Annotated in this window: 59 protein-coding genes, 1 tRNA gene and 1 pseudogene (2 of these 61 cut by a window edge); 26 read left to right on the top strand and 35 right to left on the bottom strand. The window is 51.6% G+C overall.

Annotation, left to right across the window (positions count from 1 at the left end; translation table 11 throughout):
* Window positions 1-96, bottom strand: partial view of a FliI/YscN family ATPase gene (locus GN241_18125; GenBank protein XAT59111.1) — the beginning only. The gene continues 1,260 nt to the left of window position 1, outside the view; 96 of the gene's 1,356 nt are visible here — the first part of the coding sequence; its start codon is at window positions 94-96; the stop codon falls past the left edge of the window.
* Window positions 97-181: 85 nt separating this feature from the next.
* On the opposite strand from GN241_18125, the gene flgB reads away from it, so the two are divergent.
* From flgB to GN241_18080, 9 genes are all read left to right on the top strand, one after another.
* Window positions 182-556 (top strand): flagellar basal body rod protein FlgB, encoded by a 375-nt coding sequence (gene flgB, locus GN241_18120; protein ID XAT59110.1) that lies wholly within the window; start codon window positions 182-184, stop codon window positions 554-556.
* 17 nt (window positions 557-573) lie between these two features.
* On the top strand, window positions 574-951 hold the full coding sequence (gene flgC / locus GN241_18115; protein XAT59109.1) for a flagellar basal body rod protein FlgC: 378 nt from the start codon (window positions 574-576) through the stop codon (window positions 949-951).
* Window positions 952-958: 7 nt separating this feature from the next.
* Window positions 959-1,246, top strand: coding sequence for a flagellar hook-basal body complex protein FliE (gene fliE, locus GN241_18110; GenBank protein XAT59108.1), 288 nt, complete (start codon window positions 959-961; stop codon window positions 1,244-1,246).
* The gene (locus GN241_18105; protein ID XAT59107.1) at window positions 1,246-1,515 is read left to right on the top strand and encodes a flagellar biosynthetic protein FliQ; all 270 of its coding nucleotides are present in this window, start codon (window positions 1,246-1,248) and stop codon (window positions 1,513-1,515) included. The genes fliE and GN241_18105 overlap by 1 nt, the downstream gene beginning before the upstream one ends.
* Window positions 1,516-1,518: 3 nt before the next feature.
* Window positions 1,519-2,232 (top strand): flagellar hook-basal body complex protein, encoded by a 714-nt coding sequence (locus tag GN241_18100; protein ID XAT59106.1) that lies wholly within the window; start codon window positions 1,519-1,521, stop codon window positions 2,230-2,232.
* Between the two features lie 15 nt (window positions 2,233-2,247).
* Window positions 2,248-3,033 (top strand): flagellar basal-body rod protein FlgG, encoded by a 786-nt coding sequence (gene flgG, locus GN241_18095; GenBank protein XAT59105.1) that lies wholly within the window; start codon window positions 2,248-2,250, stop codon window positions 3,031-3,033.
* On the top strand, window positions 3,033-3,449 hold the full coding sequence (flgA, locus tag GN241_18090; GenBank protein XAT59104.1) for a flagellar basal body P-ring formation protein FlgA: 417 nt from the start codon (window positions 3,033-3,035) through the stop codon (window positions 3,447-3,449). Before flgG ends, flgA begins: the two co-directional genes overlap by 1 nt.
* Window positions 3,421-4,179, top strand: a complete 759-nt coding sequence (gene flgH / locus GN241_18085) for a flagellar basal body L-ring protein FlgH (protein ID XAT59103.1) — start codon at window positions 3,421-3,423, stop codon at window positions 4,177-4,179. The genes flgA and flgH overlap by 29 nt, the downstream gene beginning before the upstream one ends.
* A gap of 91 nt (window positions 4,180-4,270) precedes the next feature.
* Complete coding sequence (locus tag GN241_18080; protein ID XAT59102.1) at window positions 4,271-4,687, top strand: hypothetical protein; 417 nt, start codon at window positions 4,271-4,273, stop codon at window positions 4,685-4,687.
* On the opposite strand, the gene GN241_18075 is transcribed toward GN241_18080, so the two are convergent.
* The 10 genes from GN241_18075 to GN241_18030 form a co-directional block, all read right to left on the bottom strand.
* Complete coding sequence (locus GN241_18075) at window positions 4,684-5,103, bottom strand: hypothetical protein (GenBank protein XAT59101.1); 420 nt, start codon at window positions 5,101-5,103, stop codon at window positions 4,684-4,686. The two genes, GN241_18080 and GN241_18075, sit on opposite strands and share 4 nt — an antisense overlap.
* The gene (gene flhB, locus GN241_18070; protein XAT59100.1) at window positions 5,093-6,181 is read right to left on the bottom strand and encodes a flagellar type III secretion system protein FlhB; all 1,089 of its coding nucleotides are present in this window, start codon (window positions 6,179-6,181) and stop codon (window positions 5,093-5,095) included. The genes GN241_18075 and flhB overlap by 11 nt, the downstream gene beginning before the upstream one ends.
* The gene (locus GN241_18065) at window positions 6,178-6,996 is read right to left on the bottom strand and encodes a type III secretion protein (GenBank protein ID XAT59099.1); all 819 of its coding nucleotides are present in this window, start codon (window positions 6,994-6,996) and stop codon (window positions 6,178-6,180) included. Before GN241_18065 ends, flhB begins: the two co-directional genes overlap by 4 nt.
* Complete coding sequence (flhA, locus tag GN241_18060; GenBank protein XAT59345.1) at window positions 6,941-9,016, bottom strand: flagellar type III secretion system protein FlhA; 2,076 nt, start codon at window positions 9,014-9,016, stop codon at window positions 6,941-6,943. The genes GN241_18065 and flhA overlap by 56 nt, the downstream gene beginning before the upstream one ends.
* An 11-nt stretch (window positions 9,017-9,027) precedes the next feature.
* Window positions 9,028-9,750 carry a transglycosylase SLT domain-containing protein gene (locus tag GN241_18055; GenBank protein ID XAT59098.1) on the bottom strand — a complete coding sequence of 241 codons (723 nt, stop codon included), beginning with the start codon at window positions 9,748-9,750 and terminating at the stop codon, window positions 9,028-9,030.
* 56 nt (window positions 9,751-9,806) lie between these two features.
* Window positions 9,807-11,978 carry a hypothetical protein gene (locus GN241_18050; GenBank protein XAT59097.1) on the bottom strand — a complete coding sequence of 724 codons (2,172 nt, stop codon included), beginning with the start codon at window positions 11,976-11,978 and terminating at the stop codon, window positions 9,807-9,809.
* Window positions 11,975-12,844 carry a flagellar motor stator protein MotA gene (gene motA / locus GN241_18045; GenBank protein ID XAT59096.1) on the bottom strand — a complete coding sequence of 290 codons (870 nt, stop codon included), beginning with the start codon at window positions 12,842-12,844 and terminating at the stop codon, window positions 11,975-11,977. The genes GN241_18050 and motA overlap by 4 nt, the downstream gene beginning before the upstream one ends.
* Before the next feature lie 16 nt (window positions 12,845-12,860).
* Window positions 12,861-13,451, bottom strand: coding sequence for a hypothetical protein (locus tag GN241_18040; protein ID XAT59095.1), 591 nt, complete (start codon window positions 13,449-13,451; stop codon window positions 12,861-12,863).
* A gap of 119 nt (window positions 13,452-13,570) precedes the next feature.
* Window positions 13,571-13,819, bottom strand: a complete 249-nt coding sequence (locus tag GN241_18035; protein XAT59094.1) for a hypothetical protein — start codon at window positions 13,817-13,819, stop codon at window positions 13,571-13,573.
* A gap of 7 nt (window positions 13,820-13,826) precedes the next feature.
* The gene (locus tag GN241_18030) at window positions 13,827-14,312 is read right to left on the bottom strand and encodes a flagellar basal body protein FliL (GenBank protein ID XAT59093.1); all 486 of its coding nucleotides are present in this window, start codon (window positions 14,310-14,312) and stop codon (window positions 13,827-13,829) included.
* A gap of 118 nt (window positions 14,313-14,430) precedes the next feature.
* On the opposite strand from GN241_18030, the gene fliF reads away from it, so the two are divergent.
* The 4 genes from fliF to fliP all read left to right on the top strand — a co-directional run bounded on the left by fliF (window position 14,431) and on the right by fliP (window position 17,634).
* Window positions 14,431-16,008: a flagellar M-ring protein FliF gene (gene fliF / locus GN241_18025; protein XAT59092.1), complete on the top strand. Its 1,578-nt coding sequence runs from the start codon at window positions 14,431-14,433 to the stop codon at window positions 16,006-16,008.
* Window positions 16,005-16,601 carry a hypothetical protein gene (locus GN241_18020; GenBank protein XAT59091.1) on the top strand — a complete coding sequence of 199 codons (597 nt, stop codon included), beginning with the start codon at window positions 16,005-16,007 and terminating at the stop codon, window positions 16,599-16,601. Before fliF ends, GN241_18020 begins: the two co-directional genes overlap by 4 nt.
* Window positions 16,598-16,894, top strand: a complete 297-nt coding sequence (locus GN241_18015; protein ID XAT59090.1) for a hypothetical protein — start codon at window positions 16,598-16,600, stop codon at window positions 16,892-16,894. The genes GN241_18020 and GN241_18015 overlap by 4 nt, the downstream gene beginning before the upstream one ends.
* A gap of 65 nt (window positions 16,895-16,959) precedes the next feature.
* Window positions 16,960-17,634: a flagellar type III secretion system pore protein FliP gene (gene fliP, locus GN241_18010; GenBank protein ID XAT59344.1), complete on the top strand. Its 675-nt coding sequence runs from the start codon at window positions 16,960-16,962 to the stop codon at window positions 17,632-17,634.
* Between the two features lie 15 nt (window positions 17,635-17,649).
* Here fliP and flgI read toward each other — a convergent pair whose 3' ends face one another.
* The 8 genes from flgI to GN241_17970 form a co-directional block, all read right to left on the bottom strand.
* Complete coding sequence (gene flgI / locus GN241_18005) at window positions 17,650-18,753, bottom strand: flagellar basal body P-ring protein FlgI (protein ID XAT59089.1); 1,104 nt, start codon at window positions 18,751-18,753, stop codon at window positions 17,650-17,652.
* Window positions 18,750-19,748, bottom strand: coding sequence for a hypothetical protein (locus GN241_18000; protein ID XAT59088.1), 999 nt, complete (start codon window positions 19,746-19,748; stop codon window positions 18,750-18,752). The genes flgI and GN241_18000 overlap by 4 nt, the downstream gene beginning before the upstream one ends.
* A complete protein-coding gene (gene flgK / locus GN241_17995; protein ID XAT59087.1) occupies window positions 19,745-21,187 on the bottom strand; it encodes a flagellar hook-associated protein FlgK in 1,443 nt (480 codons plus the stop codon). The genes GN241_18000 and flgK overlap by 4 nt, the downstream gene beginning before the upstream one ends.
* Window positions 21,188-21,207: 20 nt before the next feature.
* The gene (locus GN241_17990; protein ID XAT59086.1) at window positions 21,208-22,512 is read right to left on the bottom strand and encodes a flagellar hook-basal body complex protein; all 1,305 of its coding nucleotides are present in this window, start codon (window positions 22,510-22,512) and stop codon (window positions 21,208-21,210) included.
* Between the two features lie 85 nt (window positions 22,513-22,597).
* A complete protein-coding gene (locus GN241_17985; GenBank protein ID XAT59085.1) occupies window positions 22,598-23,422 on the bottom strand; it encodes an OmpA family protein in 825 nt (274 codons plus the stop codon).
* Window positions 23,423-23,516: 94 nt separating this feature from the next.
* Window positions 23,517-24,890 (bottom strand): glutamate--cysteine ligase, encoded by a 1,374-nt coding sequence (locus GN241_17980; protein XAT59084.1) that lies wholly within the window; start codon window positions 24,888-24,890, stop codon window positions 23,517-23,519.
* Window positions 24,891-24,944: 54 nt separating this feature from the next.
* Window positions 24,945-25,466, bottom strand: a complete 522-nt coding sequence (locus GN241_17975) for a hypothetical protein (protein ID XAT59083.1) — start codon at window positions 25,464-25,466, stop codon at window positions 24,945-24,947.
* Window positions 25,463-26,185 (bottom strand): 16S rRNA (uracil(1498)-N(3))-methyltransferase, encoded by a 723-nt coding sequence (locus GN241_17970; protein ID XAT59082.1) that lies wholly within the window; start codon window positions 26,183-26,185, stop codon window positions 25,463-25,465. The genes GN241_17975 and GN241_17970 overlap by 4 nt, the downstream gene beginning before the upstream one ends.
* Window positions 26,186-26,197: 12 nt before the next feature.
* On the opposite strand from GN241_17970, the gene GN241_17965 reads away from it, so the two are divergent.
* Genes GN241_17965 through GN241_17955 form a run of 3 tightly spaced genes read left to right on the top strand, consistent with a single transcriptional unit; the run spans window position 26,198 to window position 29,384 of the window.
* A complete protein-coding gene (locus GN241_17965; GenBank protein XAT59081.1) occupies window positions 26,198-27,157 on the top strand; it encodes a 4-hydroxybenzoate octaprenyltransferase in 960 nt (319 codons plus the stop codon).
* A gap of 54 nt (window positions 27,158-27,211) precedes the next feature.
* A complete protein-coding gene (locus GN241_17960) occupies window positions 27,212-29,098 on the top strand; it encodes an OmpA family protein (protein XAT59080.1) in 1,887 nt (628 codons plus the stop codon).
* Window positions 29,085-29,384 (top strand): hypothetical protein, encoded by a 300-nt coding sequence (locus GN241_17955; protein ID XAT59079.1) that lies wholly within the window; start codon window positions 29,085-29,087, stop codon window positions 29,382-29,384. The genes GN241_17960 and GN241_17955 overlap by 14 nt, the downstream gene beginning before the upstream one ends.
* Before the next feature lie 27 nt (window positions 29,385-29,411).
* Here GN241_17955 and moaE read toward each other — a convergent pair whose 3' ends face one another.
* The 6 genes from moaE to GN241_17925 all read right to left on the bottom strand — a co-directional run bounded on the left by moaE (window position 29,412) and on the right by GN241_17925 (window position 33,729).
* Window positions 29,412-29,855, bottom strand: coding sequence for a molybdopterin synthase catalytic subunit MoaE (gene moaE, locus GN241_17950; protein XAT59078.1), 444 nt, complete (start codon window positions 29,853-29,855; stop codon window positions 29,412-29,414).
* 2 nt (window positions 29,856-29,857) lie between these two features.
* Complete coding sequence (gene moaD / locus GN241_17945; GenBank protein ID XAT59077.1) at window positions 29,858-30,106, bottom strand: molybdopterin converting factor subunit 1; 249 nt, start codon at window positions 30,104-30,106, stop codon at window positions 29,858-29,860.
* Window positions 30,103-30,768, bottom strand: coding sequence for a CDP-diacylglycerol--glycerol-3-phosphate 3-phosphatidyltransferase (gene pgsA, locus GN241_17940; protein XAT59076.1), 666 nt, complete (start codon window positions 30,766-30,768; stop codon window positions 30,103-30,105). Before pgsA ends, moaD begins: the two co-directional genes overlap by 4 nt.
* A gap of 121 nt (window positions 30,769-30,889) precedes the next feature.
* Entirely contained in the window at window positions 30,890-32,407 is a 1,518-nt protein-coding gene (locus GN241_17935) for an AMP-binding protein (protein ID XAT59075.1), read from the bottom strand.
* Window positions 32,408-32,419: 12 nt separating this feature from the next.
* Window positions 32,420-32,860: a type II 3-dehydroquinate dehydratase gene (gene aroQ / locus GN241_17930; GenBank protein XAT59074.1), complete on the bottom strand. Its 441-nt coding sequence runs from the start codon at window positions 32,858-32,860 to the stop codon at window positions 32,420-32,422.
* A 62-nt stretch (window positions 32,861-32,922) separates the two neighbouring features.
* Window positions 32,923-33,729 carry an undecaprenyl-diphosphate phosphatase gene (locus GN241_17925; GenBank protein XAT59073.1) on the bottom strand — a complete coding sequence of 269 codons (807 nt, stop codon included), beginning with the start codon at window positions 33,727-33,729 and terminating at the stop codon, window positions 32,923-32,925.
* A gap of 211 nt (window positions 33,730-33,940) precedes the next feature.
* On the opposite strand from GN241_17925, the gene GN241_17920 reads away from it, so the two are divergent.
* The 6 genes from GN241_17920 (at window position 33,941) to GN241_17895 (ending at window position 44,379) form a co-directional block, all read left to right on the top strand.
* A complete protein-coding gene (locus tag GN241_17920; protein ID XAT59072.1) occupies window positions 33,941-35,416 on the top strand; it encodes an NAD(P)-binding protein in 1,476 nt (491 codons plus the stop codon).
* A gap of 78 nt (window positions 35,417-35,494) precedes the next feature.
* Entirely contained in the window at window positions 35,495-40,048 is a 4,554-nt protein-coding gene (gene gltB / locus GN241_17915) for a glutamate synthase large subunit (GenBank protein XAT59071.1), read from the top strand.
* Window positions 40,049-40,233: 185 nt separating this feature from the next.
* The gene (locus GN241_17910) at window positions 40,234-40,899 is read left to right on the top strand and encodes a glutathione S-transferase family protein (protein ID XAT59070.1); all 666 of its coding nucleotides are present in this window, start codon (window positions 40,234-40,236) and stop codon (window positions 40,897-40,899) included.
* A 53-nt stretch (window positions 40,900-40,952) separates the two neighbouring features.
* Complete coding sequence (gene queG / locus GN241_17905) at window positions 40,953-41,987, top strand: tRNA epoxyqueuosine(34) reductase QueG (protein XAT59069.1); 1,035 nt, start codon at window positions 40,953-40,955, stop codon at window positions 41,985-41,987.
* A 117-nt stretch (window positions 41,988-42,104) separates the two neighbouring features.
* Window positions 42,105-44,105, top strand: a complete 2,001-nt coding sequence (locus GN241_17900) for a hydantoinase/oxoprolinase family protein (GenBank protein XAT59068.1) — start codon at window positions 42,105-42,107, stop codon at window positions 44,103-44,105.
* Between the two features lie 197 nt (window positions 44,106-44,302).
* Window positions 44,303-44,379: transfer RNA gene (locus GN241_17895), tRNA-Met, on the top strand.
* A gap of 141 nt (window positions 44,380-44,520) precedes the next feature.
* Here the strand turns inward: GN241_17895 and GN241_17890 are convergent.
* Window positions 44,521-44,742 (bottom strand): helix-turn-helix domain-containing protein, encoded by a 222-nt coding sequence (locus GN241_17890; protein ID XAT59067.1) that lies wholly within the window; start codon window positions 44,740-44,742, stop codon window positions 44,521-44,523.
* Between the two features lies 1 nt (window position 44,743).
* Window positions 44,744-45,211, bottom strand: a complete 468-nt coding sequence (locus tag GN241_17885; protein ID XAT59066.1) for a hypothetical protein — start codon at window positions 45,209-45,211, stop codon at window positions 44,744-44,746.
* Between the two features lie 736 nt (window positions 45,212-45,947).
* Here GN241_17885 and GN241_17880 point away from each other — a divergent pair.
* Both GN241_17880 and GN241_17875 read left to right on the top strand, forming a co-directional pair.
* The gene (locus GN241_17880; GenBank protein XAT59065.1) at window positions 45,948-46,514 is read left to right on the top strand and encodes a hypothetical protein; all 567 of its coding nucleotides are present in this window, start codon (window positions 45,948-45,950) and stop codon (window positions 46,512-46,514) included.
* Between the two features lie 321 nt (window positions 46,515-46,835).
* Entirely contained in the window at window positions 46,836-47,627 is a 792-nt protein-coding gene (locus tag GN241_17875; GenBank protein XAT59064.1) for an enoyl-CoA hydratase, read from the top strand.
* 116 nt (window positions 47,628-47,743) lie between these two features.
* On the opposite strand, the gene ureG is transcribed toward GN241_17875, so the two are convergent.
* The 8 genes from ureG to GN241_17835 are packed head-to-tail and all read right to left on the bottom strand — an operon-like array spanning window position 47,744 to window position 52,778.
* Window positions 47,744-48,355 carry an urease accessory protein UreG gene (gene ureG / locus GN241_17870; GenBank protein ID XAT59063.1) on the bottom strand — a complete coding sequence of 204 codons (612 nt, stop codon included), beginning with the start codon at window positions 48,353-48,355 and terminating at the stop codon, window positions 47,744-47,746.
* Window positions 48,352-48,999, bottom strand: coding sequence for an urease accessory protein UreF (locus tag GN241_17865; protein XAT59062.1), 648 nt, complete (start codon window positions 48,997-48,999; stop codon window positions 48,352-48,354). The genes ureG and GN241_17865 overlap by 4 nt, the downstream gene beginning before the upstream one ends.
* The gene (locus tag GN241_17860) at window positions 48,989-49,504 is read right to left on the bottom strand and encodes an urease accessory protein UreE (protein ID XAT59061.1); all 516 of its coding nucleotides are present in this window, start codon (window positions 49,502-49,504) and stop codon (window positions 48,989-48,991) included. The genes GN241_17865 and GN241_17860 overlap by 11 nt, the downstream gene beginning before the upstream one ends.
* A gap of 8 nt (window positions 49,505-49,512) precedes the next feature.
* Window positions 49,513-51,222, bottom strand: coding sequence for an urease subunit alpha (gene ureC, locus GN241_17855; GenBank protein XAT59060.1), 1,710 nt, complete (start codon window positions 51,220-51,222; stop codon window positions 49,513-49,515).
* Between the two features lie 3 nt (window positions 51,223-51,225).
* Window positions 51,226-51,531 carry an urease subunit beta gene (locus GN241_17850; protein ID XAT59059.1) on the bottom strand — a complete coding sequence of 102 codons (306 nt, stop codon included), beginning with the start codon at window positions 51,529-51,531 and terminating at the stop codon, window positions 51,226-51,228.
* Window positions 51,528-51,713, bottom strand: a complete 186-nt coding sequence (locus tag GN241_17845) for a hypothetical protein (GenBank protein XAT59058.1) — start codon at window positions 51,711-51,713, stop codon at window positions 51,528-51,530. Before GN241_17845 ends, GN241_17850 begins: the two co-directional genes overlap by 4 nt.
* Before the next feature lie 9 nt (window positions 51,714-51,722).
* Window positions 51,723-52,025 carry an urease subunit gamma gene (locus GN241_17840; GenBank protein XAT59057.1) on the bottom strand — a complete coding sequence of 101 codons (303 nt, stop codon included), beginning with the start codon at window positions 52,023-52,025 and terminating at the stop codon, window positions 51,723-51,725.
* On the bottom strand, window positions 52,026-52,778 hold the full coding sequence (locus GN241_17835) for an urease accessory protein UreD (GenBank protein XAT59343.1): 753 nt from the start codon (window positions 52,776-52,778) through the stop codon (window positions 52,026-52,028).
* Window positions 52,779-53,248: 470 nt separating this feature from the next.
* Between GN241_17835 and urtA the strand changes: the two genes are divergently transcribed.
* Together urtA and urtB are read left to right on the top strand one after the other, a co-directional pair.
* A complete protein-coding gene (gene urtA, locus GN241_17830; protein XAT59056.1) occupies window positions 53,249-54,526 on the top strand; it encodes an urea ABC transporter substrate-binding protein in 1,278 nt (425 codons plus the stop codon).
* A gap of 63 nt (window positions 54,527-54,589) precedes the next feature.
* Window positions 54,590-56,483 (top strand): annotated as a pseudogene (gene urtB, locus GN241_17825) (urea ABC transporter permease subunit UrtB); it runs 43 nt beyond the window's last position.

Below are 56,483 nucleotides of genomic sequence, written 5' to 3'. Positions count from 1 at the left end.
ACAGATCCGCCCCACAGGATAATCGGGCTGTATTTTTGAAACCAGTTCATACAAGCGCCGCAAGTTTGAGGCCGGGCGTGGATGAGTTGTGGGCATCGGAGACTTTCTTTTGCAACTGCACACACTTTTTAAAGGAATCACCCTTAAAGTTCTGTTGATAAGAGCCGAGGGAGAAGCCCGGATGTTCCAGAATTTGGAGCTGTTCAAAATTGCTGGCCATATGTTGGATCACGCGTCTCAGCGCCACGCTTTGGCAGCGCTTAATGTCGCGCATGCGGATACAGCCGGATATAAGGCGCAGGATCTTTCACCATTTTCTTTGGCCAAGCGCAGCGCGACCTTAGAGTTAGCGCGGGTACATTCCAAACATATTGCCGCTGTGTCTGCCAGGCAAGAATTGGCGCCGCCCGAGATTGATTATCTCGAGCCGAACGGCAATTCTGTATCCCTTGAACGCGAAATGATGCGGGCATCCGATATCCGGCGGCAACATGATCATGCGATTGCGATTTATCGCAGCACGATGCGCATCTTGCGCAGCAGTCTGGGGCGCTAGCGGATGGGTTTGGGATAATGAACCTGTTTCAGAAAAGTTTGTTCGTTTCGGCCAGTGGGTTGCACGCGCAAGCGCAGCGTCTGCAAAATATTGCGCAAAATATCGCGCATGTCGAAACTGCAGGATATCGCCGCGCGGTCACGACGTTTGAAACCGCGCGTTCTGATCAGAGGGTTGAGGCAAATCACTTCACCGATCTTAGCCCCTTGCCGGTTATCTTTAACCCTGCACATCCATTGGCCGATGCGAGAGGATATTATCAGGGCTCGAATGTTGATCTGATTTTAGAACTTGCCGATGCGCGCGAGGCACAGCGCAGTTATGAGGCCAATTTGAAACTTTTTGATCAGGCGCGACAGATGTCTTCTGCGGCACTTGATCTTCTAAAAAGGTAGCGATTTTATGGAACTGTCTTCTCTTTTTGCAGCTCAGAAATATCAAACCGCGCGGCCGGCGACGCAGGCCGAGCAATCGGAAAAAGCATCATCGGCGCTGGCACAGGTTACGGCTGATTTTTCGGCCACTTTGGCCGCGGGTGAGCGCGCTGCCGCGCAGGCCGCGCAGTCGGAAATTGAACCCTATCAATTGGTGCAGGCTTTGGCACAATCTGAACTGGCGGTGGAAACAGCCGTCGCGATGCGCAATAAGGTGGTGCAAGCCTATCAAGAGATTTTGCGGATGCCACTCTGATGCTCAGCCCAGAAATGTTTTTTGATATTTTGCGAGCCGGTCTTTGGGTGGCGGTCGTGATCTCGCTTCCTATTTTAAGCGTGGCGCTTGCGGTGGGTCTGTTGGTAGGCTTGTTTCAGGCGTTAACCTCGGTTCAAGAAATGACGCTGACTTTTGTGCCAAAACTCGCCGCTATCGGTTTGGTTTTTTGGATCACAATGGGTTTTATGACAGAGCGTTTAACAAGCTATTTTCAGATGCAAATCCTACCGATATTGGCAGGTGGCTGAGCGATGGATATTCCCACCTATGCCACTTTGACCCGCCAGATGGGTCTGTTTCGGGAGCTGGATGTGCTGGCCAATAATATTGCCAATGCTCCCACATTTGGCTTTCGTGAAGAAAGCCTGGTTTTTTCAGAATATCTGCCCAAGCAAGCCGATGATCAATCGGTTTCATTCGCGCATGCCAATTTAAGCCGCACCAATTTCACAGCAGGGCCGTTGGTCTCTACTGGCAATAGTGTCGATTTGGCGTTGCAGGGGGATGGTTTTTTTCTTGTTGAGTCGGGCTCTGGCCCAAAATTGACCCGCGCGGGTAATTTTTCCGTATCCGCTGATCATCGATTGGTCACGGCACAGGGATGGCCGGTCTTAGATATCGGCCAGGCGCCGCTGTTTGTACCGCCGCCGCTGGGCGCACTGAGCTTTTCAAAAACTGGTGATCTGCATTCGGGGGATCATTTTCTTGGTCAGATTGGTGTTTTTACGGTAGAGGATATCACCCGGTTAACGCGCCATGATGGGGTGTCTTTCACGCCCAATCAAGCGCTTCTTTTGCAGGAAAAACCTGACGTGATGCAGGGTTTTTTAGAACAATCCAACAGTGATATTACCTCTCAGATTGCGCGGTTAATCACGGTTCAGCGGGCTTATGAAATGGGGCAAACATTCTTAGAGAGTGAAGAGTCACGGATCAAGAAATCATTAAATATGCTTTTGAAATAATGAGGAGACGGAAAAATGCGGGCCCTTCAAATCGCAGCAACTGGCATGAGCGCCCAGCAAATGCGTGTTGAGGTTATTTCAAATAACCTCTCAAATATGAGTACAACGGGCTATAATACCCGCCGGGCTGAATTTTCTGATTTGCATTATCAGCAAAAATCCAGGCCCGGTGCGATTACAGCCCGAGATGGTACGGTTTTGCCAACGGGTGTGCAGCTTGGGCTTGGTGTGCGGCCTGCTGCAATTTCTGTGAATGTTGAGCAAGGTGCCCTGGCGGCCTCAAGCGGGGATCTTGATCTGGCGATTGAAGGATTGGGCTATCTTGAAGTGCGGCTTCCGTCAGGACAATCGGCGTTTACGCGCGATGGTGCGCTTAAAAGAAATTTTGATGGATTGGTGGTGACGTCGGATGGGCATGCGCTTGTGCCTGAAATTGTAATCCCCGAGGATGCGCGGGCGATCAGCATCAGTTCTGATGGAACGATCAATATCACTTTCGCTGAAACGTCAGAGCCCTTATTGCTGGGACAAATCACGCTTGCAGGGTTTTCAAATAACAAAGGGTTAGAAGCGCTTGGAGGCAATTTATTTTTGCCCTCGCCCGCCTCTGGGCCTCCATTAACGGCCGTGCCTGGCCAAGGGGGTCTTGGGCTGCTGCGCCAAGGATATTTGGAAGAAAGTTCCGTGGATGCGGTGCGTGAAATTACCGAATTGATAGAGGCTCAACGCGGTTATGAGTTGAACGCAAAAGTCATATCAGCGGCCGATAAGATGCTTGGTGCAACCACGCAAATCCGATAATGCGATGGTTCGTTGTGATATTACTTGTTTGGGCGGTTCAGGCGCAGTCTGACATTGTGGTGCCGGTGCAAACGCTTGCGCCCGGAACCCGCGTTGAGGCAGAGCATCTTGATCTCAAAGATGGCAATCTGCCCGGCACGTTTAACACCATAGGGGATGCAGTTGGTTTGGAAACGCAAGTGGCCCTTTACGCCAAGCAACCAATTTTTGTGAAAGATCTTGCCGCGCCCACGCTAGTGGCGCGCAATCAACAGGTTGTTTTGCTTTTTGAACGGCCCGGCCTGACGATTTCAGCGATTGGGCGGGCCTTGGCGCGGGGTCGGCCCGGGCAATGGATCAAAGTGATGAACAATCAATCAAAACAGGTCTTGATCGGACAGGTGCGGGATGACGGAAAAATTTCAGTTTTGCCATAAAGTGAGGTTTACCCCCTTTCCACTGACTGGTTTGATTTTTTTGCAAGCCTGCGGCACCTCTTTTAGTGGCTCTCAGGATGTGCGTTTTTCGCCACTTCAAAATTCACCAGAACATCTTGCCTTGCGGGCCTCGCAACCGCTGCAATTTGCTCCAATGACAGAGCGGAGACCTCAAGGCTCTTTATGGAGCCGCGAGAGGCAATCTTTATGGGGGGATCGCCGCGCGTTGCGCAGTGGCGACATCTTGACCGTTGTGGTGGAAATAGATGATCGGGCGGAAATATCCAATTCTTCCAGCCGAGATCGGAAAGCCGCGGAAAGTTTAGGAATTCCCCAGTTTTTTGGTTTGCCCCAGGCGCAAGCATCAAAATTTCCAACGGGCGCAGGCTTAGAAAATGCAATTGAGATCGCTTCAAAAAGCGCAAACTCAGGCCGGGGATCGGTGCAAAGGCGCGAAAAACTGACATTGCGCATCGCGGTGACGGTGGTCGAGGTGCTTGAAAACGGAGTTTTGTCAATTGCGGGCAATCAAGAAGTGCGAGTGAATAATGAAATACGGGCGCTTGGAGTATCTGGTTTTGTCCGCCCTGAGGATATTTCCCGTCAAAATCAGATCACATATGATAAAATCGCGCTGGCACGCGTGTCTTATGGTGGGAAAGGTCAGGTCAGCCAAATCCAAAAACCCAGATTTGGCTACGATTTTATAAATAAATTAAGCCCGTTTTAGCTCATCAATGCGTTTGTTTTTCAAAATTTCCAGTATTGCTTGTGCAGGAGCGGTTGGTGGCCTTTTGGCGTCATTTTTTGCGCCGGTTGAAATGTCTAAATCGTTTTTTGCAGCCATAACCCGCGTTACACCGGTTAAAAATGCGCCCGGTTTTCAGCCCGGCACGCTTCGGATTGGGCAAGCAGCAGCCAATCAATTTAAATTTGGTTCGCCATTTTTTGTGCCCCTCATTCAAGAAGATACAGTACGCGCGATCATCGCGATTTCTCTTGGATTAGAGCTGCAAAGCGGATCAGAAAACGATGTCAGAGCCACTGAAGTGAAACTGCGGGATCGTTTTTTGCAGGTGCTTTTTGATCATGCCAGTTTAGGAGGGTTTCAAGGCGATTTCACATCGACCAGAAATCTATTGATCTTGAAAACCAGATTGCTCGACTCGGCGCAACAGAGCGTGGGGACGCATATTATTGATGTGTTTATTACCGATATTGCGCGCCAAAAGGTCTAGAGGAAAGGCGTCGTTTTCAGATAGTATAGCTGCCGCTGAACAGCCATTTGTGCCGCGTCGCGCCGTGCCTTTTCTTCCTTATGATCGCGCAAAACCTTCTGCTCTATAAAATCTTTTTGAGCCAGTGCTTTGCGGAGAGCTCGCTGAGTATGGCGCAAATCATCCGCGCAGCTTGCCAAGTTTTGGTGATATGCTTTTTTGTTTAAATTGTTGTGTTTTATCCAGTGATAAACCCCATCTGCGAATTGAGACAACGCCTCTTTGCTCAGGTTTTGTAGGTATTGTTCTGTCTGCTTATTACGCCGGATTTGGCGTAAAAGATCCGCTTCTCGAGCTTTGGCTATTTGATGGGCGCGCAGGGCTTTTTGATGGGTCAGGTTGCTGATCTGCTGCAGGGCTTTGAGGTTATGTTTCATCAATTTGCTCACGGGCAAGGATTGCATCTGCAAATTGAATGGCTTGGGCGATTGCCTCATAATCAGCCGGATCAATTTCTTGTCCAATATCCAATCCTGCATAAAGGCGCCGCGCGGTTTGTGGATCGTGATAAATCGGAACTCTATTTTGCGCGGCTATTTCGCGCATTTTTTGCGCTTTATGATCAATGCCTTTTGCCGCACATGTCGGGGCGGTTCCTGCTTGGCGCGCCCATTTGAGCGCCACCGCATAATGTTGCGGGTTCACCACAATAACGCTTGACCCGGCAACCGCGCTGTTTAAACCACCCATTGCAATTTCATAGGCTTTTTGCTGACGGGCTTGTTTAAATACGGGATCGCCTTCGCTGTCTTTATGTTCTTCCTTTAGATCCTTTTGTGACATGCGGTGTTTTTGAAAGTGCTTTCGCCTTTGCCAGAAAAAATCAAGGATGGAAATTGGCAGAGACACGATCAGCAGCAAGGTTAAAAATTCTAATATAAGCTGGCCCATAATTGCCATGCTGAGACGCGTATCAAGCAGCGGCAAGTGAATTATCCGGGGCAGGTTGGTGATAAATGAGCCCCCAAGAACCAGACTAAAAACCGCCAGCTTTACAGCACTTTTTGTAAATTCAAAAAGCCCATCAGCCCCATATTTTTGTTTGAAATTACCCAGCAAAGAGATGCGTTTTAGTTGTGGCGAGATTTTCTTCACCACAAAAAAAGGCGGCCCCTGTAGCAGTATATAAAGACAGATCAATAGGAAGGGCAGGAGCAAGGCGGGGCTTATCTGGGCCAAGATTAAGCTTAGTGGGCCTTGCAGGCTCTGCCGAGAAAGGGGCGTGTTAGGGTGGCGTAAGATCACCTCAATGTGAGAAAAAAGCACGGTTAAATATATGCCAGTTTTTTCCATTAGGGGGGCGCCGAACAGCCAAAGCACCAGTAAAAGACTTGCCAGAGAAAGCGTGGATAAAAGATCTTTTGAATGCGGTATTTCACCTTTTTCGCGCATTTTTTTTAGCTTTTGAGGGCTGGCTTCGTGGGGTTTATCCTCATTGTCTTGATCGCTGTTCATAGGGAATGCGTGCCAATTTCAAGCAGCAATGAAAATACCGCGTCGCTCCAAGTTTTTAAAATGAGCGGTAAGGCTGTTAGAATTAAAAACAGCCCCAAAAGTGTTAGTGCGGGTGCCCCGATGAAGGCGACCATTAGTTGCGGCATCGCGCGGTTTATCGCCCCAAGCCCAATATTATAGAGTAGGCCGCCAAGCCAGAAAGGGGCGGCCAGCCCAAAAGCCATATAAAATGCGTCGCTAAGTTCGGTCACTCCGCTGGTGAGCAAAGCCCCGCTTGCGATAGGCTGCCCGAGCGGGATTACTCCATAAGAATGGGCCAGCGCTTGAATCAAAGAAACGTGAAAGCCCAGAATCATCAATAAGGCGAGCGCCCCAATCAGAAATAAATTTCCAATCGCAGGCATTGGATCTTCCAACGTTTGCCCGAAAATTTGCGCCAATGACGTAGATTGTGCGGCAATTGACGCTGCGGTTTGCAGCGCAAATACCAGCGCGCGCAGCAGCAACCCGATAAACAAACCGATCAGAGTTTCGCTAAAAAAAAGGTTTAGCCAGTCGCTGAGGGTAATGGGATTGTGGGCGGCAGTGTCAATCAAAGGAAATAAAACCAGGGTGACCGCCATCGCTAGGCCGAGGCGCAGGCGCATCGGAATAAGCGTTTGGCCAAATCCGGGCACCAGCGCAAAAACTGCGGCCACACGAAAAAACACGACAGCGCTGGCCACCATCATCGATTGGATCGCAAGCAGTTCAGGAAGATCACTCATAGGCGATTGAGCCAATAAATTTGGGCTTTGCGCGATGGCCAAGCTCATCAAAGCTTATGACGGGGCTGTTAAGCCCGCGCGCCTGGATTATATTTTTTATAAAATGGCGGCGTTGGCTCGAGGTTAAGATTGTGGCTTGATAGCCTTGATTGGCTGCATCTGAAAGGCCTTTGGCCAATTGGCTTGAGAGGCGTTGAAACAGATCGGCCGGCAGGGCCACATCTGCCGTGCCGCTTGTTGTGTTTGTTTGATAGGTTTGAAATTTGGCTTCCCAAGCAGGATCAAGTTGCAGCATGGGCAATTGCGGATCTGCTTGGGCAAGTTTGGCGGTGATTTGAAAGCCCAAGCATTTGCGCACATGGGCGATTGCCATCAGCGTATCGCAGGCATCTGCCTGTGCGAGGCTTTCGATAATCAGTGGTAAATTTCGAATTGAAACCCCTTCATTCAAAAGACCGCGCAATGTCTCTAGTAAGCGTGTCATACTGACTTTACTGGGAATCAGATTGTCGATCAGGGTTCTATTGGCTTGGGCTTTTTCAGGGTCATTCAGTGATTTTAACGTTTCCAGAAGATCATATAGCGCCGGTAAGGTCAGCAACCTCGAAAAGTTCTGCTTCAATATTTCCAAAAGATGGGTGGCTAAAACTTCTGATCCTGACACGATCGTGATGCCCTGGATAGCTAAAGCTTCTTGATCTTCTGGGTCGACCCATTTCGCTGGAGCACCGTAAACCGGCTCGGCAAGCTCTTCCCCGCTGATAGAATCGGCTTGATCATCTGCCGGCAAAAGCGCCATCATCCGATCGGGTTTAAGCACCCCCTTTGCCTGTTCCACACCCTGCACCCGAATGCTGTAAGCGCCATCGCTCAGGGCGGGTTCATCGGTCAATCGGACTTTTGGTAAAATCACACCATATTCTCCGGCAATATAGCGCCGCATATTGGCTATTCTCTTGTCTAAACCATGCGATTGATCCAGAATCATCGGGATCAAATCGCTTGCAAAGGCAAGATGTAAATCCTCCAGTTGCAGCAAATCGCCCATAGGGTTCTGTGTTGAGTTTTGTGGGCTAGATTCGGTTGGCTGCGGCAAAAGATTTTTGCGATTTTTATGGCTGAAAACCGCGGCTAACCCCAGACCGAAGGCTCCAAATAAAAACGGCAGGATCGGCAGACCTGGCAGGAAAGCGAACAGGACCATCAAGGCAGATACCGCTGCCAGCGCGTCTGGGTGGTTTGATAATTGGCCGAAAATTTCTTTTTCAGCGGCTGTTTTGCTTGTTCCGCGGGCCAATAAAAGCGCCGTTGCCAAGGACATAATCACCGCCGGGATCTGGCTGACCAGCCCGTCACCCACGGTTAAAATACTATATGTTGCGAATGCATCCGCGACCGGCATGTGATGCTTAAACAGACCAATCATTAGGCCCATAACTAGGTTGAGTAATGTGATCAGCAATCCCGCGATCGCATCGCCTTTCACAAATTTTGAGGCGCCGTCGAGCGATCCGTAAAAATTCGTTTCCTGATGCTCGGTTTCGCGTTTTAGGCGGGCTTCGTCATGGCTTAGTGCTCCTGATGCGAGATCGCTATCAATGGCCATTTGGCGCCCGGGCATGGCGTCAAGCGCGAACCGCGCCCCAACCTCGGCCATTCGACCGGCGCCTTTTGTGATCACTGTGAAGTTAACAATCATCAAAATGCCAAACACCACCAACCCTAAAAACAGGCTGCCACCCATCACAAAATTGGCAAAACTTTCAATGACCAATCCGGCCGCTGCTGTGCCCGTATGCCCCTGTCCAATGATCAATTTCGTAGAAGAAATATTTAACGCCAAGCGCAGCATTAGGGCGGCCAGCAACAGGGTGGGAAGCGCGGAAAACTCTAATGGTCGATCGATAAAGAGCGTCAGCGTAAAAATCAAAATAGCCAGCCCGAAAGACAGCGCCAACCCGAAATCTAAAATCCAGGCGGGCAAGGGAATAATCATCATCAGGATCACCCCCATCAGCCCCATTGCCAGGTAAAGCTTGGCGTTGATACGTTTTAAGTTCAGCTGTATTGATGATCCTATCACCGCGAGGGAGACCGGTCGAAAAGCGCGCTTTGTGATCCCTCTGCCAAAGGCATTAAAGATCCATGCGCCGTGTTTTTAAGGCCCGCTTTGAGCAAAGGAAACTGGTTTTGGTGACCGTCGGAACCGCTTGGTTTGATGGCTAAAAATGGGCGTCTGACGCTTTGGGAGGCCGGCTCAAACCCGCTTAAAATTCGCTGGAAGCGCTGTCGATAAGGGCGGGCGTATTTTTCAGTGCGCGAATGAAACCGGCCGGCTGCCGATATCCAATTGTCGGTTTCTTGATACAGCTGGCCCAGAAACTTAGCGGCGTAAGCGGCATTTTTCATTGGGTCCAACATATTTGCAAGCGATCCAAATTGCTTGCCATGCCAGTGGTAATTCAGTTGAAAACACCCGATATCGGTTGATTTTGCATTCTTATGAATGGCTGCTTTGGCCGTTTTTAACGCCTGTTGCTTTGTTTTAAGCCAGTGCCCCGTGCCCGCTGCATTTACTGTCCATGGCCAAGGCACCAGCGTTTTATTTTGGAAATGGCCGGTTTCAGTGCGCGTTAGTGCCCAAAGAATGGCCAGCGGAACAGCAGTGTCTTGGCTTGCAAGCACGGCCGCGTGATCGCATTGTTCCACCGGATTTCGCGGCAAGGCGTGCGCGGAAAACATGGGTATCAGAAAGAAACTGATGGCCAGCCAAATCGTGTGCACATGTTTCACTATATCCATCAAAACCTCGGTTTCTAAAACGGCTATACTCTAGTCTGGCAGTGGTTTCTTTTTCGTTATGGTCGTTGTTTTTCGCCCTGCGTTTTTGGAACCGCGAGCGTTTGCATTATAATAGCCCTTAGGTTTTTGCTGCTCTTTAGGGATTCCCTGTTTTTGGCAAGGCCTGTCGCTTCACGGTGAATGTCGCGGTGGTCTGGCTGCTGCACCAATTTCGCCAGGCTCGGATAGCCCAGCGCGTTCAGCGTACCTGCGTTAAGCCCCGATAAAGCCGCTTTAAACGCGCTGTCTTTATCGTTTAATCGCATAAAGATGGCTCTTGCGGCTTCAGGTTGCTTTAGTGCCGTAAGGGCTTGCGCCTTTATGGCCATGGCCTTGGGTGTTTCCACCTGAGAGAGCATGTCCAAAACGCGAGTCTCCTCGCCTTTCAGCAGGCCAATGCGCGCCTGTAACAGGCGTTCCTCCGCCGTATTTTGGGTCGAACGACCGAAATAGGATAATCGGGTGGCGTGATCGTAAAACCCTAGATCTAGCAGGCGGTTAGCCGCCGCTAAAAAAGCGGATTTTGGTGCATTTTCAGGGAAGGTAAAGGCGAGTTTCAAAAAAACCACGTCGGGTGATTTTTCAATCATTATTTGATAATAAATATGGCAAAATTCCGGGCCGTGATAGGCCGGCCGGCAGCGCAGCAAAGCCGTTTTGAATTTTCCGCTCAGAATACGGGCTTTTATGAGAGTCAATTCGAGTGATTTGCCAATCGAGTCGCTTCGATGTTTGCGCCACAAACCCTGGCTGATATCTAACAACCCTGCGGGGGGCTTTTTGTCAAATTCGATCAAAAGATCAACCAAACTGATCAGAGCTTCTGGCGCAAGCGTTTGGTTTTGAACCAGCGATTTTTCCAATCGCTCTAAAGCGTGCGCCTTTGCGCCGGAATAAAGATCAAGCTTTGCTTTTAAAGCGGTCTGTTTTGGGCTGTCAGGACTGTATAAGGTGTCTAAAATGCGCCCGATTAACGCGGCTTGTTTGGGCTTCTTATCGGCTAGAAAGCGATCAGACAGCCGCGCAGCCACAGCTTTTTTCATGGCTTTGGGAAGGCCTGAAAATGTGAAGGCAATCGCGGAATGATCCCAATTTGGCGTGGTTTGAGCAGCGGTAGCGATTGGTTCAGCCAGATAGGCCCATAGCGCGATATCCCCTGAACATGTTTGAAATTTTTGGAAAAACTTTGTTTGTTGGTGGTGTGTTGCGTCTAAAATTTGTGAGATTTCAAAGTAAAGATCAATGGTCTCGCTGTTTTGGGCCAAGGCTTGAATTATCAGACGGGCTTCGGGGGCCAGCGCCTCAGCAAGATAAAAGCGGATCAGCTCTTGTATTTTTACCTCGTTTAAGCGGTCAAATTCGCCCGTAAGCGCGCTGCGCAGCGCTGCTAGCTCTAGGTGAAACACCTTGCCATTTGACCAGTTTTGAAAATCGATCGCCTCTGGTTTTGGACATTCAAATCTGGGCGTTTTTCCCGTGTTTAAAGGATTAAAAACCGGGTGCAACATCTGCGTTGGGGCGATGGCTTTAGGGCTTGTTATGAGCGATTGCGGGGGGCCGGGTTGCGCATCATCCACGGCTGTTAGCTCAAATGCTGTGGAGGTTTGATCGGGTTGGGCAGTTTCTAAGAATGCTTTATACATCCTTTCTAAATCGTCGCGTTGGGATTCATTTTTCTGCATAATCGGCCTGTTCAGCCAGTCAGGTCCGATGGGTTTTTTAGATTTCAACACGAATAAAGGGAGTTGGCGCTTTTCGGCGGGGTCTTCCAAGCGAATGGAGTTGACCAATCCGCCTTTTGAATGCAGATCAAGCTGTTGAGTGGGCGCGCGCGGTTTCCGCGAAATATCAAAAACCAAAAGTCCCGCAGGCGTTTTAAAATGCTTGGTTCGGCAGGGGCATCCATATCGAATAAACAGTGTTTGATTGTTGTTTCTCAATTCAATACCTGCCACGCGATCGCTGTGCAGACGCTCGAATGTTTTGCGCGTATCCAGCGCAGAGATGGGGGTTTCAAAGCGCAATGAAAAACCGTTTGGCTGCGTTTTATAGCGCCAAGGATTATGCGTGGGCGGATAGAGTACGATGCGCGAAAAACCAGCATGTTCGCCGGCGCGAATTTTCAGATCAGCGCTATGGGCGGGCAAGATAAGAAGATTAACCAAACAAAACCAAAGGCAAAGCTTCATGCCAATGACACTTTTAATTCTTTCAAGGCGTTTTCCAGAACCGCAAAACTGGGTCGGTAAATCTGTGGTGTATTTTGTCGCCCCACCTCAATGCAGATTGTGGTGGAATGGTTGTGAAGATTGGTGATTAAGACCTGCCGGATGAGCTGATAGAAATGCGCCTCTTGCTGCATCAGCGCTTTTAATTTCGTGGCAAATGGGCCAACCAATCCATAGGATAGGAAAACCCCGAGAAATGTGCCCACTAAGGCACTGCCGATCATGCGGCCCAAGATTTCTGGCGGTTGGTCAATTGATCCCATCGTTTTGATCACGCCCAAAACAGCGGCAACGATTCCCAGCGCGGGCAAGCCCTCGGCAACCTGTTGCAATGCGCGGCTTGATTGTAGCGCTTGTTGAAGATGCGTTTGCATTCGATTATCGAGCAGCTCTTCTACCTGATGCGGGTTATCATAATTCATTGTTGCAGATCGAAGCGTATCGCAAATGAGGTTTGTGGCCTCGGCATCCGCTAGAATTTTAGGATAGCGCGTAAAAATTTTAGAATCATAAGGCGCATCAATATGATCATCGATTTCGATTGGATTTTGGCGCGACATTCGAATGATTTCAAACAACAAGCAGAGTAAATCTTGATAATCCTGATCGGTCCATTTCGCGCCGCGAAAAATCTTTGTGGAATCCTTAAAGGTTTGAATAATAATTGCCCGATCATTGCTGATTAAGAAGGCGCCAAATGCCGCACCGCAAATAATCATCATTTCAACGGGCAAAGAGATCAGGATAATATCCAACGTGCCCCCGGCGATCAGAAAGCCGCCGAAAACCATCAAAAAGATGAAAAAAACTCCAAAAATTCCGTGCATCGTAATGCTCCTAAAACTAGCGGCTGGGCACGCTGGCGTTGCGCCCAGCCAGCAGAACGCTCAGCGCATAGGCTTTTTCGGGGCTTAAATCGGCCATAATATCGGCGGCTATGCGGGGTTTCATCAGGCCCAAAAATCCCGAAGCAAAAGTGGCGTCCATTTCTTCAAATAACAGCGCCGCTTGTTTTGGCTTCATCGCAGAATAGACAGCGATAAGCTGTGAGACGTCTTTTTCTGCAGCCAATTCAGCGCGCGCGATCATGTCTGACAGCGCGGTTTCGGCTGCTTCCAACTCTTTAAGTTGATCTTTTATCCGCGCTATGCTGATCTTTTGTACCAATTCCTGTGTGCGCAACGCGTCTTCTTGTTGCGCGAGCCTTTGGCGCTTTTCCTCAAGCGCCAAGATAAGAGCCTCTGGTTCGCCATTTTGCGCGCAAAAATTTAAGGCGCGTTCCTGCACCTCCTCTGGCTGCTCTTTTGGTGATGGTTGAGCGAAGGCCCAAGCGTCATCCGCGTGTAGAGAAAACCGCATGAGCGCCGATAAAAACAACAATCCGGCGATCAGGAAGAGCGGACGGTTTTGTAGGGCAGGACTGTGCACGCTCATAGGGCCGTCCGATGTTCTGGACGGTGTTTGAATTCAATATCCGGCGCTGCGGATTGCGCCGCCTCTTGATCATTTGCCAAAGCGGGCAAATCATGCAACGCGGCCAACATCAGCTCTAATTATCGCGCAACCTCTTCGGCGCGCTTCGTTAATCCTTCAAGCGATCCGTTTGATTGCGCTGCGGCTGCGCGGGCTTGCCCCAATGTGGCGCTTAAATCCTCTACCTGCCCCGAGAGGGCTTGCACCGCTGCCCCAACCCCCTGTTCAAGATTGTTCAGCTGCGCCAAGCGCCGCGACAGGATAATGCAGTAAATACCAGCAGCCATAGCGCCTGAGATCAGTAACAAATCTGCAATATAGGTGATCATACGCGCCTCACTTGATCAAAAAATTCATGATCAGAAGATCATTGATATTGTCATCCCCAACGATAAGTTGAACGCGGCGCAATATCTGGCCACGCAATTTTGTGAGCGCGGCTGGATGGCGAACATCATCAAGATCGAGCGCGCGCAAATAGGTATTCAAAACGTCGGTAATCCGCGGCTTCAAATGTATGACTTGGCGCATCTTATCGCGCGGCACATCCAATTGTGCGGCAAAAAGCAAATGTCGGTCCGTGCTGGCATCTCCGATGCTTACTTTGAACGGATCTAGCTCAATAAACGCTGACTCGCTACTATTGCCTGATGTGTGAAGCGCCCCCAAAATGCCCATGCTGACAGAGCGTATCTGGAACGTGCCTTGGGTAAGAAAGAACGCAGCGATGCCAAAGCTTAAGGCCAGTAATAAACTGAGTATAGCCGTTATGCGCAGCCTCGAGCGATGCGCATTGGAAGGGTCAGCTGATGGGCCTGGCACGTCGATATCCTCTTAAATGTGATGCATCTTTATAACCCAATCGATCCTAACCGAATGTTAAGGCTGATGCGGCACTTGTAGGAAAGTAATTGAAGACGCGTCGATAGGGGATTGCTTGATGGATGGTTTCAAAGAAGGTTTTTTAGGGCTGTTGCACGAGCGACGGGTCGTTTTTGGTATTGGGCTTGGGGTTGCTGTGCTGGCTTTGTTGGCCGCAATTCTGACAGGGCTCAAGGCCACACCGAAATTTGAAATGCTGTATTCAGGGTTAGAAGCGCGCGCAACGGGTGAGGTAATCGCGGCCTTAGAAGAGCAGGGCGCGGACTATTACCTCAAAGGAAATACCCTTTTTGTTGCCAGCGGCACGCGCGATTTATTGCGCGTAAGATTGGCGGCGCAGGGTTTGCCCAAGCCCAATGCGCAAGGCTACGAATTGCTCGACGATTTATCAGGCTTTAGCACAAGCTACCAAATGTTTGATGCGGCGTATTGGCGGGCAAAAGAAGGTGAGCTTGCGCGTACAATTGCCGCAAATCCAATGATTAAACAAGCACGGGTGCATTTGTCGCGCCCTGCGGGGCGCGGTGTTTCGCGCCAATCGCGTCCAAAAGCGTCGGTGGCGCTCAGCAGCGCTGGGCATGGGTTAAGCGCCGCGCATGTGCAAGCTTTGAAATATTTGATTGCTTCAGCTGTTGAAGGTTTGGCGCTGTCTGATGTGGCGGTGATCGATGATCGCTTGGGGATCTTGCATGCACCCGCGCCAAATGCGGCAGCCACTCATGCGGAGACCCGCGCCCAGCAGCTTAAAGCAAAGGCTGAGCGGTTGCTGGAGGCGCAGTTTGGCTTGGGCAATGCGGTTGTGGAAGTAAGCATTGAAACCTTGCACAGCCGCGAAAAGCTGGTTGAGAGAATTTATGATCCGGATGGCAGGGTAGAGGTGAGCCGCCAAACGCAAGAAACCGTTCAATCGGATCAAGATACGGGGTCGCACCGCGTTGGGGCAGCTTCGAACCTGCCGGATTTTGCAGCCAATTCTGGCAATGGCGTCACGCGGGAAAACAATGAAAATACCGAAACGGTGAATTACCAAACGTCTGAGATTAACAGAGAGGTCTTAATCTCGCCCGATATGATTAAACATCTTTCGGTTGCTGTTTTGCTAAATACACGCGCGCTCGAGGCGCCCGCAGGTGGCACAGAGCTGGTTCAAGATGTTGAAGATCTGGTTGCTTCTGCAATCGGGCTCCGAGCCGATCGTGGCGATCTTATTACCGTAAAAGCAATGGATTTTTCTGATCCTCGCGCAGGCGCATACGCACCGAATCAAGCGTCGGTTTCAGGCGCTGCGCCTGCTTCGCAGGCCAGCTATAAGCTGCTTGCAACGGGCATGGTTCTTGCGGTGATGTTGTATTTTATTTTCCGTCCCCTTTTAAAAGCATCGCGGCCTCGGATGGCGTCACAGCCGCCGCGTTTGGCGGTTGAAACTTCCGCCTCCGCGTTGATGCCGACGCCCGCTGAAGAGACGCCCGAACCAGGTTTTCTGGACCGACCGCCAACAGAGGAACCTGCCCGACCTGATCCGCCCCTCTCTGGGCAGGACGCTCTCAGCCAGCTCAGCCAGGGCATGGGCGCGCGTAAAGAAGACATTTTGGAGGTTCTGCATTCTTGGCTGCAAGGAGAGAAGCGGGCCTTATGACCATTGCGCATTTATTAGACGAATTTGAGTGCCAGATACCGGAATGTTCACCGGCCGCTGGCCGCGCTGAGGCGGTGGAAGATGCGGCCTCGCTTGATCTTTATGAGCAGGGATATAAAGCAGGTTGGGATGATTGCGTTGCCGCTTATTCGGCAAGCAGTGAAAAAGCGACGGCAGGTCTGAAATTGCATTTATCAACCCTGTTTTTTACGTTTGACGCGGCGCGCCTAACGGTTCTGCAAGAGATATCTTCAGTTTTGACTCAGGTGATCGAACAGATTTTACCGATGCTTTTAAAGCAAAGCTTTCTACCTTTTGTCATTGAACGCCTTGATGCGATGGTGGAGGCGTCTGCTCCGGCGGGCCTTGCAATATCGGTTAACCCGTCCCTGCTTGATCGTATGGAGGCAGCATTGGGTCAGGCATTTCAAAGCAAGATTACGCTGGTTGGCGATATTAGTTTGAACCCAGAAAGGGCGCTTCTGAAAATAGGTAATAGCGAGATTGAAGTGGATTTTAAACGGTATCTTACCGAAATTTCTGAGGCGTTTCAGAACTTCCAAGCGGTTTCGGATATGGGTGATCCGCAATGAGAAAGCTTGACCCTGATCTGGACAGCAAGCTTTCTGCAAGCCCGTTTCAATCCGTTCCCATTGAGGTCATTGTGAGCGTAGGACGCGCGCGCCCTGCGATTAAAGAGCTGTTAGATTTAAAGCCCAACGCTGTGTTGACCCTCGATAGCCAGATCGATGATGCCGTTGAGCTTTACGTTGGAGATCGAATTATAGCGCGCGGCCAATTAGAAGAAATTTCCGAGGGCCCTGATATCGGAAAATTGGCGGTGCGCTTAACAGATATTCTGACCAGCCCTTTGCCTGCAGGGTGATTTTGGCGCGGTTTAGGCTTCTGTTCTGGGTTTTGTTCGGAGTGCTGCCGCTTTTGCTTGCGCAGATGACCCATGCACAGACGAGCGGTTTTGAACTGCCGCTTGCCGGCTCTTTGAGGTTGCAAACGGTTCAAATCATTTTGTTAATCACCGTGATAAGCATTGCGCCTGGAATTTTGATCATGGTGACCTGCTTTCCCTTTATTCTAACGGTATTGTCAATTTTGCGTCAGGCGATCGGAGTCCAGCAAGCGCCGCCAAATATGCTTCTGATCAGTTTGGCGTTATTTTTGACCTATTACATTATGGAGCCTGTTTTTCAGGCCTCTTGGGTTTTGGGAGTCGAGCCGATGATCGCAGAAGAAATATCAGTTTCGGAGGGCTTTCGCAAAGCTTTGGAACCCTTATCTGCTTTTATGATGGCGCGTGTAGATGGGGAGACGTTGCAGGCGATGCAAGCCTTGCGCGCGCAGACACAAGTTGCGCCGCAGAGCCCGCCCGCTTTGTCGGTTTTGGTTCCAAGCTTTATGCTCTCAGAAATCGCGCGCGCGTTTCAGATTGGATTTCTGCTTTTTTTGCCCTTTTTAATTATCGATTTGGTGGTGTCGGCAATTTTAATGTCTATGGGCATGATGATGGTGCCCCCAGCGCTTGTAGCGCTGCCGTTTAAACTGGCCTTTTTCGTGGTGTCTGATGGTTGGCAGTTGATCGCTTTTTCGCTTGTTCGTGGATATGTTTAATCGCCGAAAAAGGGCTTATTGAACGATAAATTCGGCATGCAGCGCCCCGGCCGCTTTGATACTTTTCAAAATATCGATCATTTCCTTTGCGCCAACGCCCAAAGCATTGAGGCCGGCAATGATTTCAGACAAGTTTGCGCCATCTGGAACTTCGGCGAGCGCGATATTTTCCTGAGTGCCCATAGAGACATCACTGCGGGGCAAAACGATGGTTTCGCCCTGGCTAAAAGGGTTGGGTTGCACGGCGCGTGGTGATTCTTGAATATGAAGCGTTAAATTTCCCTGCGAAACCGCAACGCGCGAAATGCGAACCTCGGCGCCCATCACGATGGTACCCGATCGCTGATCGACCACCACGCGCGCTTTGCGCTCTGGAATAAGGGTAAGGTTTTCAATCGCGCTTAGCGCATGGGCAGGGGATGATGCGTTGGTTTTTGAGATATCTATTTCAACCGTGGCCGCGTCCAACATGCGCGCGACGGCGCCCTTAAAATTCTTGTTGATAAGCGTTTCGATTTTATGAGCAGTGCTGAAATCGGCTTGGCGCAGTGCAAGATTGATGGTTTTTAATATCTTAAAATCAAAGGCGACTTCGCGTTCCACCAAAGCGCCGGATGGGATAACACCGGCCGTTGGAACGCCTTCGATAAGTTGCTCGGCCGCACCGCGCACGGCGGCCCCACCGGCAATGATCGCGCCTTGTGCAACGGCATATATATCGCCATCGGCGGCCCGAAGCGGCGTCATTACTAAAATACCACCGCGCAGATTACTCGCATCGCCTATGGTTGCCACGGCCACGTCAATATAGCTTCCTGCGCGCGAAAACGGGGGTAATTTGGCTGTAACAAAAACCGATGCGATGTTTTTTGTTCTGAATGCCTCTCCCGTTACATTTGTGCCAAGGCGCTCAAGAATGTTGGAGATCAAATCTTCTGTGAAAGGTGCATTGCGCAAGCTGTCGCCGGTGCCATCCAGCCCGATAACAAGGCCATAGCCAATAAGATCATTTGCTCGAACGCCCTCATATTCCACAAGGTCTTTGATGCGAACAGGCGCCGAAACTGCCAGCGATGCGCAGAGTAAAAACAGCGCAATAAGGCCCAGATTGCGTATCATTTCAAAAAGTGAATCAAAGATAATTTAGAAAGTTTGGCCGTAATCAAATAGAGATTTTCTAATCTAGTCTCCGCGTCTTGCAGCGCCACTGTTGCATCATATTTATTGATATCGGTCAGCTCTGCCATTTGCAGCTCAAGCGCATTTTGATCGTTTTTCGCGAAGGCGTTTTGTTGATCAAGCCGTTGATGCGTGATGCCAAGATTTGCACGGGCCTGTTGAAAATTATCGAGCGAGCCATGCAGCGAGGCTGCCGTTTTTTGATAGATCTGCGCGAGATCCGGTGCAGGCACAGGTGCGTCGATCGCCAAGATAAGCTTAGCGGCGGTTTTCAACATCATTTTTACCGCTTCTGAGTTGCCACGAAAAGGGGGGCTTAGGCTCTCACCAGCGTTTATTTGGAAGGTTTTATGTTGGTTGGTATCGCCGTGATAAAAATCTTGCTCAAATCGTGCTGAGGCGCCATCAAACCAAATGTTTAGCGCAGTGTTCAATTGATCTGCGGTGTAAGTGGCTCCAAGATCCTGGCGCAGCGCCGTCAATATGGTCTTTGCATCCGAAAGAGCGGCGCGGTGGCTCTGGTGTCCTGAGAAAAAGAATTTTCCTCCGCTTTGTCGATTAATCAGGCCCACCAAGGCGGTGAAAAAGCTTTCAGCTTTTGCGCTTGCATCGCGCGTTGCCATCGCTTGAGGAGCAGAGCTTAAATCCACCACGCGCTCATTTTCGGCTTTTATATACGCGGTGATATTTGCCAAAGACAGTTCGGTTTGCGTGAAGAAGAAATCAGCATCTTGGCGTATGATTGCGCGCGTTGCTGCGTTTTGAAGATCGCTTTGAATGCTCTGTATCAGAGGAATTTGAACGACTTGCGCTTTGCCCAGATTGGTATGTTTGCCGGCTGACAAATCGGCGCTTAAATTCAGGATCTCGGCTTTTAACTGTGAGGTGAAAGAGGATAAATTTGCGCGTGCATAGGTATGAAAGGAGAGGTTCATCGGCCGATCCTTAAGATTTCTTGCATCATTTCATCAACCGTTTGAAGCATTTTGGCATTTGCGGCGAATGCCGTTTCAATCTGCAATAATTCTTGTAATTCAATATCCGTATCGACCGAATGTGCGGCAAGCGCCGTTTCGGTAAGCGTTAAATAGGCCTGCTGCGTAACAAGGTTTTCTTCGGCTTGATTTGTCAATCGGTGGGCCTGCGCGGTGATCATCTGCGCATCCTTTATAATAGATGTTGATGGGTTACCGTCCAAGGCTTGTGACATAGATAATTGATCGGCCATTTCAGCGAGCAGCGCGCCCGAGATATCTTCGGCGGGGTGTTCAGCGTAAACGCCATCGCGCATCCGCCAAATTTGCCCGCCTTGATCCGGATTTACGCCAGCATTGATCTGTAACCGGCTGGCCAAGCCCTCGAGACGATCGGCGTTTATGCGCCCGCCCAGATCTGTGAAAAGGCCTGGGTTATCGCCGTGCAAGCTGGTATCTTCTGTCAAGCTGGAAAATATCTGCGACAGTTTGAAGGCCAATTGATCGGTTTGAGCCTGTAGATTAGGCGCCCATTTGAGGCTGATATCTTGCGTGGCAGATAGCGATCCTGCGCCTGAAATAGGTCGGATCGGCTGCCATCCCTCGCCTGTTTTGATTTGTAATTGAGTGCTTTGTACGGCCGGTGGTGGAGGCCAATTTTGGCCGAAACCTGTCTCAGAAATTGCCAATTCTGTAGCGTGACTGTCCAAAAGGATTTGCCCTTTCACCGTATAAAGTGCCACCGCCCCATGCGCCCGTTCAATTTGTTTGAAGGGCAGAAACTGTGCCAGATCTTGCAACAAGAGATCCTGCTGATCGCGCAAGCCGGCCTGCTGCGAAGAGAGTGGCGCCGTTCGAGACAGTTTTTGATTCACAGTCTCTAGCTGAGACAGGGTTTGATTGATCAAAGAAATATCCTGCCGCAAAGAGTGATCTGCCAATTCACGCTGTTTTTGAATGGCCGCGCCAGTTTTATTGAATATTTGGACAACCGATTGTGCCGCGTGAAAAGCGCTTGCCAACCTGTTTTCATCGCTGGGATCGACGCTGGCAATGCGCAAATCGGCTTCCAATTTATTCAATGAGGCTTCTAGCGTGCTGGTGGAGCCAACATCGCCAAATGTGAGACGCATGGCGTTATAAAAGCCTGCTTTGAGCTTTGCATATGCCCGGTCTCCCGCTGCCAATTGATGCTCACCAAGCAGCAAGCCATTATCCTGCCTTACTATCGCGTTGATGCCCAGGCCGTCTTGACCATGCGTTTGCCCATGAAGGCTGAGGCTGCGTTTTGCATAGCCTGCTTTATTGGCATTGGCGATGTTTTCTGCAACCAGTTCGGCCGCTTTTGCGCTGCGCGCCAGCCCTGTCATGGCCTGTGATAAAGAACTGATCAATGACACGTTCTTGGCCTTTCAAGCGCTTAACGGATGAGGTTTGTGGTTTCCCGAAGCATCTCATCAACTGTTTGAATAACTTTGGCATTTGATGAATATGCCCTCTGCGTACGGATCATATCCGTTAATTCTGTTGCAACATCTGTGGTGGATTCTTCCAGAGCTTTTGGAACGATGGTTCCGGTTGGGCCATCGCCTGGGCTCCATAGTGAATAGTTTCCGCTTGAAGAGGAAGGCAGATATGTCTCATCGCCCTGCGCGCTCAGCCCATTGAGATTGGGAAGATTGACCAGAGGCACTTGATATAAGCGGCGCGCAAGGCCCGTATCAGATATCGCAAAAACATTTCCCGCTTGATCAATTTCGACGTCTTTCATGGTGCCGCTTTTTGCCCCATCTTTCTCGCTGGTCACGGGCGTAAAACTGTCTGACAATTGGGTCATTCCATAGCGATCTGCGATTTTGCCTATGGTCACTTCAATCGGGCCGCTTTGCGCGTTTAAAACAATTGTTCCGGTGCTCGCATTATAGGCTGGGCTGCTGTCAAGCGGCGTTATCGAATTTAACGTGCCGCCAGCGTTGCGCGCATCTTGAAAAGACATCTCATAGGTGCCGATCGATGCGGTTTGATTGGCTGAATCGGTGATGTCCATACGCCATGTATTGGAAGCGTCAACGCTTGGAATTATGGGTGTAAAGGCAAATTCAAAGCTATGTGGCCGCCCCAAATTGTCAAAATACTCAACTGAGATCCCTTCTGTGCTGGGCTCAGCCCCTGCCATTGTGGCGGTTGCGGGGAGATTTACGGCGACACGCATTTTGGTTGTGGGTTGTCCAGAGAGCGTTTGAGCGTTGATTTTTATCGGCTCAAGATCGAGGCTGCTGTCGCGCGCGTAATTGGGAATAGATCCATCTTCGCGCGCGGGCCAACCCAGCAACGTAAGCCCGGATGTGGTGGACAAATAGCCATCTTTATCCAATCGGAACGACCCGGTGCTGGTTAATTTCATGGGGCTTTCGCCATTATCGACTGTGATTTGTGCTGCATCACTGACCGGCAGCAACCCGCGCCCATTTACGGCCAAATCCGTGCTATTATTGGTTGAAATAAGGCTTCCCGACTGATCGATCATGCGCTGTTGAGAGCTGCGGACCCCGCCAGCTGCGTAAGCGTGTTGCCGATTTGAGATGACCATAGAGTGAAAATCCGTTTCAACCCGCCGATATCCATTCGTAGCTGAATTGGCGATATTGTCTGAGATACCTGCCAGACGGCTGGCATTTGAACTTAGGCCTGAAACGCTGGCATTAAGCGAGGATGAGATTGTCATAATACCTATCTTTGAAATCTGTTGAAATCGCGTCTCAGACAGCTAACTGGGTTTTGCTTAACAGCATGCTAATGTTTAAAATTTTCTATTCTTTGGTGAGATTTAAAAAGACAATCGATACGCGGTTGTTCTGCTGGGCCATCGGGTTGTCCGAGATTGGATCGTTATCCCCATGTGCCGTGTTGCGCTTTATGCGGGTTTCGGGAACCCCCAGTCGCTGCAGCATCACCCGCACATTGCCTGCGCGCGCGCTCGAAATCGTCCAATCCTGTGGTCGCTTTACCACCAAAGGCGCGGCTTGCACATGCGCTTCAACCGCGAGCGGATATTCTATGTGGTCTGTCATTTTTGCGATTATATCAAGCAGTTTGATCAGCGCTGTTTTGGGGTTTTGGCTTGCGTCAAAAAGCTCAGCGCCTTTGGATTCAAAAAAATCAAACTGGAAGCCTTCATCGCTGAGGTGAAAGCCGATTTGGGCCTCTGATAGGGGGCGCCCGAGTTTTTCTTTGTATAGATCAGAAAACAGCGTTTTGATGGCTTTAAGGTCTTTTTGCGCTGCGTTTTGGTGTCGTTCATCGGCGCTCGAAGATTGCGCTTCCAAGCTTTCAAGCTTGGCCTCACGTGCGGCGTATAATGTATCCCCACCATGCAATATTCCTTTATTCAACATGGACTGGCTTCCGGTTTCAGCTCGGTTTAGGTCTGAAGACGGGCGGAAATATCCCGCGATCCCCCGCCGCTGATCTTCGTTTGCCGATGACAGCAACCACATGACCATAAAAAATGCCATCATGGCGGTTACGAAATCGGCATAGGCCACTTTCCATCCGCCATTTTCTTGTGGTTCTTCCGGATTTCTTATTTTGCGTTTGATAATTGTTTGAACAACAGTCTTTTCTGACCCACCCATTTTCTTTCCCCATTACCCGCTGTAAGATTTAGCAGGCAGAGTTGGCGAAAGACTTAACGTTTAAAGTTCAACATATTTTTGCGCGTATGCGGGCCTAGCCGATACGCGCGGCGTGGTAAATTGGCCGTAAATCTGTGTTCCACTCTTTGTTGTAGAGACCAAGCAATCGATCCGCCGGGGCTTTTTGGGTTGCCAGATTTTCGAAGAGAGGGTCTAGAAAACGGCTTTCATCAACGGCGCCTGTTTCGACATTGCCGCGGCCCCTTGCGATCAGGCCCTTGCGCGAGATATCAACAAGCTCTTTGGCGAGATCGATCAATTTAACCCCGTCGACCTCTGCTGCTAGGCCGCTTCTCGCGCTGTTTATCCGCAGCGTTTCACGAAATTCGGCCGTCCAGTTTTTAGCCAAATCCCAAGCCGCATCCAACGCAGTTTTATCATAACACAAGCCCACCCAAAACGCTGAAAGCGCGCATAGATGATCTGCCTGTCCCGCATCTGCTCCGCGCATTTCAATAAATGTTTTCAGGCGGGCCTCGGGAAAAATAGTGGTTAAGTGATCCGCCCAATCGCTTAGGCTGGGCCGCTCTGCGGGCAAGGCGGGCAATTTTCCCTGAAGAAAATCGCGGAAAGATTGCCCCAAAGCATCAATATATCGGCCGTTTCGATAGACAAAATACATTGGCACATCGAGGGCGTATTCGACCCAAGCCTCAAAGCCAAACCCCGGCTCAAATATGAAGGGCAACATGCCTGTGCGATCGGCATCAAGATCTTGCCAAACGCGGCTGCGCCAACTTTTATGGCCATTGGGCAACCCATCGAAAAACGGTGAGTTGGCGAAAAGCGCGGTTGCAATCGGTTGCAGCGCAACCGCTACGCGCATTTTTTGAACCATATCCGCTTCAGAGCTGAAATCTAAATTTACCTGCACGCAAGACGTGCGATACATCATAAATTTCCCCATCGTGCCGACTCGATCCATATAATCGGTCATCAAAGTATAGCGACCTTTGGGCATAACGGGCATCATCTCATGAGACCAGATGGGCGCCGCGCCCAGCGCTATAAATCCAGCGCCAATTTCATCGCTGATGCCGCGTAGCTCGTCTAGATGCTGGTTAAGCTCACTGGCCGTTTCATGAATGGTCTTTAAAGGGGCGCCCGATAATTCCAACTGGCCGCCCGGCTCGAGGGATATATTTGCGCCATTTCGGGTCAATCCGATTAATTTATCCGCTTCTAAAACTGGCGCCCATCCGAAGCGGTCGCGCAGCGCTTCGAGGATGGTCTGGATTGAACAGGCCCCAGAATAGGGCAAAGGCATCTGATTTGCCTGGCAAAAGCCGAATTTTTCATGTTCGGTCCCGATGCGCCATTCGCTTTCCGGCTTGCAGCCAGCCGCCAGATAGGCCGCCATTTGCTCTGGGTGCTCGATGGGGCCTCCAGCAGATTGGGGAATAGACATTGCGGGATCTCCGAAGTTTCAGTCATGCAGATGTGCTGTGGATTAACCGAGCTGTCAATGGATGTAATTTTGGGGATCTAAAAAATAGTCTTTTTGCCAGATCGTTTGAGGGGTGTTCAAGCGTCGCGCCAAAAGCTGAAGCATCGGCTCGATTTGAAAATTATCTAGCTGGGTAAAGGCATCAAACAGCCGCTCTGCGCCTGTCGCACCGGTGGGAATAAACAGCGCCGGCTGGGCCGGTTGCTCGAGTTTCCACAGCTGCTGGTTCTGATGATATATCAGACTGATTTTGGTGATATCATCCAGCGCAATCACACCGCCTGTATCGGGGCCAAAATAGGTGATTTGGCCTTCGGTAACATCTACGATACCGGCCCCTTGTTGCGTTTTTGCGAATCGCGCGCGCTGCAGCCCGGCAAAGCCAATCAGCGCTCCAATAAGGGTCAGCGCGGCCCCCACCCAGGATAACAGCCCGAAAGTTTTGGTAAACCAATAGAGCCCTAAGGCAATAAGCGCCGCGCCGATAAACGCATCGCGCCAGCGCAGTAAAACCGCTGTGGCCTCGGGCCGTATCATCTCCAATCTCCTAGGTGAGCTTGCCAAAGACTTAGGGCGGTTACCGCGGCGGTATCGGCGCGCAAAATGCGCGGGCCCAAGCTGATGCAATGCGCATTTGGCAAGTTGGATATCTGCTGGCGCTCTGCCGCGTGAAACCCGCCTTCCGGACCGATTAAAATGGCGCAGGGCCCCGGTGCGAGCGCTGCGAATGAAGAGGCCGCGCCCGCCTGTGTTTCGTCGCAAAATAATAAGCTGCGATCTTGGGGCCAATGATCTAAAACCGCCTTTAATTTCTGTAACGCGTCAACCACTGGCACATAGGTGCCGCCGCATTGTTCGGCCGCTTCGATCGCATGGGCTTGCAACCGGTCGCGCCGAATCCGCTCTGAATTTGTAAAGGCGGTTTGCACCGGACAAATCCGCGCAGCACCTAATTCAGTGGCTTTTTCTACAATAAAATCGGTGCGTGATTTTTTGATCGGTGCGAAAAGAAGCCAGAGATCTGGTGGGGGCCGCAGCGCTTTGCTTTGTGTCAAACAGCTCAGCACGCCCGATTTTTTACCGGCTTGCGTGATTTCAGCCAGCCATTCGCCGTCTTGGCCGTTGAACACCAGCACGCGATCTCCCACGTTTTGCCGCATCACGGAAAATAGGTAATGCGCGTGCTCGCGCGTTAAAGGTAGTGATTGCGCCGGTGCCAGCGGGTGATCTACAAAGAGTCTGATTTTAGAATTCATAGGGCTTAACATATGTCTGAGCAGGGAACAAAACCAGAGGTGGCGGGTGAAGTTTTTGATGCTGTGAAAGGCAATTGGGTTGATCGCTTTGCGCCGCAGGCTAGCCGGCCCTATTTACGCCTGTCGCGGGCGGATCGGCCAATTGGAACCTGGTTGTTGCTGTTTCCTTGCTGGTGGGGGTTGTTTCTTGCAATTCTAGCCGATGGTCAATTTGCCTTAAGCGATTTGTGGATTTTTGTGGGATGCGGGCTGGGGGCTTTTTTAATGCGCGGGGCTGGCTGCACGTGGAATGATATCACAGATCGCAAATTTGACGGGGCGGTCGAACGGACCAAATCGCGGCCGATCCCCTCTGGGCAAGTATCGGTGAAATCGGCAGTGATTTGGATGGGCGCGCAGGTGGCACTGGCCGCCTGCATTCTGTTCAGCTTTAACGCGGCGGCGATCATATGCGGGATCATCGCCCTGATCCCTGTGGCGATTTACCCTTTTGCGAAACGCTTTACCTGGTGGCCGCAGGTCTTTTTGGGCTTGGCGTTTAATTGGGGCGTTTTATTGGCCTTTATCGCCCATCAGGGCGGGTTACAGGTTGCCGCGCTGATCCTATATCTAAGCGGTATTTTCTGGACGCTGTTTTACGATACAATTTATGCCCATCAGGATATTGAAGATGACGCATTGATCGGTATCAAATCCACCGCGCGTTTATTTGGCGCAAAGACATGGCCTTGGTTGTTGGGCTTTGCCCTGACCAGCGGGGGATTGATGCTGGGCGCTTTGGCGCTGCAGGTACAGGGGCCAGCTTTCTGGGTTGCGGGTCTGGGCGTTGCTGCCTTTGTGCTACATATGTTGTGGCAATTGCGTCAGTTCCGCCTAGGAGAAACCGAGTTGTTGTTGCGACTGTTTCGGGCAAACAGCCATACCGGCTTTTTGCCCGTGGTGTTCTTTGGCCTTGCGGTTTTCCTTTATTGAACCCTTTGGCGCGAGAGCCTATGAAGCTACCAGCCCTGTAAACCGAGCGATTTTATGCGATTTTTGGCCAAGCGCTACATTCTTATTACCTTTAGTGGCGCCGCGATCTTGGCCTGTTTCTGCGCTATGGCTTTGGTTTGGGTGCTTGAAGCAAAAACCATATCGCGGCTTGAAGCGGCCTTTGTAAAGGCGGATCTGGATTGGGTTGAGGTTGCCGCTGATGGGCGGCAGGTGGTGCTTTCTGGCCAAGCCGAAACCGCGGCGCAGCGGTTTCAAGCATTGACACTGGCGCGTAAAACCGTGGCGATGCACAATCTATCAGATCAGATTTCTGTATCTGAGACAGACGCTAAAACACCAGCTGCGCTTACCCTGCAGATTTTAAAAACCCCAAAGTTTATCCGCGCAATGGGCAATGTGCCAAGCGGGCCGACGCAAGAGACGCTGCTGGCGGGTTTGCGTGATATGGCCGCGGGGCAGGTGGAGCTAAAACATTTCTTTACCGCCGCCCAGCGCCGCCCGTCTGAAACATGGCTCACCACCCAGCAGCTTGGGTTTGAAGCTTTGGCGCAGATACATCGCGGCGAGGTCACAATTGCGGAAGATCGCGTTGTTGTGAAAGCGCTGGCAAAAACGGAAGAGCGCCGGCAAGCGGTTTTGACAAATCTAGAGCAGCTTAGCCCGGCTGGCCTTCTTTATGAAGTTGTGGTGGTGGCGCCCAATGCTGCGCCCGAAGGCTATCGCTTTCGCGCGGTGAAACGCAGTGGCGCGTTGCGGGTTCTGGCCTGCCGAGTTGATAGCCAAATGCATCTCAAAGCGCTTGCTTCAGCTTTGCAAGCGTTTGGCGTGACGCATGGATTGCCCTGCTTGATGAATTTGGCAGATCGCCCAAGCGGGTTTGATGAAACCATTTTCTTGGCGCTCGATGCAGTAAAACCGATCCGCGCAGCCACGATTCATTTAGAGGATAACCACCTTCAGCTGTTTTTTCCCGATCTGCCAGAGGCCGATAGCATCGCCGCAGTGGTTGAAAAAATAAAACAGCGATTGCCAGAGGGCTATGGGGTTGAAGCGTCCAGAAATCTGCCCGATATGGCGGACGGGGGTCTCGCTGCAGAGTTTTCCTTTGAGCTTGAGGCGGATGGCAACTTAATTCTGCAGGGCCCTTTGAAAGATCAACGCGCTCAAAGGGCGGTAAAAGCGCTGGCGCAGGCCCGGTTTGGATTTGATAAGGTGGTGTTTTCTGGATCGCTGGTTCCGGCGCTGGGCAATGATTGGACCCTGCAGATCCTGTCTTTGATCGAGGCGATGCTGCCCTTGCAGCGGGCGCAAATGCGCTTGACCCGGCAGGATCTAGCGATCTCTGGCCTGTCGCATCGCAAGGATGCGCAGGCCGCCTTGGCGTTAAGTGTGCGCCAGATCTTGCCAAACACTGTTCGCACCGATTTGCAGATTACCTATCAACCGCCCCCCAAAACAGAGCCAGATCTGCTGCCGGCTGCCCTTTGTATCAGCCAAATAAACGGGCTGCTACAATCTGAAAAAATCAATTTTGACCCGGGATCGGATCAGGTGAATTTGGCAGGCCAGAACCTCTTGGATAAAATCGCGGAGATATTGCGCCAATGTGGAGAAATTCCGCTTGAAATTGCCGGCCATACAGACAGTCAGGGGCGCGAGGAAATGAACCTGCAACTGAGCCAAATGCGCGCGCAGGCGGTTATGATGGAGCTGCAAAGGCGGCGTATTTTAACCGGCAGTTTTGTGGCGCAAGGCTATGGTGAAACCAAACCCATTGCTGCAAATGACAGCGCAGAAGGGCGTGATATCAACCGGCGGATTGAATTTTATCTGCGCGAAAATGAACCGGTACCGCCGGTGCAGGGCGATCCAGAAACGCTGCCAGCTGAGGCAAGGATAAATGCTAATGCAGGCCAATGAGGTGATGTTAATCGGTGCGCTCGCGCTGTTCGTAGCTTTTGTTATGGGCTGGTGCATGCATTGGCTTTGGATGCAGCTTTTGCGGGGCTCTTTGCCCAGCATCGAGGCGATGACCAACGTTACACAAGAGCTGCTTAACGCCACAGCGCAGCGCGATGCGGCGCGTGAAGAGGCCGCCCTAAAAGAGGCTGAGCTGACCAACCTATTGGCCCAAGCGCGGGCAGAACGTGACGCGGCGATGGAGGGGTTGCGACAGGCTCGGATCAGCGAAACCGACCGATCCTAACGCCCCAAGCCGAGCGCGATGGTGCGGCTACCAGCGCCTCAAAGCCCGCTCGTCGCTGTCTTTTGCCTCTACCCAGTTTGCTCCGGACGCGGTTATCTCTTTTTTCCAAAAAGGTGCGCGCGATTTGAGATAATCCATCAGAAAATCGGCGGCGGCAAACGCGTCACTGCGATGCGCGGCGGCGGTTGCCACCATCATGATCCCCTCACCTGGGGCAAGGTTTCCATAGCGATGCAGCACCAGCGCGTCCTGCAAGGACCATCTGTCAATTGCCCTTTGGGCGATCTCAGAAATCGCCTTTTCGGTCATGGCGGGGTAATGTTCGATTGCAAGGGTTTGTAAATCCCTTGCAGATGTGTTGCGCACAATCCCGGTGAAGGTAACTATTGCGCCGGCATTGTCTTGTCTCTCGGCAAAGTTTTGCGCTTCTTTACCCAGATCAAAGGGGTGTTCTTGAATGAGGATTCGCATGATCAGCCCCCCGTCATCGGAGGAAAAAATGCAACTTCTTTGGCGCCGTTGAGCGGGGCGTTAAACTCAACCAATTCTTGATCCACTGCGGCGCGCAGCGCAGAGAGATCCGAAAACGCCAGCGCGTAGCGCGGATCTTTGGCGCGCAGCTCTGTTATAAGATCCGCCACTGTAGCGGCTTGGCTGTCAATGGTTTCGCGGGGGATGCCGATGCGCTCGCGCAGCCAAGCAAAATATAAAACCTCTATCATGCCTCATCTTTCAAAAACGGAAGCGCTTTTTTGAAATAATCAAAGCCGGTGATCAAGGTTAAAGCGGCTGCAACCCAAAGTAAGATCAGCCCGACATTGCCCGACCAGATCATCGCATGATGCTTCCAGAACACGCCCAGCGTATCTTGGGCGCCGCCGTTTAGGATATTGTTCAGCGCGTCTGGGCCGATTTCTCGCGCCGAGAGCTTCAGATAATGCTCAAAAACACCTTGTGAGAATAAAATTGCAATCGCCGCCATTTGCGCGGTGGTTTTCCATTTTGCCAGTTTTGTGACCTGCAGCGTGCTGGCACTATCGCCCAAAAACTCGCGCAGGCCAGACACAAAAACTTCGCGAAACAAAATCACAGTCGCGGGCAGCACCAGCCATGGCGACATGCTCGAATACCCCACAATGATCAGAAGCGCGATGATAACCATTGCTTTATCCGCGATCGGATCGAGCATTTGGCCTAATTTGGTTTCCTGTTTCCACGTGCGGGCGAGGAATCCATCAACCCAATCGGTAAGCGCGGCAAATATAAACAGCAGCAGCGCGAACCAATCCGCATAGGGCCGGTTAAAATACAAAAACATCAGCGCCAATGCGGGCGCAGCAAGCAAGCGCCCCGTGGTTAAAATATTTGGAACCGTCCATATCATAGCCTTGGTGTATCCAAACTTATTCAAAAGGAAAAGGCCAGCAACTGCCACAAGGCTGAAAACCGCCTTAGGCCCCGAATGCCAAGCGCGGCTGAGGCGGTTTCTAGAGCGTTGCGGCGTGCTACTGCGCCGTAAAAAAGCCCTTATACCTGTCTCGCAGCAGGTTCTTTTGCACTTTACCCATCGTATTGCGCGGCAATTCCGCGATGATTTGGTAGGATTTTGGATGTTTAAAGCGTGCTAATTTTTGCGCCACTTCTGCGGCCAAATCGCTTTCCCGCAAAGTAACCCCGCTGCGGAGCACCACCACGGCCAGCACGGTTTCGCCAAAATCTGCATGCGGCACGCCGATCACGGCGCTTTCCAAAACGCCGGGCACATCATCTAAGATTTGTTCGATTTCCTTCGGGTAGATATTATAACCACCCGAGATGATCAGGTCTTTGCTGCGCCCGACGATATGCACATATCCTTGTGCATCGATTTTTCCCAAATCACCGGTGATGAAAAACCCGTTTTCTCGCAGCTCGGCAGCGGTTTTTTCTGGCATGTTCCAATAGCCTTGAAACACGTTGGGGCCGCGTATTTCGATCATTCCAATTTCGCCTTGGGAAAGCAGTTCTTCGGTTTTTTCATCGATGATCCGCAGCTCTATACCGGGCAAAGGAAAGCCAACAGTGCCCGCGCGCCGCTCAGCGTTATAAGGGTTTGACGTGTTCATATTGGTCTCGGTCATGCCGTAGCGTTCTAGAATGCGATGCCCGGTGCGGCTTTCAAAGGCTTCATGGGTTTCTGTTAGAAGCGGCGCGCTGCCCGACACGAAGAGGCGCATGTTTTCGGTAACGCTTTTGGTGAAATTTGGGTCATTTAACAAGCGGGAGTAAAAGGTTGGTACCCCCATTAATGTGGTGGCCATTGGCATATCTTGGATCAGCTGTTTGGCGTCAAACGCGGGATAAAACCGCATCGAGCATCCGGCAAGAAGGCAAATATTTGTGGCCACAAAAAGCCCGTGAGTGTGAAAAATAGGCAAAGCGTGCAAAAGCACATCTTGGGCGGTAAAGCGCCATGCGTCGCATAATGTTTTTGCGTTTGATAACAGGTTATCATGGCTAAGCATCGCCCCTTTTGAGCGCCCGGTAGTGCCCGATGTATACAGAAAGGCTGCCAGATCATTGCCACTGCGGGCGCGGGGTTGGAAGCTTTTGGGATGTTGCATCGCCAAGCCTGTAAAGCCGCCGCTGCCATCCCCATTCAAAACCTGCAATTGCGCCTGCGCTGCCTGCGCCACGGGGCGCAAAGCGGTTTCTGCTTTGGCGTCGCACAACACCAGTTTTGCCCCTGAATTTTCGATAAAATAGGCCATTTCACGAGCTGTATAGGCGGTGTTTAAAGGCAGAAAGATTACCCCTGCTTGCAAACAGGCCGCGTAGGTGGCCAATGCCTCGGGGGATTTTTGAACCTGCACGGCCAATCGATCCCCGACCTCTAGCCCAAGCGCCTCCAACACATGCGCGTATTGTGCGGCAGTTTCTAAAAAGCGCTGATAGCTCCAAACGTCCCCATCTGGCAGGATCAAGAACGGCGCCTCAGAGCCGATATGATCGGCAAACAGCGCGTCGAATAAAACATTGCTCATTTTGAGGGCTTTCTATGCTGTGAGCAATTTCGCCATATGTTGAACCGCGATCTGATATCCGTGGCTGCCGAACCCAGCGATCACGCCCTCGGCGCGCAGCGACACGTAAGAATGATGGCGGAAGCTTTCCCGTTTATGGATATTAGAGATATGAACCTCTAAAATTGGGCCCTCAAACATGTTTAAAGCATCCAAAATGGCGATCGAACTATGCGATAACGCCCCCGGGTTCATTATAATGCCCTCGGCTTCCTCTCGCGCTTGATGGATCCAATCAATCAGCTGGCCTTCATGATTTGACTGCAAATGCGTCAACGTCAGGCCCATTTGGTCAGCGGTCAAATCGCAATCGAGGGCAATATCGTGTAATGTGTCATGCCCGTAGAGTTCAGGTTGGCGTTTTCCCAACAGATTCAAATTCGGTCCGTTCAGCATAAAAATCATGCGCGCCATTGTTTTGTCCTTTTGCTGCATTAGATGCTCTGAGCACGTCACTAGCACAGTGACTGCGTGGTTTAAAGGCTGGCCCAAAGGATCAGGCTAGCCCCGAAAACCACCCGATAGATCACATAAGGCGTGAAGCTGATGCTGCGCAGCAGGCGCATCATTAGCCCCAAAGCAATGAACGCTGAGAAGGCTGCAAAAGCGGCGGCCAATGCCGCATCGCGCAATCGTGTGGTCGCTCCCTCGGCAATCAGATCAAGGCTGGCCAGCGCTGTCGCGGCTAGGATCACCGGGATTGACATCAGCATGGATAAGCGCGCGGCTTCGTGCCGACTATAGCCTGCCAAGAGCGCCCCGGTGATGGTGATGCCGGATCGCGAGGTGCCCGGAATAAGCGCTAGCGCTTGCCAGAGGCCCAGTTTCAGCGCATCGCCTCGGCTGAAATCTGAAAGAGTTTTCAGGCTTTTGGGGCGTCGATCAGCCCACCAGAGAAGCAGGCCGAATCCCAGCATTGCCCAGCCGATCAGCGCAACATTTTCGCGCATCGCGCCGCTTACACCAGAAAGTTTGAGCATAAAGCCGACGGCGATGGCGGGCAGGGTGGCATAGATCAGGTAGAGCGCGAATCTGGCCTCGGGTTGCGTGGTTCTGCCTTTCAATAGGTGGCCGGCGCCAAAAAAGATCTTCCGCACCTCGCTGTGAAAATACAGCATAACGGCAAGCAGCGTGCCGAAATGGACGGCGACATCGATAACAGGCCCTTGATCTGTGGTACCGGTGAGCGCAGGAAATAGGATCAAATGGGCGCTTGAGGAAACGGGAAGGAATTCGGTAACCCCTTGAATAATAGCTAATATAATCAAATGAAGCAGGGGCATTTAAAACCTTATAATGGTGCAAACCCATCATATAACCAACAGATTTATAATAGAAACACTCTTTTTAAGTCCGACTCGGACTTAATTTTTGATCTAGATTGTCAATTATTTGCTTTTTAAGGGCGTAATTGAAAATAAACGTCAGCACTTCTGCCTTTTCTTTTTGATAGGCTTCCGCTACATAACCAGAAAGTGAAAGTAGGAGGCTCTCATGGCCAAGCAGCCAATGTTAAAATTCGTGTCGATCGAACGCGATATGCCAAAGAAACGCAGCGCAACCGAGCGTGCAGAAGATTTCAAAGAAATTTACGCCGAATTCGCGGCTGAGAAGGCAAAAGAGCAGGCCAGCCGCTGTAGCCAATGCGGGGTGCCTTACTGCCAGTCGCATTGCCCGCTTCACAACAACATCCCCGATTGGTTGCACTTAACCGCCGAGGGCCGCCTGCAAGAAGCCTATGAGGTGTCGCAGGCGACCAATAGTTTTCCTGAGATCTGCGGGCGGATCTGTCCGCAAGACCGTCTGTGCGAGGGCAATTGCGTGATCGAGCAATCGGGCCATGAAACTGTCACGATTGGGGCTGTCGAGAAATATATCACCGATACCGCATGGCAAGAAGGCTGGGTGCAGCCTTTATCACCTGCACGCGAGCTTGATAAATCGGTTGGTATTATTGGCGCAGGGCCCGGTGGGTTAGCCGCTGCAGATCGGCTGCGCCGGGCGGGGTTTCAGGTGACGATTTATGACCGCTATGACCGGGCAGGTGGATTGCTCACCTATGGTATTCCCGGCTTCAAGCTGGAAAAAGACATTGTTATGCGCCGCAATCAGCAATTGGTTGATGGCGGGGTGACGCTTAAGTTGAATTGCAATATCGGCGAAGATATCACGTTTGAGGACCTGCGCGCGCAGCATGATGCCGTGATTGTGGCTACTGGCGTTTACAAAATCCGCGATTTGGATGTTCCGGGCGGCGCGCTCTCGGGCGTTGTGCAAGCGCTCGACTTTCTGGCCACGTCAAACCGTGAAAATTTTGGCGATGACGTGCCAGAATTTACCAGTGGTGCGTTGAATGCTGCCGATAAAAACGTGGTGGTGATCGGCGGTGGGGATACGGCGATGGATTGCGTGCGCACGGCGATCCGCCAAGGGGCCACCTCGGTAAAATGCATGTACCGCCGCGACCGCGCCAATATGCCCGGATCGCAGCGGGAAGTTGAAAATGCCGAGGAAGAAGGCGTTGTTTTTGAATGGCTATCCGCGCCAGAAGCTTTTGTAGATGATACGAACATTCAGGATGTGAAAGCGGTCGCCGGGCAAGCTGGCCCGGTGCGCGGCGTGCTGGGCCATAAAATGCGTCTTGGGGCGCCTGATGCCACCGGACGGCGCATGCCCGAGGTGATCGAGGGCAGCCGCTATGTCGAAAAGGCGGATCTGGTGATCAAAGCGCTGGGCTTTGAACCGGAAGATCTTCCGCATTTATTTGACCAACCCGAATTGCCCGTGACCCGCTGGGGAACGATAAAAGCCGCGTTTGGAAGCGGGAAAACAGCGCTTCCGGGGGTTTACGCAGTGGGCGATATCGTGCGCGGGGCCTCCTTGGTGGTTTGGGCCATCAAAGATGGGCAGGATACGGCCAATGCGATCATTGCCGAGCTGCAACCTTCGGCTGCTATCGCCGCAGAATAACAAGATAAAAGGCCGCGCTGACGCCCGCCATCAAATGGCTTCGGGCAAATTGGTCGCCGCCGCATAAGGAGATGATCCATGACACATGAAAACACCACGGGCTTTGGGCCAGATTGGATGAAGCAACAGGAACAAAAGCGCCAATGGATGACGCAGAACAGCCTGTATCGCGAAGAAGATGAGCATGCCTCATGCGGCGTAGGTTTGGTGGTGTCGATCAATGGCAAGGCCAGCCGCAAAGTTGTTGAAAATGGCATTGCCGCGTTGAAAGCGGTTTGGCACCGCGGCGCTGTGGATGCAGATGGCAAAACCGGCGACGGAGCCGGCATTCACGTGCAAATACCCGTGCGGTTTTTCTATGATCAAATCCGCCGGACGGGGCATGAACCGCGCCAAGATGAGCTGGTGGCTGTGGGGCAGGTGTTTTTACCCCGCGCAGATTTTGGCGCTCAAGAAACCTGCCGAAGCATCGTTGAAAGCGAAGTTTTGCGGATGGGTTATTATATCTATGGATGGCGGCACGTGCCCGTTGAGGTCAGTTGTTTAGGCGAAAAAGCCAACGCAACGCGGCCCGAAATTGAACAAATTCTGATCAGCAACTCCAAAGGGGTAGATGAAGAAACGTTTGAGCGCGATCTCTACGTGATCCGCCGCCGAATTGAAAAATCTGCGGCCGCATCGGGTGTGGGGCAACTTTACATCGCCTCGCTATCTTGCCGTTCGATCATTTACAAGGGCATGATGCTGGCCGAACAGGTGGCGGTGTTCTATCCTGATTTGATGGATGAGCGCTTCACCAGCGCCTTTGCCATCTATCATCAGCGCTATTCCACAAACACGTTTCCCCAATGGTGGTTGGCGCAGCCGTTTCGGATGCTCGCGCATAATGGCGAAATCAACACGCTGAAAGGCAATGTGAATTGGATGAAAAGCCATGAAATTCGCATGGCAAGTATGGCATTTGGCGAGACGGCTGAAGACATCAAACCCATCGTGCCAAGTGGCTCTTCTGATTCTGCGGCGCTTGACGCGGTGTTCGAGGCCTTGGTGCGCGCTGGGCGCAATGCGCCAATGGCGAAAACCATGTTAGTGCCTGAAACCTGGTCAAAGCAGGGCAAAGACCTGCCCGATGCTTGGCGGGATATGTATTCTTACTGCAATTCGGTGATGGAGCCATGGGATGGCCCTGCGGCGTTGGCGATGACCGATGGTCGCTGGGTTTGCGCTGGGCTGGACCGTAATGGTTTGCGCCCGATGCGCTATGTGGTGACGGGCGATGGCTTGCTGATCGCCGGATCCGAAACCGGCATGGTGCCGATTGACGAGGCCACGGTGCGCGAAAAGGGCGCTTTGGGCCCGGGGCAATTGCTCGCGGTCGATATGAGTGATGGAAAATTATACCATGACACAGCGATCAAAGATAAATTGGCGGCCGCGCAGCCCTTTGGCAGCTGGGTTGAGAAAATCAACGAATTAGACGCGCCTTTGGCAAGCGTCACCGAAGCCCCGCTATTTACCGGCGCAGATTTGCGTCAACGTCAGATTGCCGCGGGATATTCGATCGAAGAGCTCGAACAAATTCTGGCGCCGATGGCCGAAGATGGCAAAGAAACGCTGGCATCGATGGGTGATGATACGCCGAGCGCGGTCTTGTCGAAAAAATATCGCCCCTTGTCGCATTATTTCCGGCAAAATTTCTCGCAAGTGACCAACCCGCCGATTGACAGCCTGCGCGAATACCGCGTGATGAGCCTGAAAACGCGATTTGGAAATCTTAAAAACGTATTGGATGAAAGCAGCGCGCAAACTGAAATTCTGGTGCTTGACAGCCCCTTCGTTGGAAATGCGCAATGGGAGGAATTGACCCGGCATTTTAACGCGCCGATGGTTGAGATTGACTGTAGCTTTGCCGTTGGCTCAGGGCCATCAGCCCTGCAAACAGGCTTGGAGCGCATCCGGGCAGAGGCAGAAGATGCCGTACGTTCGGGGGCGGGTCATTTGGTTTTGAGCGATCACGCCTCTAACGCAGAAAAAATCGCCATGCCGATGATTTTGGCCACCTCCGCGGTGCACAGCCATCTCACCCGCAAAGGCTTGCGTACGTTCTGTTCGCTGAATGTGCGGTCTGCAGAATGCATTGATCCGCATTATTTTGCGGTTTTGATTGGCGCGGGGGCAACGGTGGTGAATGCCTATTTGGCCGAGGACAGTTTGAACGATCGGATTGAGCGCGGCTTGCTGAACGGGACCCTGACAGAGGTTGTGTCGCGCTATCGCGAGGCGATCGATCAAGGCTTGCTGAAAATCATGTCGAAAATGGGTATTTCGGTGATTTCTTCCTATCGGGGCGGTTTGAATTTTGAAGCTGTTGGGCTTAGCCGTGCGATGTGCGCTGAATATTTCCCGGGCTTGATGAGCCGGATTTCGGGCATTGGCGTCAGCGGCGTGCAGAAAAAAGCAGAAGAAATTCACGCGGCAGCTTGGCAGGGTGCCACGGGTGTTTTGCCGATGGGCGGGTTTTATAAATCGCGCAAAACTGGTGAAACCCACGCTTGGGAGGCCCAGACCATGCATATGATGCAAACCGCCTGTGATCGGGCCAGCTTTGATTTATGGAAACAATATTCTGCCCGCATGCAATCAAACCCGCCAATTCATTTGCGCGATTTGCTGGCTGTGAAGCCGATCGGTGATCCTGTGCCATTAGAGGAAGTGGAAAGCATCACCGCGATTCGTCGGCGCTTTGTGACGCCGGGTATGTCTTTGGGTGCCTTAAGCCCGGAAGCGCATAAAACGCTAAACGTCGCGATGAACCGTATCGGTGCCAAATCGGATAGCGGCGAAGGGGGCGAGGATCCAGCGCATTTTCACCCCGAACCAAATGGTGACAACCCATCGGCGAAAATTAAGCAAGTTGCTTCGGGCCGCTTTGGCGTGACTGCGGAATATCTCAACCAATGTGAAGAGCTTGAGATTAAGGTCGCGCAAGGGGCGAAACCAGGTGAAGGCGGTCAGCTGCCGGGCATGAAGGTCACCGATTTGATCGCCCGTTTGCGCCATTCCACCAAGGGCGTTACGTTAATTTCCCCGCCTCCACATCACGATATTTATTCGATCGAGGATTTGGCGCAGCTGATCTATGATTTGAAACAAATCAACCCGCGCTGCAAAGTGACGGTGAAATTGGTCGCTTCTTCGGGCGTGGGCACGATCGCGGCCGGGGTTGCAAAAGCCGAAGCAGATGTGATTTTGATTTCCGGCCATAATGGGGGCACCGGTGCCTCTCCGGCAACCTCGATCAAATTTGCCGGCTTGCCATGGGAAATGGGATTGACCGAGGCCCATCAAGTGTTGGCGATGAACAATCTGCGCGACCGCATTACTTTACGCACCGATGGCGGTTTGCGCACGGGTCGTGATATCATCATGGCTGCGATGATGGGGGCCGAAGAATTTGGCATCGGCACCGCAGCGTTGATTGCGATGGGCTGTATTATGGTGCGGCAGTGCCAATCCAACACATGCCCGGTCGGCGTGTGCACGCAAAACGAAGAGCTGCGCTCAAAATTCACCGGCTCTGCGGATAAAGTCGTGAATTTGATCACCTTCTATGCGCAAGAGGTGCGCGAAATTCTGGCGAGCATTGGCGCGCGCTCATTGGATGAGATCATTGGTCGGGCCGATCTGCTCGGTCAAGTCAGCCGGGGCGCCGAACATTTGGATGATCTGGACTTGAACCCACTTCTGATCCGCGTCGATGGGGCTGACACGGTTGTGTATAACCGTGACCGTCCCCGCAATACGGTTCCTGATACGCTGGATGCTGAGATTGTGCGCGACGCGGCGCGGTTTTTACAAGATGGCGAAAAAATGCAGCTGTCTTATTCGGTTCAAAACACCCACCGCACCGTCGGCACGCGCATATCCAGCCATATCGTAACCAAATTCGGTATGCGCAATGCGCTGCAAGAAGATCATCTAACGATCAAGCTTACCGGCAGCGCGGGCCAATCTTTGGGCGCCTTCGCCGCGCCCGGGCTGAAGCTGCAAGTGTCGGGGGATGCCAATGATTATGTTGGTAAAGGGCTGTCAGGGGGCATGATTGTGGTGCGCCCTGCAATGACCAGCCCCTTGGTGGCGGCGGATAATACAATTATCGGCAACACGGTTCTCTATGGCGCCACCGATGGCCACTTATTCGCAAGCGGGCGCGCCGGTGAGCGCTTTGGCGTGCGCAATTCAGGTGCCAAGGTTGTGGTTGAAGGCTGCGGCAGCAATGGGTGCGAATATATGACCGGCGGGGTTGCGGTGATTTTGGGCACTGTCGGGGCCAATTTTGGCGCCGGTATGACGGGTGGCATGGCCTATATCTATGATCCAGACTCGCTGGCGCAAAGCCGGATGAATATGGAAACATTGGTCACCTGTCCGGTCACGATTGGACATTGGCAAGAGCAGTTGAAATCTTTGATTTCACGCCATGCTGAAGAAACCGGCAGCCCTAAGGCGCATGATATTTTGCGCCAATGGGATGTGGAAAAAGACCACTTTTTGCAAGTGTGCCCTAAAGAGATGTTGGTGCATCTGCCGCATCCTTTATCGGATGAAGCCAAAAGTATTCCGGCTGAATAAGCAAAGCAGCGCTTGGGCCCTTGGTTTAAAGAGCTCAAGCGCGCTGCCTATGTCAGACGCGTCTTTGGCAAACCGGCTTAGGCGATATAATCGTGCCAAGCAGGATAAATTGGCGTTTGAAGGATTGAAAAACCCGCTCTGACAAGGCATTCAAAGTGAGACGTTATTTGTTTTGAAAGTCTGAAATGCTGCGCTTGTATCATGCCCCTCTCTCGCCGTTTTGTCGGAAAATTCGGCTGACCCTTGCTGAAAAACGCGTTGAGGTTGAGCTGGTCGATGAAAAATACTGGGAGCGCAGCACGGATTTTTTGCGCCGTAATCCGGCTGGGCAAGTTCCGATTTTGCGCCATGAAAGCGGCTATCTCACTCAAAGCGGTGCGATTTGCGAATTTCTTGAGGATTTATACCCCGATCCAGCGCTGCTGCCCAAAACCGCTTTGGACAAATACGAAATGCGCCGTTTGATCGCGTGGTTCGATGATAAGTTTCACAAAGACGTGACGGTAAAATTGCTAAATGAGCGGGTGATCAAGAAAATCACCGGTGAGGGTTTTCCTGAAAGCAAACACGTGATTGCAGGTATGAAGGCGATAAAATTTCATCTTGATTATATGTCTGAGCTGTTGGACCAGCGCCGCTGGCTTGCGGGGGATCAGATGACGCTGGCAGATTTTGCAGCTGCCGCGCATCTGTCAGTGCTAGATTATATTTCAGATGTGGATTGGAATCGATCGGCCATCGTGAAAGATTGGTACGCAAAAATCAAATCTCGCCCTGCGTTTCGAAGTATTCTGGCGGATCAAGTGCCGGGGTTTCCACCGCCCAAACATTACAATGATTTGGATTTCTAACATGGCGTGCGGCTCAGGCAGAGGCGCGGCGTCCTATATTGGGCCGGGATCTGATGCAAGAGCTTAAACAGCGGCTTTTGGCGCAGGCCAAGGGGGAAGGTTTTGATCAACTGGCGATTTGCCAACCCTCGGCCGTACCCCAGATGGAGGCCGATTTGCGCGCATTTTTGGCCAAAAATTATCATGGACAAATGGCTTGGCTGGAGGATCGCCAAGCCTGGCGTTCGGATCCCAGCGCCCTGTGGCCAGAGGCGAAATCGGTTATAATGCTGGCGCGGTCCTACGCGCCCAGCGAAGATCCGATGGCGGTTTTGGCGCAGCCTGATCGCGGTACAATTTCTGTTTATGCCCGAAATAAAGATTACCATGATGTTATTAAAAAGCGTCTGAAAGCCTTGGCCCGTTGGTTAATCGCCGAGAAGGGCGGCGCTGTTAAAGTGTTTGTGGATACGGCGCCGGTGCCAGAAAAACCCTTGGCGCAGGCTGCTGGGCTTGGCTGGCAAGGCAAACATACCAATTTGGTCAACCGATCGCTGGGCAATTGGTTTTTCTTGGGCGCGATTTTTACAACGCTCGATTTGCCGTTGGATGAAAAAGAGCCGGATCATTGCGGATCTTGTCAGGCGTGTTTGCAGGCTTGCCCGACGCAGGCTTTTCCAGCGCCATATCAGCTGGATGCGCGGCGCTGCATTTCCTATCTGACGATTGAACATAAAGGCCCGGTGGATCTTGATTTACGGGCGCAGATGGGAAATCGCATTTATGGTTGCGATGATTGTTTGGCGGCATGCCCGTGGAATAAATTTGCACAAACCGCGCAAGATATGCGCTTTCATGCGCGCGAAGATTTAACCGCGCCAAAATTGGCCGAGCTGGCGATGCTAAAGGATGCGGAATTTCGCCAGAAATTTTCGGGCAGCCCGATCAAACGAATCGGCCGTGATCGTTTTATACGCAATGTGCTTTATGCGATCGGAAATTCGCAGCAGGTTGAGTTGGCAGCGGTGGCCGCCCGACTGCAATCAGATGCTGACCCAACGGTCGCAGAAGCAGCGATTTGGGCGCAAGCGCAGCTTGAAAAACTTTAACTGGCCGAAAGCGGCTTTGATCCGCGGCTTTGTGTCGTAATCTGTCTTTCTTTTGGCTTTAATTGCGACTAGGTGCGGGCGGAGGCAACTGTAACAGTCAATCATTAAGAGGATCAGATGGCCGTTTTACTGGGCGTTGATACGGGTGGTACTTTTACGGATGCAGTTTTGCTGCGCGATGAAACAGAAGTGATCGCCAGCGCAAAATCCTTAACCACGCGCGCAGATCTGGCCGAGGGCATTGGCAAGGCTGTCGCGGCGGTTTTGGCCGCCTCGCAGATCAAACCGGAAGAGATCGCGATGGCCTCGCTATCAACCACATTGGCCACGAACGCGTTGGTTGAAGGGCAAGGCGGACGGGTGGGATTGGTCTATATCGGGTTTCGCCCCGGTGATCTGATCCGCCATGGCCTGTCTGAGGTATTGGCCGGTGATCCGGCCATCGAATTACCCGGGGGGCATGATCATTCAGGATCGGAGCAGCAGCCTTTGGGTCTGCGCGCCTTGCAAAGCTGGGTAGAGGCGCAAACCGGGGTGTCAGCTTTTGCCGTGGCCGGGCAGTTCGCCACGCGCAATCCGGCGCATGAAGAAGCGGCGAGCCAGCTTATCCGCGCGGTCTCGGGAAAGCCGGTCAGCGCGTCTTATCAGCTATCCTCGAAATTAAATGGGCCAAAGCGGGCGCTCACATCGGTGTTAAACGCCCGTTTGATTGGGATGATTGATGGTTTGATTGAGCGGGCAAGCTTCAAATTAACGGCGCTTGGTATTCTGGCGCCCTTGATGGTGGTGCGCGGCGATGGGGCCTTGATTTCGGCGCAACTGGCGCGCGACAAACCCATCGAGACCATTCTAAGCGGGCCTGCTGCCTCGCTGGTGGGCGCGCGGTGGCTCACTGGTGAAAAAACAGCTTTGGTTTCTGATATTGGTGGCACCACCACGGATATTGCCGTTTTGCGCAACGGGCAACCAGCGCTGGATCCGCAGGGGGCCCAAGTGGGCCCTTATCGCACCATGGTGGAGGCTGTTGCTATGCGCACCTCTGGTTTGGGGGGCGATAGCGAAGTTCATTTTTTATCTGAAGGGTTGCAGGGTGGCGTTTTGCTGGGGCCCAAACGCGTTTTGCCAATTTGCTTGGCGGCGATAGAGGCCCCCGATCTGGTGCATGATGCGTTAGATCGTCAGCTCCATACGGCGCTTCCAAGCGAATATGATGGGCGTTTTGTGCGCCGCCTTGCGGGGCAGGCTATGCAAGGGCTACAAGGCCGCGATCTGGCGCTTTATCAGCGCCTCACCCTTGATTTTCAACCCTTGGATAAGGTGCTGAAAAGTCGGTTAGAGCAGCAGGTTTTGCGCCGCTTGCTGTCGCGGGGGGTGATACAAATTGCAGCTTTAACGCCTTCGGATGCCAGCCATTTTCTGGGCGCTTCGCAACTTTGGGATCGCGGTGCGGCGCAAAAAGCCCTGAGCGTTTTTGGGCGGCGGCGCACGGGCGCCGGGCAGCGCTTGGCAAAAAGCCCACAAGATATGGCGGATATGATAATCGATCAACTCACTCGCCAAACCTCCACTGCGTTGTTAGACGTGGCTTTTGCCGAAGAAGAGCAAAGCTTTGGGTTGGCCTCGCAAGATTTGGCAGGGCATATCTTGCTGGAACGTGGGCTAAGCGGGCATCGTGGATTGATAAAACTGGATGCTGGCCTAAACCTGCCTGTGGTAGGTTTGGGCGCTTCGGCGCCAAGCTATTACCCTGCGGTTGGGGCGCGCCTGAACTGCCCAATGCTGCTTCCCCAGCATGGCGATGTTGCAAATGCTATCGGCGCAGTTGTCGGGCAGATTACGATGCGCGCCAGCGGTACGGTGACCGCGCCCACAGAAGGCGTGTTTCGCGTCCATAGTGGCGCGGGCACGCAGGATTTTACGCAAGAAACACTGGCGCTTGAAACGCTTGAGCAGATCTTGAGGGATCAGGCGATAACGCAGGCGAAGGCTGCAGGGGCTGATGCGCTTGAGCTAAGCTGGCAGCGCGATATTTCAAAAACGCAGGCAGAGAATCGCATGGTTTTCATTGAAGCGCGACTAACCGCTGTGGTGTCAGGCCGGCCCCGCATTACGGCCTAGCGAAGGCTCTTCATGCGCGGCTAGGCTGGTTGGACTCTGTTGAAAAGCCAACGCTTATGCAGCCTCTGTTCTAGAACTCGAAACAAAAAACCGCAAAGTTCTGAACCTATCCTTCTTGGCTCATCAAAATCTCTTGCAAATTCTTTGCTTCGGGGCTTGTGATCCTTTGGCAGTAGGTTTATGAAGCGATTACCTGGCGCGGGATGGAGCAGCCCGGTAGCTCGTCAGGCTCATAACCTGAAGGTCGTAGGTTCAAATCCTACTCCCGCAACCAACCAACTGTTCTTATCATTCTTTTTTCTTAAAATTTATTTTTTGGGAAATTTATTGTCTCTGGTCACACGCGGGCGTTCTAAGTTGTGTCTGTCTTTTTGGTGCCTAATTGATGACCAGGTAATCAGTCGGCAAATATCTTTCAATCGTTAAATTCAAACTGAAAGACTTCGCTTATTTCTTTATCGAATACCCGAGCGATTAAGAAAGCCAACTCAAGTGTAGGATAATATTTTGCCTTCTCAATCGTGGCGATAGTCTGACGGGTTACGCCCACTTTACTTGCTAGCGTGATTTGGGACATTTCGTCTGAAATAAAGCGTAGATGTCGGATGTTATTTGTAATTACAGGTCTGCTGGACATCTTACACGCTCATGCGATAGCGTGCTAATTTTGCTATTTCTCCAAGGAGACCTCCAAATGAAAAGCAAAACATTAATAAAATAAGGCAGTCTATAATTTCATATCCAAATTTGAGTCCTAAAATAAGTATGACAAAACCTGCGCCTATAAATGATAAAGTGATTTTATCACCAGTCGATGCAATCGCTTTGTCCCGTTCATCCATTATAAAATTGTAATCAGCTTCGCCACAGATAATCTTTTCAATTACTGAGAAGATGACAGTGCCCACTACTGCCAAAACAATGCCGGCCACGATAGAAATAACTATGATCCAGAAAACAGTTTCAGCCCAAGTTTGGATGGCAGCTGGCCCATCCATCCAACCATTTGAATAGAGTTGCCGTATTTCGAGAATTAGCCAAATATTGATAGAAATGCCAATAATAATTTGAAGTATAGTGTTTTTTTCTTCATGGGATATTGCCAATTCTTTGTGTTAAATAATTTTACCACAATGTTAAATATATTTAACATTACAAAGAGTCAATATTTCGATATGAAATGCTTCTAATTTGCAAAAAATCATTTAAGCAAATCATTGTTTCACTTTAAAAAGTGGTAAGTTAATAAAACCGGTTTGCATAATTTGTTCATGGTTGTAACTTATGGGCCTATGTAATTATTTATCTCATAAATATTTGATTTTAATAATAAAATTAGACTCTAAGGCCGCAGATTCAAACCCAGCTCTCGCAATTAAGACAATAAAAACCCTCGCAATGCGGGGGTTTTTATTGCCGATACGTTTTGCCAAACCGGCCATAAAGGAGTCTCCGCAAGACGAAGTTGGCAACGTCACGTCATAAGTCTGGCGCTATGCCATTCGCTTGGGGATCGGTCGTGCCTATGCGATTTCTCAGCGCTTTTTAAATGTCAGTCGTGCAGCTTACTGCCCCAGTCTGGCGGGTCAATTTAAGGATCACCCTGAGCGCAGATGAATTTAAACTTAAAAGTCTCTCGTGGTTTTTTAGACCCATTTTGTCAGAATTCATCTGTGCTGGCACTTGCACGTTGTCGGCGCGCGCGCCTGTCAGCGGCAGGGCTGCAAAGCTGTAGCTCTTACTTCGCGCAAACGGGTCGAATTTATAGATCCACGCGGGCTAAACTCTAGATCTGGCAACTTGCTTAGAAAGATTTGAACGTGAGCGCTCATTAACAAACGCATGAGGGCCATTATGTTAAAAGCGTCACCCGATAGTTATGGATTAATCGCCAAACTCTTTCATTGGGTTTTAGCCTTCGTAATTCTTTGGCAATTATTCACCGGCACCAACTTAAATCAAATGGAACCGTCGGTTGAAAAGGGGCAATTCATTTGGTTTCACCAAATAACCGGAACCTTTTTATTTTGCGGGATTGTACTGCGGCTTCTGTGGAAATTTTACAACCGGCCCGTCTTTGAAGACAATCTTCCCAAACGCCATAGGGTTTTTTCAAAAATTCTGCAGTCGCTATTATATCTAATCTGTCTGTGGTTGCCCCTTCAAGGCTCAATGATGACCTGGGCGGGCGGGTTTGACGTTTATCTTGTCGGGATGATAAAAATACCGGCGCTGATTGCTGAAAACAAGGCGCTATATCCTAGTTTTGTATCCATTCACTTGGTCTCTTCGGTCCTGCTGCTCACCCTATCGCTGATACATATGGGTGCGGGGCTCTATCATGGTTATGTGATTAAGGATCGCTATAACGTATGGACGCGCATGGCGCTGCGCGTTCGCCGCGATTAACCGTAGATAAATTTCGTTCGTTCTTTTGTTTCCTGGCGATCATTGCTCCGGTAAGTGGCGGATCGGCTTTGGCCGCATTTTGAAGCGAATTTGGGGTGGCGGCTTTGAAGGGTAAATCTGGGGCTTCTGGGCGTGGCAGCGGGCAGGGCGTGTTTTTCAACAAGGGCGCATTGGCTGCGCCCCGCCCCGCAAGAAGAATTGCCTGGGATTTGATTTTTTCGGGCCAGTGCCGCCTTTTTTCCAGATCTATTCGAAATAAACCATGTTCAGGCGACGATATTTTCGCCTAAGATATGGGGCAATATTCGAAAGTCGCTAACTATGACATCATTTGAAACTTTGGATCTTACATCGGTTGATGCGCATGTCTTGCTGGTTCGGTTGAACAGGCCAGAGGTGTCCAACGCGTTCAACACACAGATGGCGTGGGATTTGATCAATCTGTTTGAGGGTTTGGCGCTCCAGCCTGACAACACCCGCGTTGTGGTTATAACCGGTGCGGGTGAAAAAGCCTTTTGCGCCGGCGGTGATCTCAAAGAGCGCAACGGCATGTCCGATGCAGCGTGGCAGGCGCAGCATCTGATTTATGAGCGGATGGTGCGCGCGGTGATTGCCTGCCCGCTTCCAACGATTGGGGCGATCAATGGCGCTGCTTATGGCGGGGGGTGTGAATTGGCGGCGGCGTTTGATTTTATCTATGCTTCTGAGCGCGCGCGCTTTGCGCAAACCGAAGTGCGCATCGGCATCATACCCGGTGCGGGGGGCACGCAAACGCTGGCGCGCGCCATTGGCGAGCGGCGCGCCAAAGAATTGATCCTATCGGGGCGGGTGTTTTCGGCGCAAGAGGCCTATGATTGGGGTCTTGCGAATGCGGTGTGCAGCGCGCAAAGCCTGTTGGAGACAGCGCTTGAGATGGCCAAAACCATCGCTGGAAATGCACCTATTGCGGTGCGTCAAGCCAAGCAAGCGATCCATAAGGGGCTGCAAATGGGCTTGATGGATGGTCTGGCTTTTGAGATTGAAGCCTATAATCGGACGATCCCGACGCAGGATCGCCGCGAAGGGGTTTCGGCTTTTAACGAGCGGCGCAACCCGGTTTTCAAAGGCCTATAGCGCGCTCGTGCCCGCCGTCTTTAGGGGCGCCGGTTTTGCGCCCTCTGCAAGGTCGATATGGTTCTGCTAAGACTGATCGGGCTGAGGCGATTTCAATGGTGTCAAAGCCCTACGGTTTATAGGCCCGCCAGATCCAACAGGTGTTTTTCAATCGGCTGCACGCCTTGATCATGTTTGATTTGAGTAAAGAAAAACGGCTTTTCCTGACGCTGCGCGGAGGCATCGCGACGCATCACCTCTAAATCGGCACCAACATAGGGCGCCAGATCGGTTTTATTGATCACCAAAATATCCGATTTTGTCACGGCAGGGCCGCCTTTGCGTGGAATTTCTTCTCCCGCGGCCACATCAATCACATAAACCGTCAGATCCGCCAATTCTGGGCTGAACGTCGCCGATAGATTATCTCCACCGCTTTCGATTATCACGATTTCAATTTCGGGATGGCGGGCTTCTAACTCGGCGATGGCAGAGAGGTTGATCGAGGCATCCTCGCGAATTGCGGTATGCGGGCAGCCCCCTGTTTCGACACCGATCACCCGATCTTCGGGTAGAATCTGCAACCGCATCAAGGCTTCTGCATCCTCGCGGGTATAAATATCATTGGTAATCACCCCAATCGAATACCGTTGTGACAGGCGCCGCGCCAGGGCGGCCGTGAGCGAGGTTTTACCCGCCCCAACGGGGCCTCCGATCCCAATGCGAACTGGTCCATTCATTTTACTCATGTTCTAAAAATCCGTGTGTGAAGCGTTTCATGCCGCATTGAGGCGACATCAGAAAGAAAGGTTGTGCTGCTCAGATCGTCTTCATTGGCGCCGCTTGCCTCTGCTGCGCAGGCGTTGATTTCAGGGGTGAGCGCCAATAAGATGTGTTGGCCTTGTGTTTGGCCTAAGGGCACAAGCCGTATGGCCGCTGAAATTAAATTGGCGCTGAATGCGTGTAAATAAGCGGCAATTATGTCTTCTTTGATCAGGTTTTCGCGCCGTGCCGCCGCCCCTAGCGCCACCGGATAGCATAGATCAGTGCAGTCCTGCCCCCACACTTCGCGGATCGTTTTGCCAAACGCCTGCCCTTGCAAAAGCGTTTCACTGCGCCGCTCGGCACTGGCTGATAAAGCCAAGGCAAGCTGGTTCACATGGATCAATTCTGCCTTGTTTTCCGATTCAAAGGCCAGGGCCAGTAAAATGGCATCGCTGCGCGCAGATCCAAGCCCAAGCAGATCTTGCAGCCAGTTTTGTAGGCTGGTTTGATCCGTCACATGGCGCTTTTCGATGGCCCATTCCAAGCCATGTGAATAGGCAAAGCCGCCGATTGGAAACGCCGGTGATAGCCATTGCAGTGCCGTGAGAAAGGTTTTGTTAGTGCTCATGCTCATGCTCATGCTGGCTATGATCCCCGTGCATGTAGTGATGAATATGGTCAATATTGCCATGATCATGGCTATGGGTACGCCCCATCCCATAAGCGCCGCCGGCGGGGGTGAAGGCTTCGTGCACAACCTTGGTTGTCCCGCCAAGCCTTGTGATCATATCCTCAATCACATGGTCATGGCAGATCAATAACCGCTCTGCTTCGATCTGGCAGGGGGTATGACGGTTGCCGATATGCCAAGCCAATTGCAGCAGATTAGGCCCGGTGATGGCGATCAGCTTTTCTTGCTTGGCAAGAATTTTAACGGTTTCTTTATTCGACAGCAGCAGGTGATCGCCCTGCTTTAGATCGGTGGTTTTGGGCAGATCCACCACAAAGTTTTTGCCACAATCCGTGCTGAGTTTGCGGCGCCGCAAAAACCGTTCCTCATAAGTCAGAGAACAGGTGTAATTTGCGGCCCCGGTTGGCGGATCTGTTTGCAATGATTGAGCGATTGGAAACATGAGCGGTCTCAATATAAGAAATAGCGCTGTGCCATGGGCACGGTTTCTGCCGGCTGGCAGGTCAATAACTCGCCATCAGCGCGCACTTCATAGGTTTCAGGGTTTACTTCAACCTGTGGCGTGGCGGTGTTGAGCTTTAAATCGGATTTGCCAATATGCCGCGTGTTTTGCACCGCTAACGTTTGTTTGGCCAACCCGTATTTTTCGCGCACATTCTCTGCCTGTGCAGCTTGCGAGACGAAAGACACCGCGCTGTGCTCAACGGCGCGGCCGAAGGCGCCAAACATTTGCCGGCTATAAACTGGTTGCGGAGTCGGGATCGAGGCGTTTGGATCGCCCATCTGTGCGCAGACGATACTGCCACCCATCACCACCATCTCGGGTTTAACGCCAAAGAAGGCCGGTGACCAAAGCACCAAATCGGCGCGCTTGCCAACTTCTATCGAACCGATTTCATGCGAGATCCCATGCGCAATGGCCGGGTTGATGGTGTATTTTGCCATGTAGCGGCGGGCCCGTAGGTTATCATTATCCCCCGTTTCTTCGGCCAATGCGCCGCGCTGGCGTTTCATTTTATCCGCGGTTTGCCACGTGCGCAGGATCACTTCGCCGACGCGACCCATCGCCTGACTGTCTGAGGCAATAATGCTAAAGGCGCCCATATCGTGCAATATATCTTCCGCTGCGATGGTTTCGCGGCGGATGCGGCTTTCTGCAAAGGCGATATCTTCGGGAATCGATTTATCCAAATGATGGCAGACCATCAGCATATCAAGATGTTCTTCGACCGTGTTGACGGTAAAGGGGCGGGTGGGGTTGGTGGAGGAAGGCAGCACATAGTCTTCCCCGCAAATCCGGATAATATCGGGGGCATGACCGCCGCCAGCGCCTTCGGTGTGGAAGGCATGGATGGTGCGCCCTTTCATGGCGGCAAGCGTATGCTCGACAAATCCTGATTCGTTCAACGTGTCAGTATGGATCATTACCTGCACATCCATCGCATCGGCCACGCTGAGGCAGGTATCAATAGCCGCTGGTGTCGTGCCCCAATCCTCATGCAATTTCAGCGCGCAGGCGCCCGCGAGCACCTGCTCTTCCAGCGCCGCTGACAAGGAGGCATTGCCTTTGCCTGCAAAGGCCAAATTCATTGGCAGAGCATCGGCTGCCTGCAGCATCCGCGCGATATGCCAAGGTCCCGGCGTACAGGTGGTGGCCAAGGTGCCATGCGCGGGGCCGGTGCCCCCGCCGAGCATGGTGGTGATGCCGGAATGCAAGGCGTCATCGATCTGTTGCGGACAGATAAAGTGAATATGGCTGTCAAACCCGCCGGCTGTGAGGATCTTCCCCTCGCCGGCGATCACCTCGGTGCCGGGCCCGATGATAATATCGACATTGGGCTGCGTATCGGGATTGCCAGCCTTGCCGATCGCGGCAATGCGGCCATCGCGCAGCGCGATATCGGCTTTGTAAATGCCCGTATAATCCAAAATCAGCGCATTGGTAATCACCGTATCAGCGGCGCCGGCGGCGCGCGTGGCTTGCGATTGCCCCATGCCGTCACGGATCACTTTGCCGCCGCCAAATTTAACCTCTTCGCCATAGGTCGTCAGGTCTTTTTCAACTTCGATGAAAATCTCTGTATCGGCCAAGCGCAGCTTATCGCCCGTGGTTGGCCCATACATCCCCGCATAATCCCTGCGGCTAATATTGACTGCCATGTCCTACAGATCCCCCATGATTTTTCCGTTAAATCCAAACACCCGCCTGCTGCCTGCTATTTTGATCAGGCTGACCGCGCGCTTCTGCCCCGGTTCAAAGCGTACCGCAGTGCCGGCAGCAATATTCAAGCGCTGTCCGTGCGCAGCGGCTCGATCAAACTCAAGCGCTGGGTTGGTTTCAGCAAAATGATAATGGCTTCCCACTTGAACGGGCCGATCACCCGTGTTTGCCACCATTAACTCAACCGCTTCGCGGCACTCGTTCAAGGTAATATCGCCCGCGGCGCAGACCAGTTCGCCCGGTTTCATAAATCGGCCTTTCGGGTCCGCTTTATAAGCACCACGCTCGAGAGACTAAGCACGATCCCCGCCAAAACGGGGGCTGCCAGTTCGGGCAGCGTGCCGCTCTGCGCGCCATGGGGCAAAATATGCGGATGCGCGAAGGCGGGGGCCGCGAGAAGGGTAAACAGTATGCTGAGTGTTGTTTTCATCAGAGTATCCTATCGAATGGGGTTGTGAACGGTGACGAGCTTGGTGCCATCTGGAAATGTTGCTTCCACTTGCACTTCGGGGATCATATCGGGCACCCCATCCATACAATCGCTGCGGGCAACGATGGTGGCGCCAAATTGCATCATATCTGAAACGCTGCGTCCATCGCGCGCGCCCTCAACAACGGCATCGCAAATCAGCGCTATCGCTTCGGGATGGTTAAGCTTAACCCCGCGTGACAGGCGTTTACGCGCAACTTCTGCCGCCATCGCGATCAGCAGCTTATCTTTTTCCCTTGGGGTTAATTGCATTTATAATCTCCAACATTTTGGCAGGGTGTTTTGCGTGAGGCGATCCAAGATCGGCAACATGATTTGACGCAGCGCGTAGCCGTCATGCGCTAAAACCCGCAGCACACAAAGATCAGGCGCGATGAGGCTGCATCCTGACGTGTCGTTGAGCTGGGTTTGGATTGCGCGGCAAAGGTGCGTTGCATCGGGCGCGCGGTAGAGTATGTTGGCCATGGCACCAAGACCGGCAGCAACTGCGGGGCGGGCAAGTTTTGCGGTAATATCACCAGATAGCAGCGCCACATCGCGATACACCAAGGCCTCATCTACCCAGAGGTCAATCTGATCGCGGAAAAACCCAGAAATTTGCGTTTCGCCCATTGCATGACGGCCGAAGATAACCGGCTCAACCATCAACAGCTTCGCGCTGTGATGCATGCGGATGGTTAAGCGACGGCTCAATCCCCCTTTATCATAAAAAAGCGTTTCTTGAGGCACCCAGTTTAACGAGGCTTCTGGGGCAATGCTAAGCGAGGTTTCGACGCGCCCTATGCTATCGGGTTGAGCTTTATAGATACGTTCGCAGGCTTGGGTTGTCAGCGTGATATGCGCCTGCGGTTCGGCTTTTGCGTCAAAGGATAAATGATCGCCGCCGGTTATGCCGCCCGATGTATTGATCAGAACCGCTTCCAGATGATCCGGTTGGTTGGGAAACAAAGCTTTCAAACAGCCGTTTTGAAACAGATCCTTCAAACGGCTTGAACCATCCGCCATTTGCGCCGTGACGGCGAGGCTGCCGATTGCGCGCGGGGTATTGATAACAGAGCTGTCCAATAGGTCTTTCATCGCGATCCTTAATTGCGCAGACACCGCGTCACGGCGCCCTCGCCTTCTGCGGGTTTGATGCAGAAAGTCCAAATTTATCCGAAAATTTCAAGGAATTCGGTCAGTTTTCGATTATTTATTTATCATTTAAGAAGGTAGTGATTAATTTATAGTCGAAAATTTTTGTTTTTCGTTTTTTTTGCCCGCATGCCTTGAGCTTTTTATCTGCGCTCGGCACCACAGTATTACCGTCTTGGCAAAAAAGAAGGCTTTATGGCGGTAAGGACGTGTGACGACCGATCGAATTGCAGCTCGGAACGATCGCCACACAAATTGCAACATTGGTTGCAGGCGAAACTGTAGGTGGTGGCCTCCCACAATACAAGCCACTCTGCGGTTTTGTCTGCGAGGAGACTTAAATGAAAAATTTAAAAAATTCTTTGGCTGGCGGCGTTCTTTTTAGCGCGCTGTTAAGCTCTGCCGTGGTCGCTGACACGATTAAAGTGGGTGTTTTACATTCCTTATCCGGTACGATGGCGATTTCAGAAACAACGTTGAAAGACACGATGTTGATGTTGATCGAAGAGCAAAATGCCAAGGGCGGTGTTTTGGGCAAGCAATTGGAGGCAGTGGTGGTTGATCCTGCCTCTGATTGGCCTTTATTCGCTGAAAAAGCGCGGGAATTGCTGACTGTGCATGAGGTAGATGTGATGTTTGGCAATTGGACAAGCGTGTCGCGCAAATCCGTTTTGCCGGTGATTGAAGAGTTGAACGGCTTGCTGTTCTATCCGGTTCAATATGAGGGCGAAGAAAGCTCGAAAAACGTCTTTTACACTGGCGCGGCGCCGAACCAACAAGCCATACCAGCAACGGATTACTTCCTCGAAGAGCTGGGCGTTGAAAAATTCGCTTTATTGGGCACCGATTATGTATATCCGCGCACAACCAACAATATTTTGGAAAGCTATCTGATCTCAAAAGATATTGCGGCAGAAGATATCTTTGTGAATTACACGCCCTTTGGCCATTCTGATTGGTCCAAAATCGTGGCTGACGTAGTGGCTTTAGGCGCCGATGGCAAAAAAGTTGGGGTGATTTCCACGATTAATGGCGATGCAAATATCGGCTTTTACAAGGAATTGGCAGCCGCAGGTATTTCGGCAGATGATATTCCGGTGGTTGCGTTTTCGGTGGGGGAAGAAGAACTTTCTGGTTTAGACACGAGCAACCTTGTGGGTCACCTGGCTGCGTGGAATTATTTCCAGTCAGCGGATGTAGAGGCCAATACCGAATGGGTTGCCGCTTGGAAAGCACGTATGGGCGATGAGCGGGTCACGAATGACCCAATGGAAGCGCATTATATCGGGTTTAACATGTGGGTGAATGCGGTTGAAGCTGCGGGCAGTTCAGAGGTTGATGCGGTGCGCGCCAAAATGTACGGCCAAAAATTTCCTAATTTGACCGGTGGAATGGCTGAAATGCTGCCCAACCATCATTTGTCAAAGCCGGTATTGATCGGTGAAATTCAAGCGGATGGTCAGTTTGATATCATCAGCCAAACCAGCGAGGTTCCGGGCGATGCCTGGACAGATTACCTGCCTGAATCCGCCGTTCTGGTGTCTGACTGGCCAGGCCTAGAATGCGGAATGTACAACACGCAAACCAAATCCTGCGTTCAAATCGGTTCAAATTATTAATCCGTTTGATGGAAATTGTTGAAGGGCAGTCTTGCCCTTCAACCCTTACAAGGCTTTAGACGTATGAGAGTTTTAGCGGCTGCGCTTGTTGCGTGTTGGGTGATCTGCTCCGAGGCCGCCTTGAGCGCCCAAAGCTTGTCAGAGATTATCAGCACCCATAGCCAAGTGATTGCAAAAAGCTCGCGCAAAACGATCCAGCCAGCGATCGATGCGCTTGTCGCAAGCAAATTACCAAATGTAGAATTTATGCTGATGCAATGGCGCGCCAAAGCCTTATGGCTGGATAAAAGCACCAATGCGATCATCGCCGTTCAAGATAAACGGATGATTGATCTTGATACGCAATCCGATCTTGGGCCGTTTGAAAAGGCTGGGTTTAAGCAGATCAAACCCAATAGCGGCGTGCGCAATTTAATTTCTGGGGCTTTGGTGGCGTTTCAATTGAATGCGCCCGAAATTGTTATACGCAAAGCCGCCTTAGCATCCATACGCAGAAATGAAGATCCGGCCTATTTGCCATTGCTCGAACAATCGCTGGGGCTAGAAACAGATCCCGCCTTAGTGGCAGAAAAGCAGCAACTGGTGCATTTGTTAACGCTGAAATACGGCCAATCCGCTGAGGCGCGGCTTGCGGCAATTGCGGCAATTGGCAGCTCGTTGGATGTTGAGGTGCGCGCTGCGCTTAACCCAATATTGGCGACCCGGCGCACCTATGCGGCTGCGCTGCCGGATGACGCTAATATCGCAAAAGTTTTGGTGCCAGGTCAGAATGGTTTCTCAACGCAAACGGCCTATCAATTGCTGGTGGCAGGCGGTGAGGCTGCCGCGCAGCCTTCTTTAGAACTAATCAAGCAAGCATTGATTGACAATATTGACGGGGGTCGTGTTGCCGGCATTCCAATCGCCCAATTGGACGATCCAGCTGCGCGCTCAAGGGCCTATGCTGATTTGGCGCAAGCCGGTTTGGTGCCGGCGCAAATCAGCCAAAGCGCAATTGACGCGACCGTGTCAAATTTTAGCTATTTTGATCAATATCTTGAGCCTGATCCACAAATCACATCAGCGGCGCAAGCGGCGCTGAAAGTCATTTCATATCAGGTGAGCTTGTCGAATACGATTGATATTCTTCTAGATGCGATCTCGCTGGCTTCGATTTATTTTTTGGCAGCGATAGGATTGACGATCACTTTTGGCGTGATGGGTGTTATCAATATGGCGCATGGCGAATTTATTATGATGGGCGCCTATACGGGCTATGTCTTGCAACAAATCGTACCAGATGAAACTTTGTCAATTTTACTGGCGGTTCCAACCGCTTTTGCAGTGACTTTTTGCGCCGGTGTTGCCATGGAACGTTTGGTTATCCGGTGGTTGTATAACCGCCCCCTTGAAACGCTTTTGGCGACTTTTGGAATTTCGATCGCTCTCCAACAATTGGCCAAAAATATATTTGGAACGCAAGCACGCCCGTTGACCTCACCCGATTGGCTGGGGGGGCTTGGGTGATCAATGATGTGGTGTCCATCAGTTTTATTCGCATTGCCATTTTCGTTCTGGCATTGATTTTCCTGGCTTTGTTTCTGTTTATTATGAAACGAACCCGCCTAGGGTTGGAAACCCGCGCGGTGACGCAGAATTCGCAAATGGCCGCTTTGATGGGAATCAATCCAGATCGGGTGAATATGTTAACCTTCGGGTTAGGCTCTGGGATTGCAGGTATTGCCGGCGTGGCGATCGGCCTTTACGCCAAAGTCACCTCTGAGATGGGCAATGATTACATCGTACAAAGCTTTATGACCGTGGTTGTAGGTGGTGTTGGCAATATCTGGGGCAGCCTTGCAGGCGCTGCCATGGTGGGCTTTTTGCAAAAGGGCATTGAATGGTTCAACCCGGCCAATACATTGGCGGCGCAGACCTATATGATCCTATTCATTATCATTTTTATCCAGTTCCGCCC

It is taken from the genome of Rhodobacteraceae bacterium IMCC1335 (assembly GCA_039640495.1).
Taxonomy (GTDB): Bacteria; Pseudomonadota; Alphaproteobacteria; order Rhodobacterales; family Rhodobacteraceae; genus Thalassovivens.
The sequence above is the reverse complement of the archived record's forward strand: the minus strand, read 5'-3'. Positions and strand labels throughout refer to the sequence as shown.

Coding starts and splice junctions, on each gene's coding strand:
- aroQ (XAT59074.1), bottom strand. CDS start 32,860: ATGGCGCGCATGATTTTTATGCTGAACGGACCGAATTTGAATCTGTTG.
- GN241_18050 (XAT59097.1), bottom strand. CDS start 11,978: ATGAAGCTTTGCCTTTGGTTTTGTTTGGTTAATCTTCTTATCTTGCCC.
- fliP (XAT59344.1), top strand. CDS start 16,960: ATGACCCATGCACAGACGAGCGGTTTTGAACTGCCGCTTGCCGGCTCT.
- GN241_17845 (XAT59058.1), bottom strand. CDS start 51,713: ATGAAAACAACACTCAGCATACTGTTTACCCTTCTCGCGGCCCCCGCC.
- ureC (XAT59060.1), bottom strand. CDS start 51,222: ATGGCAGTCAATATTAGCCGCAGGGATTATGCGGGGATGTATGGGCCA.
- flgB (XAT59110.1), top strand. CDS start 182: ATGTTCCAGAATTTGGAGCTGTTCAAAATTGCTGGCCATATGTTGGAT.
- GN241_18080 (XAT59102.1), top strand. CDS start 4,271: ATGTCTAAATCGTTTTTTGCAGCCATAACCCGCGTTACACCGGTTAAA.
- GN241_18065 (XAT59099.1), bottom strand. CDS start 6,996: ATGAGCTTGGCCATCGCGCAAAGCCCAAATTTATTGGCTCAATCGCCT.
- GN241_17865 (XAT59062.1), bottom strand. CDS start 48,999: ATGAGCACTAACAAAACCTTTCTCACGGCACTGCAATGGCTATCACCG.
- flhB (XAT59100.1), bottom strand. CDS start 6,181: ATGAACAGCGATCAAGACAATGAGGATAAACCCCACGAAGCCAGCCCT.
- gltB (XAT59071.1), top strand. CDS start 35,495: ATGACACATGAAAACACCACGGGCTTTGGGCCAGATTGGATGAAGCAA.
- GN241_17925 (XAT59073.1), bottom strand. CDS start 33,729: ATGCCCCTGCTTCATTTGATTATATTAGCTATTATTCAAGGGGTTACC.
- GN241_18000 (XAT59088.1), bottom strand. CDS start 19,748: ATGAACCTCTCCTTTCATACCTATGCACGCGCAAATTTATCCTCTTTC.
- GN241_17920 (XAT59072.1), top strand. CDS start 33,941: ATGGCCAAGCAGCCAATGTTAAAATTCGTGTCGATCGAACGCGATATG.
- GN241_17875 (XAT59064.1), top strand. CDS start 46,836: ATGACATCATTTGAAACTTTGGATCTTACATCGGTTGATGCGCATGTC.
- GN241_18055 (XAT59098.1), bottom strand. CDS start 9,750: ATGGATATAGTGAAACATGTGCACACGATTTGGCTGGCCATCAGTTTC.
- GN241_17860 (XAT59061.1), bottom strand. CDS start 49,504: ATGTTTCCAATCGCTCAATCATTGCAAACAGATCCGCCAACCGGGGCC.
- GN241_18015 (XAT59090.1), top strand. CDS start 16,598: ATGAGAAAGCTTGACCCTGATCTGGACAGCAAGCTTTCTGCAAGCCCG.
- GN241_17890 (XAT59067.1), bottom strand. CDS start 44,742: ATGTCCAGCAGACCTGTAATTACAAATAACATCCGACATCTACGCTTT.
- fliE (XAT59108.1), top strand. CDS start 959: ATGGAACTGTCTTCTCTTTTTGCAGCTCAGAAATATCAAACCGCGCGG.
- GN241_18040 (XAT59095.1), bottom strand. CDS start 13,451: ATGAGCGTGCACAGTCCTGCCCTACAAAACCGTCCGCTCTTCCTGATC.
- moaE (XAT59078.1), bottom strand. CDS start 29,855: ATGCGAATCCTCATTCAAGAACACCCCTTTGATCTGGGTAAAGAAGCG.
- GN241_17985 (XAT59085.1), bottom strand. CDS start 23,422: ATGGGTGGGTCAGAAAAGACTGTTGTTCAAACAATTATCAAACGCAAA.
- GN241_17910 (XAT59070.1), top strand. CDS start 40,234: ATGCTGCGCTTGTATCATGCCCCTCTCTCGCCGTTTTGTCGGAAAATT.
- GN241_18105 (XAT59107.1), top strand. CDS start 1,246: ATGCTCAGCCCAGAAATGTTTTTTGATATTTTGCGAGCCGGTCTTTGG.
- GN241_17900 (XAT59068.1), top strand. CDS start 42,105: ATGGCCGTTTTACTGGGCGTTGATACGGGTGGTACTTTTACGGATGCA.
- flgC (XAT59109.1), top strand. CDS start 574: ATGAACCTGTTTCAGAAAAGTTTGTTCGTTTCGGCCAGTGGGTTGCAC.
- GN241_17840 (XAT59057.1), bottom strand. CDS start 52,025: ATGCAATTAACCCCAAGGGAAAAAGATAAGCTGCTGATCGCGATGGCG.
- GN241_17960 (XAT59080.1), top strand. CDS start 27,212: ATGCGATTTTTGGCCAAGCGCTACATTCTTATTACCTTTAGTGGCGCC.
- GN241_17835 (XAT59343.1), bottom strand. CDS start 52,778: ATGGCGGATGGTTCAAGCCGTTTGAAGGATCTGTTTCAAAACGGCTGT.
- flgH (XAT59103.1), top strand. CDS start 3,421: ATGACGGAAAAATTTCAGTTTTGCCATAAAGTGAGGTTTACCCCCTTT.
- GN241_17850 (XAT59059.1), bottom strand. CDS start 51,531: ATGAAACCGGGCGAACTGGTCTGCGCCGCGGGCGATATTACCTTGAAC.
- GN241_18075 (XAT59101.1), bottom strand. CDS start 5,103: ATGAAACATAACCTCAAAGCCCTGCAGCAGATCAGCAACCTGACCCAT.
- flgI (XAT59089.1), bottom strand. CDS start 18,753: ATGATACGCAATCTGGGCCTTATTGCGCTGTTTTTACTCTGCGCATCG.
- GN241_17955 (XAT59079.1), top strand. CDS start 29,085: ATGCAGGCCAATGAGGTGATGTTAATCGGTGCGCTCGCGCTGTTCGTA.
- GN241_17880 (XAT59065.1), top strand. CDS start 45,948: ATGAGGGCCATTATGTTAAAAGCGTCACCCGATAGTTATGGATTAATC.
- GN241_18020 (XAT59091.1), top strand. CDS start 16,005: ATGACCATTGCGCATTTATTAGACGAATTTGAGTGCCAGATACCGGAA.
- GN241_17970 (XAT59082.1), bottom strand. CDS start 26,185: ATGAATTCTAAAATCAGACTCTTTGTAGATCACCCGCTGGCACCGGCG.
- queG (XAT59069.1), top strand. CDS start 40,953: ATGCAAGAGCTTAAACAGCGGCTTTTGGCGCAGGCCAAGGGGGAAGGT.
- GN241_18035 (XAT59094.1), bottom strand. CDS start 13,819: ATGATCACCTATATTGCAGATTTGTTACTGATCTCAGGCGCTATGGCT.
- GN241_17935 (XAT59075.1), bottom strand. CDS start 32,407: ATGAGCAATGTTTTATTCGACGCGCTGTTTGCCGATCATATCGGCTCT.
- flgG (XAT59105.1), top strand. CDS start 2,248: ATGCGGGCCCTTCAAATCGCAGCAACTGGCATGAGCGCCCAGCAAATG.
- moaD (XAT59077.1), bottom strand. CDS start 30,106: ATGATAGAGGTTTTATATTTTGCTTGGCTGCGCGAGCGCATCGGCATC.
- fliF (XAT59092.1), top strand. CDS start 14,431: ATGGATGGTTTCAAAGAAGGTTTTTTAGGGCTGTTGCACGAGCGACGG.
- GN241_17990 (XAT59086.1), bottom strand. CDS start 22,512: ATGACAATCTCATCCTCGCTTAATGCCAGCGTTTCAGGCCTAAGTTCA.
- ureG (XAT59063.1), bottom strand. CDS start 48,355: ATGAGTAAAATGAATGGACCAGTTCGCATTGGGATCGGAGGCCCCGTT.
- GN241_18100 (XAT59106.1), top strand. CDS start 1,519: ATGGATATTCCCACCTATGCCACTTTGACCCGCCAGATGGGTCTGTTT.
- flgA (XAT59104.1), top strand. CDS start 3,033: ATGCGATGGTTCGTTGTGATATTACTTGTTTGGGCGGTTCAGGCGCAG.
- GN241_17980 (XAT59084.1), bottom strand. CDS start 24,890: ATGTCTATTCCCCAATCTGCTGGAGGCCCCATCGAGCACCCAGAGCAA.
- motA (XAT59096.1), bottom strand. CDS start 12,844: ATGCACGGAATTTTTGGAGTTTTTTTCATCTTTTTGATGGTTTTCGGC.
- GN241_17975 (XAT59083.1), bottom strand. CDS start 25,466: ATGATACGGCCCGAGGCCACAGCGGTTTTACTGCGCTGGCGCGATGCG.
- GN241_17965 (XAT59081.1), top strand. CDS start 26,198: ATGTCTGAGCAGGGAACAAAACCAGAGGTGGCGGGTGAAGTTTTTGAT.
- urtA (XAT59056.1), top strand. CDS start 53,249: ATGAAAAATTTAAAAAATTCTTTGGCTGGCGGCGTTCTTTTTAGCGCG.
- pgsA (XAT59076.1), bottom strand. CDS start 30,768: ATGATATGGACGGTTCCAAATATTTTAACCACGGGGCGCTTGCTTGCT.